This window comes from Microbacterium sp. X-17 (assembly GCF_039615055.1).
In genome coordinates, this window is sequence record NZ_JBDHNI010000009.1 from 55,747 (window position 1) to 112,277 (window position 56,531).

Consider the following 56,531-nt stretch of genomic DNA (forward strand, 5'->3'; position numbering starts at 1 on the left):
CGCGCGTCGGCGTCACCGACCCGGCCCTGCTCCACCACTTCGGCACGAAGTCGGGCCTGCTCGAGGCCGTGCTGCGGCGTCGCGACGAGCTCGCCCGCGCGCAGGTCCCGCTCGAGACCGGAGATCCGATGCAGGTCGTGACCGGGCTGATCGAGCTGGTCCGGTTCAATGCGTCGACCCCCGGCGTGGTCGACCTCTACTCCACGCTGGCGGCCGAGGCGACCACGCCGAGCCACCCCGTGCACGAGTACTTCGCGGAGCGCTACCGCACCGTGCGCGGCGGGCTGCGGGGCGCGTTCCGCGAGCTGGACGGCGAGGGGATGCTCCGCGACGGCGTCGATCCGGAATGGGCGGCCGACGCGACCGTCGCCCTCATGGACGGCCTCCAGGTGCAGTGGCTGCACGATCCGACGTCCGTCGACATGGCCGGCAGTCTCGCGCGCTTCATCGAGCTGGTGGTCCGGTCCCCAGACTGAGTTCAGTCACGGCTGCGTAGAATCGTTCCTCAAGCCCGCCACGCCCGCTTCGACGGACAGGACCCCCGTGCATCACGCCGCGCTCATCCCCTGGCTCGACCCGAACACCATCATCAACGCCGCTGGCCCCTGGTCGCTGCTCGTGGTGTGCCTCATCATCTTCGCCGAGACCGGGCTGCTCATCGGCTTCCTCTTCCCCGGCGACACGCTGCTGATCATCTCGGGCCTGCTGACGCACACCAGCAACGTGTTCGGCGTCGACATCTGGCTCGTCGCGACCCTCATCGCGGCGGCCGCGTTCATCGGCGGCGAAGTCGGGTACTTCATCGGGCGCAAGGGCGGACCCGCGATCTTCGAACGCAAGGAATCCGGCCTGTTCAGCAAGAAGAACGTCGACCGGACGAATGCGTTCTTCGAGCGGTACGGACCCCTGACGGTCATCCTCGCCCGCTTCGTGCCGGTGGTGCGCACGTTCGCGCCGATCGCGGCCGGCGTCGGGCACATGCCGTGGCGGAAGTACAGCCTCTTCAACCTCATCGGCGCGGTCCTGTGGGGCTTCGGGCTCACCCTGGTCGGGTACGTCATCGCCTACATCCCGTGGGTCAGCGACCTCGTCACGCGCTACATCGACGTCATCCTGCTCGCGGTCGTGCTGGGCACGGCCCTCTTCGTCCTCTGGCACTACCTGCGCGAGCGCGCGAAGGCCAAGAAGGAGCAGCGCGAGGCGCGCGAGCCCGTCCGCCAGCCCGAGGTCTGAGCCGGCCGATCAGCCGCTGGCCGCGGTGTCGTTCGTCGTCCCGCGTGCCGTGCGACTGCGCTCGACGCTCGCACGCAGGGCCTCCATGAGGTCGATCACCTCGCCGCCGGTCTCCGGCTCGACGCGCTCCCCGAAGGTCTCAGCGCTGTCGAACGCGTCGCCGGCCTCGAGCTTCGCGTCGATCAGGGCGCGCAGCTCGGCCTGGTACTCGTCCGTGTACTCGCTCGGGTCGAAGTCGCTCGAATAGCTGTCGACGAGGCTCGCGGACAGCTCGAGCTCCTTGTCGGTCACCTTGACCGGCTCGTCGAGGGCGGGGAACGCCGCATCGCGCAGCTCGTCCGCCCACAGGAGCGTCTGCAGCACGAGCACGTCGCCGCGGACGCGAAGGGCCGCGAGCTGCGTCTTCTGCCGGAGGGAGAAGCGCACGATCGCGATGCGGTCGGTCCGCTCCAGGGTCGCCCGCAGGAGCGCGTACGCCTTCGGGGACTTCGAGTCGGGCTCCAGGAAGTACGGACGGTCGAACAGCAGCGGATCCACCTGCTCCGCGGGAACGAACTCCACGACCTCGATCTCGCGGTTCCGCTCCGCGGGGAGCGCGTCGAAGTCGTCCTTCGTGAGGACCACGGTGCGCTCGCCGTCGTCGTAGGCGCGGTCGATGTCCTGGTACGCGACCACTTCCCCGTCGATGTCGCAGATGCGCTGATACCGGATACGGCCGCCGTCGGCGTTGTGCACCTGGTGCAGGGACACGTCGTGGTCCTCGGTCGCCGAGTACAGCTTGATCGGCACGTTCACGAGACCGAACGTGACCGCGCCCTTCCAGATCGCCCGCATCAGACCAGTACACCCGATCCGCGCGGTCACGCCAAGTGGCACCGGTGCGCGGCAGGATGGGGGCATGGCGGGCGAGCAGGTCGTGCAGATCGGCGGCCGAAGGCTGCGGATCACGAACCTCGACAAGGTCCTGTACCCCGAGACGGGCACGACCAAGGGCGAGGTCATCGACTACTACACGCGCATCGCCCCGCTGCTCATCCCGCACGTCGCCGATCGCCCCGTCACCCGCAAGCGCTGGCCGGACGGCGTGGGCACGGCGGAGGAACCCGGCATGTCGTTCTTCGCGAAGGACCTGGAGCGCGGGGCGCCGGACTGGGTGCGGCGCCTGCCGATCGCGCACTCGACCGGCGACAAGGACTATCCGCTCGTCGATGACCTCCCGACCCTCGTCTACCTCGCGCAGGTGGCGAGCCTCGAGCTGCACGTGCCGCAGTGGCGTTTCGCGCCGGACGGCGAGCGGCTGCCGCCGGACCGGCTCGTGCTCGACCTCGATCCGGGCCCCGGCACGGGACTCGCCGAGTGCGCCGAGGTCGCCCGGTGGGCGCGCGCCCTGCTCGAGGGCATGGGCCTCGCGGCCTACCCCGTCACGAGCGGCAGCAAGGGCCTGCACCTGTACGCCGGACTGCGCGGTGAGCAGACGAGCGACCAGGTCTCGGCCGTCGCGCGCGAGCTCGCGCGAGCGATCGAGGCGGATCATCCCGACCTCGTCGTGAGCGCGATGGCGAAGGCGCTGCGACCGGGCCGCGTGTTCATCGACTGGAGCCAGAACAACGGCGCGAAGACGACCGTCGCCCCATACTCCCTGCGGGCGCGCTCGCATCCCTGGGTCGCCGCGCCCCGCACGTGGGACGAGCTGGACGCACCGGGCTTCGGGCAGCTCCTGTTCACGGAGGTGCTGGAGCGCGCCGAGCGCGCGGGCGATCCGATGGCCGCGCTCGGCTTCCGCGCGGGCGGGCACGCCGGCGCGACCGGGCCGCTGTCGACGTATATCGCGAAGCGGACCGCGGGGAAGACGCCCGAGCCGGTGCCGGACAACCCGCTCGCCGCGCCCACTCCGGCCGGAGAGCGGCCGCGCTTCGTCATCCAGGAGCATCACGCCACCCGCCTGCATTGGGACCTGCGGCTCGAGCACGACGGCGTCTTCGTGAGCTGGGCCGTGCCGAAGGGCATCCCAGCGACGTCCGGCCGCAACAACCTCGCGGTCATGACCGAGGACCATCCGCTCGAGTACGGCTCCTTCGAGGGGAGCATTCCGCGCGGGGAATACGGTGCCGGCGACGTCACGATCTGGGACGACGGGCGCTACGACCTCGAGAAATGGCGCGACGACGAGGTCATCGCGACCCTCGACGGCCGCCCCGGCGGCCCGATGGGCCGCGTCCGCATCGCCCTCATCCGCACGAGCGGCGCGGGCGAGAAGTCCTCGTGGCTGCTGCACCGCATGAAGTCGGATGCCGCGGGCCACGCACAGCCCGCGGGCGACCCCGTCATGCCGGCATCCGCGGCCCCCGAGTCCGAGGCGCCGCGCTCCCCGGCCCCGACGCCCGACACGGCGCCGGTCGATCCGGGCACCGCGGCGTCGCGGCGGCCAATGCTCGCGACCGCCGCGACCGCGGACGAGGCCCGGCGCACCGCCGCCCGGTGGAGCGAGGTCTGGGCCGAGCTGAAGTGGGACGGCGTCCGCGCGATCGGCGCGTGGGACGGGCGGCGCCTGCGCCTCTATGCCCGCAGCGGGACCGATGTCACGGCCCGGTACCCGGAGCTGTCGGGGCTGGATGCCGGACTCGGGCCCGATCCCGCGGTCATCGACGGCGAGATCGTCGCGCTCGACGGTCGGGGCCGCCCCAGCTTCCCGCGCCTGCAGAACCGGATGCATCTCACGAAGCCGCGCGAGATCGAGGCCGAGCGCGGCCGCACGCCCGTGCGGTACTACCTCTACGACCTACTCTCCGTCGACGGCGAGGATGCTGCCGCCCGGCCCCTGCGCGAGCGCCGGGAGCTGCTCGAGCGCCTCGCCGCCGGCGCGATCGACGCGATCGACGTGCCGCCCGTGTTCCGCGACGTCGACGCCGCCCTCGCGGCGGCCGACCGGTTCGGGCTGGAGGGGGTCGTCGTGAAGAACCCGGCCTCGCGCTACCGCCGCGGCATCCGCTCCGACGACTGGCTGAAGGTGAAGCCGGTGCGGACGCAGGAGGTCGTGATCGGCGGGATCCGGCGCGGCGCGGGCGATCGCGCCGGCATCCGCTCACTGCTCATGGGCATCCCGGGTCCGGACGGGCTGCGGTACGCGGGCCGCGTCGGCTCGGGCTTCAGCGACGCGGAGCTCACCCGGATCGCGCGCGAGCTCGCGCCCCTGCACACGGACGCGAACCCGCTCGAGGGTGTGCCCGCACTGGATGCCCGCGACGCGATCTGGGTCCGCCCCGAGCGGGTCGGCGAGGTGGTGTACGCGGAGCGGACCGAGGCCGGCATCCTGCGTCACGCCCGCTGGCGGGGGCTCCGGCCCGACAAGTCGCCGGCCGAGGTCTCGCCGGAGGACTGAGCCGGCGCTATCCTGACTGCGCTCCGACGGAGGGGGACGGGATGAGACTCGTGCAGGTGGCGCTGGGCGTGACGGATCTGACGCGTGCGGCGGCGTTCTACGAGCGCCTCACCGGCCGTGCCCCCTCGGGGGTGTTCGACCCGCCCGGCCTCGTGTTCTTCGACATGGACGGCGTGCGTCTGCTCCTCGAGCACGGCGCGCCGCCCGCCCTGCTCTATCTCGGCGTCGACGACCTCGACGCGACGATCGCCCGCCTCCGCTCGGACGGCACGCCCATCGAGAGCGAGCCGCACCCGATCTTCACGCACGAGACCGACGCCCTGGGCCCCGCCGGCACGACCGAGCTGCAGGCCTTCATCCGCGACAGCGAGGGCAACCTCCTCGGCCTCGTGCAGCACCGCCCCGACGCCTGACTCCGCTGTCAGGCGTGGGTGGCGTCGTCATGCTCCGTGTGGCCGGCGGTCTCGAGCTGGAAGGTGGAGTGCGCGACGTCGAAGTGCTCGGCCAGACACGACTGGAGGGACGTGAGGATCTCCTCGGCGCGACCGTCCGTCATCGCGCCGTCCGCGACGATGACGTGCGCCGTGAACACCGGCATCCCCCGCGTGAGCTGCCACACGTGCACGTCGTGGACGGCGACGACACCGGGCGTCTCGAGGATGTGGCGGCGGATGTCGCCGACCTCGACGCCCGCGGGGGTCCCCTCGACGAGGACGGAGATGACCTCGCGCAGCAGCCCGATCGCGCGCGGGATGATCATGGCCGCGATGAGGAGCGACGCGATCGCGTCGGCCGGGAGCCAGCCCGTCGTGAGGATGACGATCGCCGCGACGATGACGGCGACCGAGCCGATGAGGTCGCCCATGACCTCGAGGTAGGCGCCGCGGACGTTGATGCTCGTCCGCTGCGCGGCGCTGAGGAGCCACATCGCGATCGCGTTGGCGACGAGGCCCACGATCGCAACGGTGAGCATGAGCCCCCCCTTGACTTCCGATTCGCCGTTGAGTAGCCGCAGGATCGCCTCGACCGCGACCCACGCCGACAGACCGATCAGCAGGATGCCGTTCGCGAGCGCGCCGAAGACCTCCGCCCGCCGGTAGCCGAACGTGCGCCGGTCGTTCGCGGGCCGGGCCGCGACGGCGCTCGCGATGAGCGCGATGATGAGCGCCGCAGCATCCGCGAGCATGTGCACCGCGTCGGCGAGCAGCGCGAGCGACCCGGACAGGATCGCCCCCACGACCTGAACGACGAAGACGACCGACGTGATCGCGAGCGACGTCGCGAGCAGCCGGCGGTTCCCCCCGCCGCGGATGCCGCCGGACGCCGGCGCGTGATCGTGCATGGGTCCAGGCTATGGGCCGACCGGGCGCCCGTGCGCCCCTTGCGCGTTCTCGGGAATGAGTCCGATTCTCACGCCGGGACGAGACGCTCCGCGCGGCGCTCCTCGACCCGCGCCAGCACGAGCAGCACGACGGCCCAGATCGGGATGAGGAGGTCCGAGTAGAGGATCGGCCCCGAGTTGGCGAAGGCCGTGTTGCCCGTCGAGACGGCCTGATAGATGTGGCCGATCCCCGCCCCGAACATGAACACGGTCGGCGGCACGGTCGCCGCGAACTTCGCCCACCATCCGGTCCGGCGCGCGAAGACGACGACACCGGCGATCCCCATGCCGAGGCTCGCGAGCGCGAGCTCGAGCTGGAACGGGCTCTGCGCCCACCCGATCTGTTCGGCCGAGAAGTCCCCGAGGAACGAGTGGAACACGAAGTTCACGAGGTTGGAGATCCCGACGCCCCACAGGACGTACCAGTCCAGAAGGGTGCGCCAGCCGTCGTGCGCGGCCCAGCGGTGCCGGACGCCCGCCACGATGAGCCCGATGACGAGCGCGATGAGGACGAGGGTCACGAAGTAGTCGCCGACGAGGAAGGTGATCACTGCTCCGATGAAGGAATCCACCCCCGAACAGTAGCGGTCCGCGACCCCGTTGCCGCGGCACGCGAGCCGGGTACTGTGTGCCAGGGAGGCACGGGATGACGGCGAGCGACAGGATCTGGCAGCGAGCCGGGAGGCGCGCCTACGCCGCCGACCGGGTGCGGCGCGCGGCGCGACCGCCGGTGATCGTGACCCCGCTCGGCGACGACGTCGAAGCCAGGATCGACGTCGAGGTGCCGGTGCGCGACGGCACGATCCTGCGCGCGAACGTCTTCCTGCCGCGCGGCGCCGGGCCGCTGCCTGCGATCGTCAGCGCGCATCCGTACGGGAAGGACGCTGTCCCGGCGAACACCCGCGACGGCCGGGGCCTGAACGTCCAGTACCATCTGCTGCGCCAGCCCACGCCGATCACGTTCTCCGACCACACGAGCTGGGAGGCCCCCGACCCCGCCGTCTGGACGGGCTTCGGCTACGCGGTCGTGAACCTCGACGTCCGCGGCGCCGGCCGGTCGGACGGATCCGGCGACCTGCTGTCCGACCAGGAGGCCGACGACATCCACGACGTCGTCGAATGGGTCGCCGCCCAGCCCTGGTGCGACGGCGGCGTCGGGATGCTCGGGGTCTCGTACCTCGCGATCTCCCAGTTCAAGACGGCGGCGACGCGGCCTCCGCACCTGCGCGCGATCGTGCCGTGGGAGGGCTTCACTGACGCCTATCGCGACCTATTCACGCCCGGCGGGGTGGAGGAGCGCGGATTCTCGCTGCTGTGGACGAACCTCGTGCGCCAGGGGATGCGGCAGACACACGACTTCGGCGCGGAGCGCGCGCAGCATCCGGTCGACGACGCGTGGTGGCGCTCGCTCGTCCCGGACCTGGAGCGCATCGAGGTGCCGATGCTGGTGTGCGGCAGCTTCTCGGACGACAACCTGCACACGCGGGGCTCGTTCCGCGCGTTCGCGCGCGCGGGCTCCGCCGAGCGGCACCTCTACACGCACCGCGGCGGGAAGTGGGCGACGTTCTACGGGGCGGATGCCGTGGCCGCGCAGCGCGCGTTCCTCGACCGGCACCTCAAGGGGGCCGCGACCGAGGTCCCGGTCGTGCGTCTGGAGGTGCGCGAGCGCGGCGACGTGGTCGCGGAGGTGCGCGAGGAGAACGAGTGGCCGTTGGCGCGGACGCAGTGGCGCACGCTCGCACTCTCCGCGGACCGGCGGCTGGTCCCGCCCGGGGACGCGGCATCCGGCTCCGTGCGATTCCGGGCGCGCCGGGCCGCGCCGGAGTTCCGGTACCGGTTCGCCGAGGACACCGAGGTCACGGGGCCGCTGTCCGTGCGTCTGCGCGCAAGCGTAGAGGGGATGGACGACGCGTCCCTGTTCGTGGGCGTTTCCAAGTGGGCGGGCGACCGGTTCATCGGGTTCGAGGGCTCGTACGGCTTCGGCCGCGACCTCGTCACGACGGGGTGGCAGCGCCTGGCGTTCCGCACGCCGCTCTCGGGCGATCCGCACGTGCCGGACCACGACCTGTCGGAGCCTCGGTTGCTCGCGCCCGGCGAGATCGCGGACGTCGAGGTCGCGCTCGGCCCCTCGGCCACCCTGTTCCGCGCGGGCGAGGAGCTCCGCCTGCACGTCTCTGGCCGGCCCCTCTCCCCCGTGAATCCGCTGTTCGGGTCCTTCCCCGCCCGCTACCGCCCGGGCCCCGACGGCTGGATCACCCTGCACCTCGGCGGCCCCACCCCCGCCGACCTGGCCCTGCCGGTTATCCCCCGCGCCTGATCCCCCGCACGCCGCAGCTCCCGCGCGCGCCTGTTTCCCGCACGCCCCCGCACGCGCGCCTCCTTCCCGCACGCGCGCCCGGCCCCCCACGCGCGCCTCTTTCCCGCACGCGCGACCGATATTCGAATAGCGCGTGCGAGGAAAAGTAGCGCGCAGAGAGCTGGCGCGCGGACCCGCCCGTGCCGGCGCGCGAACCCCGCGCAGGGCCGGGGTCCGGGGTCAGGTCCGGGCTCCGGGGCCGGGGTCCGGGCTCCGGGGCCGGGGTCCGGGCTCCGGGCTCCGGGCTCCGGGCTCCGGGGCCGGCGTCCGGGGTCCGGGGTCCGACCGACGCGAGCAGCCCCCGCCCGTGCCCCGCACAACTCCTGCACCCTGCCGGTCGGGCCCGCCTCCCGCGCCCGATCCACCTGCACAACTCCGGCACTCCGGCACTCCGCCACGCCTCCCCGCCGCACAACTCCTGCAATCTGCCCCTCGGGGGCGGCGCCACGCCGGTCCCGGCGCCGCACCCGCGCGGAGTGCAGGAGTTGTGCCGGACGGGTGCATGCGGGGACGCGCGGACTGCAGGAGTTGTGCGGGCCGGCGCGAACCGGGGACGCACGGACTGCAGGAGTTGTGCGCGGCGCTGCGCGCGCGGACGCGGCCCGGGGTCAGACCGAGGCGAGCAGCGGGGTCAGGGCACGGAAGGCGCGCGCGCGGTGGGACGCGGCGTTCTTCTCCTCGGGAGACCAGCGGCCCACGGTGCGCTCGGCGCCCGCGGGCTGGCCGTCCGGGATGAAGATCGGGTCGTAGCCGAAGCCGCCCGCACCGTCCGCGGCGAGCGCGAGCCGCCCGGGCCATACGCCCTCCACGACGTGCTCGACGCCCGACGGCAGCACCAGCGCGATCGTGGACACGAACTGCGCCGCGCGGTGCGGATCGGCGATGTCGGACAGCTGGTCGAGGAGGAGCGCGAGGTTGGCCGCGGCGTCCTTCCGGTGCCCCGCCCAGTAGGCGGAGAACACGCCGGGCGCGCCGCCGAGCACGTCCACGCGGATGCCGGAGTCGTCCGCGAGCGCGGGCAGCCCCGTGTGGGCCACCGCCGTGCGGGCCTTGATGAGCGCGTTCTCCGCGAACGTCACGCCGTCCTCGACGGGCTCCGGGCCGTCGTAGCCGACGACCTCCAGGTCGGGCCGGGTCGCCGCGACGATCGCGCCGAACTCCTCGACCTTGTGCGGATTGTGCGTCGCGAGAACGAGATTCATGCCGAAAGCGCCGCGGCCTGCAGGTCGCGCAGCTCGCCGCAGCCCGCGACCCCGAGGTCGAGGAGCGCGTCGAGCTCGCGCTTGTCGAAGGGCGCACCCTCGGCCGTCCCCTGCACCTCGACGAACAGGCCGCGCCCGGTCACGACGACGTTCATGTCGGTCTCCGCGCGCACGTCCTCGACGTACGCGAGGTCGAGCATCGGCTCCCCGTCGATGATGCCGACGGACACGGCCGAGACGGAGTCGATCAACGGGACGGAGCTCGGCGCGACGAACTTCCGCTCCCGGCCCCACGCGATCGCGTCGGCGAGCGCGACGTACGCGCCCGTGATCGCCGCGGTACGGGTGCCGCCGTCGGCCTGGAGCACGTCGCAGTCGATCACGATCGTGTTCTCGCCGAGCGCCTTCGTGTCCACGACGGCGCGCAGCGCGCGGCCGATGAGGCGCGAGATCTCGTGCGTGCGGCCGCCGATGCGGCCCTTGACGCTCTCCCGGTCGTTGCGCTCATTCGTCGCACGCGGCAGCATCGCGTACTCCGCCGTGACCCAGCCGCGGCCCTTGCCGGTGAGCCACCGCGGCACGCCGTTCGTGAACGACGCCGTGCACAGCACGCGCGTGCCGCCGAAGCTGATGAGCGCCGAGCCCTCGGCCTGTGCGCTCCACCCCCGCTCGATGGTGACGGGACGCAGCTGGTCGATCGTTCGCCCGTCGGCGCGCACGGTGTCGGTCATGTCTCTCCTCGGGATCAGGGGATGCGGGGCAGGTCGATCGCGCCGGTGTGGACGAGCCGCACGTCGCGGATCTCCCGGCCCATGAGGCGATGCGCCAGGGCGACGAAGTCTTCCGCGGAGTTGCCCGTGGCCTCGTAGCTGTGCCGGGCCTCGGCATCCGGCGCCGCCTCCAGATCGCGGCTGTGGAGCTGGCGGTAGACGTCCTTGGCGGTCTCCGTGTCGCTCGAGACGAGGCTCACGTCGGGGCCCATGACGTAGCTGATGGCGCCCTCGAGGAACGGATAGTGCGTGCAGCCGAGCACGAGCGTGTCGACACCGGCGTGCCGCAGCGGCGCGAGATAGCGCTCCGCGGTCTCGAGCACCTCGCGCGAGCCGGTGTCGCCGGCCTCGACGAACTCGACGAACCGCGGGCACGCCTGCGCGAACACCTCGAGGTTCGCGTTCACACCGAGCATGTCCTGGTACGCGCCGGAGGAGATCGTGCCCTCGGTGCCGATCACCCCCACCCGGCCGTTGCGCGTCGTCGACATCGCGGTCCGCACCGCGGGGCCGATCACCTCGACGACGGGCACGCTGTAGCGCTCGCGCGCGTCGCGGAGCATGGCGGCGGATGCCGTGTTGCAGGCGATCACGAGCATCTTGACGCCCTCGTCGACGAGCGAGTCGAGCACCTCCAGCGCGTAGCGCCGCACGTCCGCGATGGGCTTCGGCCCGTAGGGCGACCGCGCGGTGTCGCCGATGTAGAGGATCGACTCGCTCGGCATCAGCTGCGACACGGCCCGCGCCACCGTGAGCCCGCCGACCCCGGAGTCGAAGATCCCGATCGGCGCGTCATTCACGATCGCCCAGCCTACGCGTCCGGATGCCGCACCCTCGCACGGTAGGTCGCGCCGGGGTGATCGTCGCGCAGGAGGGCGCCGTCGCCGAAGAGCTTCTCCCGGAGGGTGCCCTTGGCGTACTCGGTCTGCATGAGACCGCGCTTCTGCAGCTCGGGGACGACCCCCTCGACGAAGTCGCGGAGCGCGGTCGGACGCGGGATGCCCATCACCATCACCCCTTCGACGCCGTTGTCGTAGAGCTCCTCGATGTGGTCGGCGATCCGTTCGGGCGTGCCCGCGATGATCTGGCTCGCCTCCCGCACGCGCAGCAGCTCGTCGAGCGAGGGCTTGTAGCCGGGCGGGAACGCCTGTCGCAGCGTGTCGAGGAGGGATCGGACGCCCTCGGTCGTGAGCGCGTCGATGTCCACCTCGGAACCGACCGCGGACAGGTCGAAGCCGATGTGGCTGTTCAGCTTGCCCGCGAGCCCCCGGAAACTGAGGTTCTCGGTGATCGCCGCGCTCTTCCGCCGGGCATCTTCGTCGGTCTCCCCGACCACGAGGGACAGAGCCGGCGCGAAGAGGATCGACTCCGGATCCCGGCCGTTGCTCGCCACGAGCTCCCGCATCCGCGCCACGTAGGCTCCCGCCCGCGCCGGGTCCGCGCCGTCGCCGATGAACTGGACCTCCGCGTGCCGCGCGGCGAAGTGGGAGCCGGCCTCCGACATGCCGGCCTGGAAGATGAGGGGCGACCCCTGCGGCGAGGGCTCCACCATGTGCGGGCCCTGGACGCGGTATCGCTCGCCGACGTGGTCGATCGTGTGCACCTTGGCGGCATCCACCCACCGGTTCTCCGCGATGGACCGCACGACGGCGTCCCGCTCCCACGAGCCCTCCCAGAGCGCGTACACGACCTCCATGTACTCCTCGGCCCACACGTAGCGCTCGTCGTGGTCGAGGTCGGGCAGGCCGAAGTTGCGCCACATCCCCGGGACGAAGGAGGTGACGACGTTCCACCCGACCCGGCCCGAGGTGATGTGGTCGAGGGTCGACATCCGCCGCGCGAAGTGGAAGGGATGGTCCTGGACGACCGAGGTGGTCGCGACCAGCCCGAGATCCGTCGTCTCGCGGGAGAGCGCGGCCATCAGGATCGACGGATCCATCGTGCCGAGCATCCCCTCCTCGAGCGGCACCTTCCAGTCGTCCGGGAAGTAGCCGCCTTCGCCCATCCCGTCGGCGAGCATGAGGAAGTCGAGCTTGGCCGCCTCGGCCAGCTTCGCGAGCTCCACCCAGGTCTCGATGTCGGCATAGCCACGGTTGCCCGTGGACCCCGGCATCCGCCAGGTGCCGAGGAAGTGATGACTCTGGCTGTACCTGTCGAACACGCCCGTGACGAGCCGTCGTTTCATGTGCGGAGACCTCGCTGTCCGTGCCACTTCCGCACATCCTAGGCTGAGCGGCATGACGCCGGTCTCCCCCGCGATGCTCACCGATCGTTACGAGCTGACCATGCTCGACGCCGCGCTGCGGGACGGCACGGCCGCACGGCGCTGCCTGTTCGAGGTGTTTGCCCGGCGCCTCCCCGACGGGCGCCGGTTCGGCGTCGTCGCCGGGACCGGACGGCTCCTCTCGCTCCTCCGCGACTTCCGCTTCGACGACGACGCGCTGCGCTACCTGCGCGACGAACGGGTCGTGGATGCCGCGACCGTCGACGTGCTCGCGGACTACCGCTTCCGCGGCACGATCCGCGGCTACCGCGAGGGCGAGCTCTATTTCCCCGGCTCGCCCGTCCTGACCGTGGAGGGCACGTTCGCCGACGCGGTCGTGCTGGAGACGCTCGTGCTGAGCGTGCTGAACTACGACTCCGCCGTCGCGTCGGCCGCGGCGCGCATGAGCATCGCCGCGCAGGGCCGCCCCCTCGCCGAGATGGGATCGCGACGCGCCAGCGAGCGGGCCGCGGTCGCCGCCGCCCGGGCCGCGTCCATCGCCGGCTTCGCCGCCACGAGCAACCTCGCCGCCGGGCGGGAATGGGGCATCCCGACGATGGGCACCGCGGCGCACGCGTGGGTGCTCCTGCACGATTCCGAAGAGGAGGCGTTCCGCGCCCAGGTCGCGGCGCTCGGGGTCGGCACGACCCTCCTCGTGGACACGTACGACACGGCGCGGGGCGTCGCGACCGCGATCCGCGCGGCGGGACCGGCGCTCGGCGGCGTTCGGATCGACTCCGGCGACCTTCCCCTCGTCGCGGCGCAGGTCCGCGCGCAGCTCGACGCGCTCGGCGCGACCGGGACCCGGATCACCGTGACGAGCGACCTGGACGAGTACGCGATCGGCGCGCTCGCGGCGGCGCCGGTCGACACCTACGGGGTCGGCACGGCCCTCGTGACCGGCTCCGGTGCGCCGACCGCCGGCATGGTCTACAAGATGGTGGCCCGGCAGGATGCCGCGGGATCCTGGGTTCCGGTCGCGAAGAGCTCCGCGGAGAAGGCCACGCTCGGCGGCGGGAAGGCGGCGTTCCGCGCACTGCGGGACGGCACCGCGACCCACGAGCTCATCGCCGTCTCCGCCGGGTTCGAGCCGACCGATGAGGCCGTCGAGCACCCCGGCGCCCGATCGCTCGTCGTCCCCCTCGTCGTCGAGGGTCAGACGGATACCGCGTTCGAGGGCCCCGCCGGCGTCGTCGCCGCCCGGGCCCATCACGTGATCGCCCGCGCCGAGCTCCCGCTGGCGGGCCTGGCGCTCAGTCGCGGGGAACCCGCGATCCCGACGACCTACCGCGACGCCCGGTGATCCCGCGCGTCAGGGGTTGAGCGACTCGTAGATCTCCTTGCAGGTGGGGCAGACCGGGAACTTCTCCGGATCCCGCCCCGGCGTCCACTTCTTGCCGCACAGCGCCCGCACCGGCTTGCCGGTGAGCGCCGACTCGAGGATCTTCTCTTTCTTCACGTAGTGCGAGAACCGCTCGTGATCGCCGGGCTCGACGCTCTCCTCGCGGATCAGCTCCTCGAGCTCGCGATCGAGGGTCGCGATGCCGCCCTGATCGGGGTTCTCGGAGCCCTCGCGAACGACGTGATCGATACGCGTGCTCATGGAGAGCCAGTGTAGCCGCGGGGACCGGGGCCGGGGCAGGTCCATCGGCGTCAGTTCGTCGTCGCGAACTCCATGATCTCGCTGGTGCGGCGGTCGAACTGGCGCGCGCCGATCGCGACGCCCGCGATCAGCACGGCGACGCCGATCACGAGGCCCGCGCCGAGCGCCACCGCGCCGAACCAGGCGGCGCCGGTGATCGTGAGCCACCCCAGCCAGAACGCCGGGATCGACACGACGAGGGCCCCGAGCATCACGAGCCCCTGCCCGCTCACGCCGCTCGCCCCGCTGCGCTGCGGCTGCTGGAAGGGGCTGTCGCCGGGCCGGGAGACGGCGTACGGCGCGACGGCCGACGCGATGCTGGAGAGCCCGAGCGCGCTGAGGAACAGAGAGGCGCACACCCCGGTAAGCGCGAGCGCGAGGGACCAGCGTCCGTTGATCGCCACCGCGATCGGCAGGCAGATCGCGAGGAGCGGGATGCCGATGACGAGGATCGGGACCAGCCGCCCGATCCGATCCGCGGAGCCGCGCACACCGCTCGCGACGTGGACCCACACGGCCGTCGAGTCGTACGCGAGGTCGTTGTGCGGCAGCCAACCGAGGAAGACCGCCATGATCGGCACCGGCACGAGCACCGCGTAGCCCAGCGGCACACCGGCGATGAGCAAGGGCACGATCGTGAGCGCCGCCGCGACCGGGATCACGATCACGTTCACGATGTACCGCCGATCGCGCAGCCAGTACACGAGGCTTCGGGCGGCGATCACTCCGGCCGCGTTCCCGGGCGTGACCGCGAACCAGCCGAGGCCGCCGCGCTCGCGACTGGTGATCGGGCGCTCCAGGGTCGACAGCATCCGCCCGACGACCGCGAACCACGCGATCACGAGCCCGACGACCGTGACTACGGCGACGGCCGCGCTCACCCACGCGAGGGGGCTTCCGGATGCCACGAGCCCGGGCAGCGCCCACGCCGCCCCGAACGGGGTGAGCGCGACGACCCCGACCGCCGCACGGAGGGGCTCGGGTACCTCGCCGTTCCATTCGAGCGAGGCGAGGAAGACCCCGGCCGGCAGCACGACCACGAGCAGGCCGATCACGAACACGCCGGTGAGCTCGGTCGGGCGGGCGCGGAGGACCATCGCCGTGAGCGCGAGGAAGATGCGCGCGAGCAGGACGCACGTGGCGATCGCGAGGATCACCGAGGCGAGCGCGACGATCCACGACGCGCCGGCCACGGTCCACGCGATCGCGGCGCAGACCGCGAGCGCGAGCACGCAGAGGATCGGCACGCTGACGACCCCCGCGAAGAGAGTGCTGGCCGCGAGCGCCCGCGGCGAGGGCCCGAACACGGCGAACCGGCGCGGATCGAGCGGATCGTTCGAGCCGCTGATGATCGGCGCGATCGCGAAGCCCGCCGTGATCGCGGCGCCGCCCGTGACGGTGACGACGAGCAGCGTGTCGAGGTCGGCGCGGGCGATCCAGAGGAGGGCGGCGCAGGCCCCGGCGATCGCGATGACCATGAGCACCAGGCCGATCACGACCCGCGTCGCGTGTGCGCGAGTGCCCCGCAGCGCGCCCCCGAGAAGTGCGAGCCTCAGCCGGAGAACGTGTGCAGCCACTCCAGGCCCTCCACCTCGCCGGAGCCGCCCGCGAGCTCGACGTAGCGCTCCTCGAGTGTCAGCTCGCCACGCACGTCGTCGACGGAGCCTTCCGCCAGCACCCGGCCCGAGACGAGGACCGCGACCGTGCGGCAGACCCGCTCGACGAGGTCGATGCCGTGGCTGGAGAGCACGACGGTGCCACCGTGCTCGACGTACGCGGTCAGGATGTCGAGGATCACCGAGCTGGAGACCGGGTCGACGGCCTCGAAGGGCTCATCGAGGACCAGCACGCGCGGCGAGTGGATCATCGCCCCGGCGAGCATGATCTTCTTGGTCATGCCGGCCGAGTAGTCGGATACCGGACGACCGAGCGCGTCGACCAGGTCGAATGCCCGGGCCAGATCGGCGGACCGGCTCTCCACGACCGACGCGTCGAGCCCGCGGAGCACGCCGCAGTAGTACAGCAGCTGGCGCCCGCTCAGACGGTCGAACGTGCGGAGCCGGTCGGGCAGGACGCCGATCAGTCGCTTCGCCTCGCGCGGCCGCGCCATCGCGTCGACGCCGCCGACGTGCAGCGATCCCGCATCGGGAGTGAGGAGGCCCGAGATCACGGACAGGGTCGTGGTCTTCCCCGCACCGTTCGGACCCACGAGCCCGTAGAACGAGCCCGCCGGCACCGTCAAGTCGATCCCGTCGACCGCACGCACTCCCCCGTACAGCTTCGTCAGACCCCGCACGACGATCGCCTCCGGCTGCGGCGCGGCGGCCTCCGCGACCTGCACCGCCACGAACGCCGGCTCGACGACGTCTGCGACCGCACCGTCCGCCTCCCACACGTCCGGCTCAGCGACTTCGACGACCTCCGCCACCAGCGCCACGACCTCCGCCTCCGACTCGACGACGTCGTTCTCGACGACGTCGACTTCGACCGGCGCTTCCACCGCGGGCTCCGCGATCGCCGCGGCCTCCGGCTCCACGACCGCCTCGACCTGGACCTCCGCGCCTGCGACCTCCACCTCGGTCGCCGCATCCACCTCGGTCGGCGCATCCACCTCCGCGGCTTCCTCGGGCTCAACCTCAGCCTCGGCCTCCGGCAGGGGGACGGGGAGCGGGGGCTTCGGCGGGATGACGAGGTGATCCGGCACCTGCGGCGGACGCGGCCCGCGCGACGTCGCGCGTCGCGGCGCGCGACGGGCCCGAGCGCGCGGGGCCGGCTTCCGCGCCGCCGACCCGGCCGGACGCGGCGTCACGCTCGCACGCCCGTCTCCGACCTCGTCCGGCTCGAGAGGATCCGGCTCGTCGGGAGGGGGCACTGCCACTGTCACTCCAACACGCTATCAAGCACCGACGACGTTGCCCCGGGCTCCGGTCCGGCGCGTGGTGACATCCGGGGATGAACGCCGAAGCGGCATCCCTCCGGGTGGGAAGGATGCCGCTTCGGGAGCGAGCGTTACTGCTGGAGCGTACCCAGCGTCACGTCGACCGTGTGGCTCTGACCGCCGCGGTTGTAGGTCAGCGAGGCCTTGCTGCCGGCCGCGTCGGCGCGCACCTGGGCGGTGAGGTCGACGGCGTTGGAGATCGGGACGCCGTTGAACGCCGTGACGATGTCGCCCTGCTGCAGACCGGCCGCCGCCGCGGGACCGCCCGCGGTCACCGACTGGATGTAGGCGCCCGTCGTCGTGGTGCCCTGGACGCTGGTCGCGTCCTGGACATTCGCGCCGAGAAGACCGTGCGTCGCGGTGCCGTTGGCGATGATCTCCTGCGACACGCGCTTGGCGATGTCCGACGGGATCGCGAAACCGACGCCGATGCTGCCGGACTGCCCGCTGCCGCTCGACTGGCCCGACGACGCGATCGCGACGTTGATGCCGATCAGCTTGCCCTGGTTGTTGACCAGCGCTCCACCCGAGTTGCCGGGGTTGATGGCTGCGTCGGTCTGGATGACCGCGATCTTGATCGTGCTGGTCGGCTGCTGCTGCTGCGTCTGGCCCTGACCGAAGTCGAACTGGAACGGCTGCTGGTCCTGACCACCGTTGCTGTTCGGGTCCTGGCTGCCGCTGTTCGGGGCCGCGGAGGACGCGATCTCGATCGAGCGGTTGAGGGCGCTGACGATTCCGGTGGTGACGGTGTTCGACAGGCCGAGCGGAGCGCCGATGGCGATCGTGACGTCGCCCACGTTGAGAGCGGACGAGTCGCCCCACTCCACCGGGGTCAGCCCGGACGCACCCTGCAGCTTGACCACCGCGAGGTCGTACGTCGGGTCGGTGCCGACCACCTCGGCCTTGTAGATCTTGCCGTCGGACGTCGTCACGCTGATGGTCGCGCTGCCGCTCTGCCCGTCGAGCGTCACGACGTGCGTGTTGGTCAGCACATAGCCGTCGGCGCTGAGGACGACGCCCGAACCCGTGCCGCCGGCGTTGCCGGCCGTCGCGGAGATCGTGACGACGCTCGGGAGCACCTTCGTCGCGACGGCGGTCGTGTCGTTGACCGCGTTCGGGTCGTTGACGGTCACCACGGTCGGACCCTGCGCCGCGGTCTGGGTCGTGTTGCCCCAGATGCTGAAGCCCGCGTACGCCCCGCCGACGCCGGCAGCACCGCCGACGAGCGCAGCGGCGACGAGCAGGCCGACGATGCGGCCGGCGCCGGACTTCTTCTTCGGCGGGGTGGCCGTTGCGGCGGCGGGGCCGAAGGCGGCGCCCGTCGGGTAGCCGGCGGGGCCGGTCGAGGGGCCGCCGTGCGGCGCCGCGGGGTAGCCCTGCGGTGCGGGACGGTACGGAAGGGTCGGGCCCGTCGCAGCCGGCGCGGCGTGCGACGGCTGCGGCGGGACAGGGGGAACCGGCGGGACCGGCGGGACAGCGCCCGCGGGGGCGGCCGGAGTCGGCGGGGTCACCGGCTGCTGTTCGGCACCGGCGGCCTGGGGGTCGGGCGTCGTGCCCTCGTTCTCGGTCATGGGATGCTCCTTCTGGGACAAGCAACCTCAGAGTGGCGGCCGGCCCTGTGCGTTTCCTATGCCACCAATGGGACAGCACTATGCAAGGAGCGTGCAAGTGGTGCATGACATCAGAGGCGCCTGGCGCCGCACCGCGGAGGGTGCCGGGCTCCTCTCCCCGGACGGCCTTCCGATCCCCACCATCTTCGCCGAGATGTCGGCCCTGGCGGCCCGGACGGGGGCGATCAACCTGGGCCAGGGCTACCCGGACGAGGACGGTCCCGTCGAGGTGCTGGAGGCCGCGCGCGCCGCGATCGCGCACGGCGTCAACCAGTACCCGCCGGGTCGCGGCATCCCCGACCTGCGGCTCGCGATCGCCGAGCACCGCCGTCGCTTCGCCGGAATCGACCTGGATCCCGACACCGAGGTGCTCGTGACGGTCGGCGCGACCGAGGCCCTCGCCGCGGCGCTCCTCGCCCTCGTCGACGGCCCCGAGGACGAGGTCGTCGTGTTCGAGCCGTACTACGACGCGTACGCGGCCTGTGTCGCGCTGGCCCGCGCGCGGCTCGTCACCGTCCCGCTCCCCTGGCCGGGCTTCCAGCCCGACCTCGACGCGCTGCGCGCGGCGGTGACCGACCGCACCCGCGTGATCCTCGTGAACAACCCGCACAATCCGACCGGCGCCGTCTTCGATGCGGAGGTGCTGCGTGAGATCGTGACGCTCGCCGAGCAGCACGACGCGATCATCCTGGCGGATGAGGTGTACGAGCACCTGGTGTTCGACGGGCGCCGGCACGAGTCGATCGCGACGATCGACGGCGCCGCGTCGCGGACGCTCACGGTCTCCTCCGCGGCCAAGACGTTCTCGGTGACCGGCTGGAAGATCGGCTGGATCACCGGCCCCGCGCCGCTCGTGGACGCGGTCCTGGCTGTGAAGCAGTTCCTCACGTACGTCGGGGGTGCACCCTTCCAGCCTGCGGTCGCGGTCGGACTCCGCCTCGGCGACGCGTACTTCGCCGGCATCGCCGCCGATCTCGAGGCCAAGCGCGACCTGCTCGCGACGGGACTGCGCGACCTCGGACTCGAGGTCGCGCACGCCGGCGGCTCGTACTTCACGGTCGCCGACGCCGCCCCGCTCGGAGCCCGGGATGCCGCGGACTTCTGCCGCGAGCTCGCCACCGGCGCGGGCGTCGTCGCGATCCCCCTCACGGCGTTCACGACGCCCGCGCACCGCCCGGACTACGCGACGCTCGTCCGCTTCGCCGCGTGCAAGCGCATCGACGTGCTGACCGACGCCGTTGCCCGCCTCCGCGCCTACGCCCGGTCGGCGTCCTGAGCCGCTCCGGTGTCACTCGCGCATAGTCAGCGAGCGCCGGGATCGTGCCGAGGTGACACCGGAAGGGCTCAGGGGGCCTCGCGCGGGGCGACCGCGAACCGGCGCACCTCGAGCGCGGGGTTCACCCGCCGCACGTGGTCGATCGCGTCCGGCGAGATCCACGCCACCGCGACGTCCGTCGTCGTCCCGACCGACGCGATCGGCACACCCTGCGGGTCCACGATCGTCGAGTGCCCGACCCCGAGCGGCGGCGGGTGGTCGGCCGCGGCCACGTAGATCGTGTTCTCGATCGCTCGCGCCAGGAGCAGCGTCGACCAGTGGTGCTCCTTGAGGGGCCCGCGCACCCACTCGGCTGCGACGAGGACGACGTCGGCCCCGGCGTCGACGAGCGTGCGGGGCACCTCGGGGAAGCGGAGGTCGTAGCAGGTCATGATCGCGAACGTCAGCCGTCCGATCCGGAACAGTTGCACGGCGCCCGGATCGCCCGCCTCCACCCAGTCCGACTCGCGCTGGCCGAAGGCGTCGTACAGGTGCACCTTGCGGTAGTGCGCCACCAGGCCGGTCGCGTCCACCGCGACGACCGTGTTCCGGACGCGCTTGCCATCGCCGCGCTCGAGGAGACCTGCCACGACGTGCACCCCGTGCCGCGTCGCGATCGCGGTCAGCTCCGTGACGAACGGACCGTTCAGCTCCTCCGCATGGGCTGCGAGCGTCTCGTCGAAGGGGTTGACGAAGTAGCTGGAGTACTCCGGGAACAGAACGAGTCGCGCACCCCGCGAAGCGGCGCGCGCGACCAGCCGGTCGATCTCCTCGAGGTTCCGGCGGCGGTCGGCGGTCGGCGCGAACTGCGCGACCGCGATCGGCATCTCATCGGTCATGAGAGTCCCCTCCGACGCCGATCCCACCTCGTCCGGATCCCGATGGGCACGGTGATCCAGAGCACCCCGATGAGGAGGGCGAGCACGACCCCGGCGATCCACCCCGCCGTCAGCCCGACGACGACGTCGAACACGAACGCGACCACGCCGACGATCAGGAGGGACACCGTGATGAGGGCGATCACGAGCATGATCTGGCCGTACCCGACTATCTCGGGCTTCACGTGGTGGCGGAAGGCGATGCGGTGGAGCGCGACCGGCGCGAGCGCGATGATGGCGCTCACGGCGGCCAGGACGACGAGGGTCAGGTAGAACGCGTGCTGCCCGACGGATAGGTCCGCGAACGCGGCTTGGAATGCAAGCGCGAGCAGGAAGCCGGTGAGGATCTGGGTGCCGGTTTGCAGGACCCGGAGCTCCTGCAGGAGCTCCGTCCAGTTCCGGTCCGCCCGCTGGTCGAGCGACTCGGCCCGATCCTCGGGGGCGGGCTGCGCGAGATCGGACATGCATCCCATCCTCCCGGTGCCGAGGCAGCACCGGCAACTGGTGATTGTGCTTAGGTAAGCCTTGCCTATAAGCTCACAGGTGAAGAGAAGGACAGCATGCTCGCCAATTATCTGATCGGTCTGCGCGAAGGCCTCGAGGCCGGACTCATCGTCGGCATCCTCCTCGCCTACGTGAACCGCGTCGGCCGTCGCGACGTACTCCTCAGGCTCTGGATCGGCATCGGCGTCGCGATCGCGATCGCGCTCGGCCTCGGCGCGCTCCTCACCTGGGGACCCTACGGCCTCAGCGTCCAGGCGCAGGAGGCGATCGGCGGTATCCTCTCGATCGTCGCGGTCGGGCTCGTGACCTGGATGATCTTCTGGATGGCGCTGCATGCGCGCGATCTGCGCGGCGAGCTGCACAGCCGCCTCGACGCGGCCCTGGCCGGCACCGGGATCGGCATCGTCGTGCTCGGCGTGGTCGCGGTCGGCCGCGAGAGCATCGAGACCGCGCTGTTCCTCTGGGCTGCGGCCAAGTCGGAGACCAACACCGCTCTCGGTACGATCGGCGCGGTCGGGGGCATCCTGACGGCCGTCGTGCTGGCGTACCTCGTCTACCGCGGCGCGATGCGGATCAACCTGCGAGTCTTCTTCTTCTGGACGGGGCTCTTCCTCGTCCTGGTCGCCGCCGGCGTGTTCGCGTACGGTCTCGGCGATCTGCAGGAGGCCGGCCTTCTGCCGGGCCTCGGCCAGGCCGCCTACAGCGTCTCCGGAATCATCTCGCCGACCAGCTGGTACGGCGTCATCCTGTCCGGGATCTTCAACTTCACCGCGGAGCCGACCTGGCTCCAGGTCATCGGGTGGGTCAGCTACCTCGTCGTCGTGCTCGTGCTCTTCCTCCGCGTCAGCGGGGTCGGGCGCCGGCAGCCCGAGCCCAGCCCCGCTCCCGACCGCGTCCCCTCCCCCGCCGCCCGCTGACGGCAGCCGTACCGCACATCTCCCAGGAGTCCCATGCCCTCCGTACGCCCTCTTGCTATCGTCGCCGCGGTGGCGCTCGCGACCGTCGGCCTCGCCGGCTGCGTCGCGAACACCAGCTCCAATGGCGCCATCAAGGTCTCGGTGACCGACACCGCATGCGATGTGGCGACCTCGACGGCGCCGTCCGGGGCCGTCGCCTTCACGCTCACGAACACCGGCAGCGACGTCAACGAGTTCGAGATCTTCGCTCTGGACAAACTGCGGATCGTCGGCGAGAAGGAGAACATCACGCCGGGCACGACGACGGACTACGTCGTCCAGCTCCAGCCGGGCACGTACTACACCGCCTGCAAGTTCCAGCAGGTCGGGAACCCGATCGGCGTCGCGGCTTTCACGGTGACAGGTGACGCCGTGGCCGCGCCGGCCGACCAGCAGGCGCAGATCGACCAGGCCGTGACGAACTACATCTCGTACGTGAAGTCGCAGACCGAACAGCTGGTCCCCGCGACGAAGCAGCTCGTCGCCGCGTACGAGGCGGGCGACGACGCCACCGCCCGGAAGCTGTTCCCGTCCGTCCGCGCGTACTACGAGCGGATCGAGCCGACCGCCGAGCAGTTCGGCGACCTCGACCCGAAGATCGACTTCCGCGAGGTCGACGCGGCAGCCGACGGCCTCGCCTGGACCGGCTTCCACCGCATCGAGAAGGACCTCTGGCCCCCGGCCGCCGGCACCCTGAACTCGGACGGGACCGACGCGCTCGCCGGCTGGACGCCGTCGACGCCGGCGCAGCGGACGCAGTTCGGCGACCAGCTCGTCACCGACGTGCAACAGCTCAACGACCTCGTGCACTCCGCCGACTTCGCCCTGACGATCGACCAGATCTCGAACGGCGCCATCAGCCTCCTCGACGAGGTCGCGAAGAACAAGATCACGGGCGAGGAGGACTGGTGGTCGCACACCGACCTCGCCGACTTCGCCGCCAACGTGCAGGGCGCGGAGGTCGCCTACGAGAACGTCCGCGACCTCGCTGCCGCGCAAGGCGACGCGGGCTCGCAGCTCGTGACCGAGATCAACGCGCAGTTCGCCGCGCTCGACGCGCTCCTGGCGAAGTACGGCAGCGCCGACGCGGGCTACACGCCCTACGACCAGGTGACCGACGCGCAGCGCAAGGAACTGTCCGACCAGGTCAACGCCCTCGCCGAGCCGCTGTCGCAGCTCACGCACACCGTCCTGGGAGTGTCCGCCGGATGAGCGAGACGCCGGAGGATATCCCGACCTCTCCGCCGAGCGGCTTCAGCCGCCGGGATCTGCTGGGCCTTCTCGGCGCGGGCGCCGCGGGGATCGCCGTCGGCACCGCGGCGGGGCTGGGCATCGCCGCCGCGAACGCCTCCTCGCCGGCGGGCACGGCGCCGAGCGGCTCGCGGAGGTACCCCTTCTCCGGGACGCACCAGAGCGGCATCCTGACCCCCGTGCAGGATCGCCTGCACTTCGCGGCGTTCGACATGTCGACCACCGCGACGCGCGACCAGCTCGTGTCCCTCCTGAAGGACTGGAGCGCCGCCGCGGCCCTCATGGTGCAGGGCCAGGAGATCGGCGCGACGGGGGCGACGGGCGGCCCTGCGACCCTGCCGCCGGCCGACACCGGCGAGGCCATCGGGCTGCCGGCATCCGGTCTCACGATCACGTTCGGTCTCGGCCCCGCACTGTTCGACGCGGGCCGCTTCGGACTGGAGGGTTCGCGGCCGCAGCTGTTGCAGGCGCTCCCCCGATTCCGCGGCGACGCGCTGCTCGCCCAGTACACGGGCGGCGACCTGTGCGTCCAGGCGTGCGCCGACGACCCCCAGGTTGCCGTGCACGCGATCCGGAACCTCTCGCGCATCGCGTTCGGCCGCGCGTCCCTGCGCTGGTCGCAGCTCGGCTTCGGGCGCACCTCCTCCACCTCGACCACCCAGGTGACGGCGCGGAACCTCATGGGGTTCAAGGACGGCACCGCGAACCTGAAATCCGAGGATGCGGCGACGGCGGATGCCGTGTGGGTCACGGCGGCCGACGACCCCGGGGCCGCGTGGCTCGAGGGCGGGAGCTACCTCGTCGCGCGGCGCATCCGCATGCTCATCGAGGCCTGGGACCGGGCGCAGCTCGGCGATCAGGAGAACACGATCGGCCGCGACAAGGCCCAGGGCGCGCCGCTGAGCGGCGGCACCGAGTTCACGGCGATCGACCTGTCCGCGACGGGTCCCTCCGGGGCGGCGCTCGTCCCGAAGGATGCCCACGTGCGCCTCGCCCATCCGACGATGAACGGCGGTGCGCAGCTCCTCCGCCGCGGCTACAACTTCGTCGACGGCAACGATGATCTGGGCCGCCTCGACGCGGGCCTGTTCTTCCTCTCCTACCAGCGCTCGCCGGAGCAGTTCATCCGCGTGCAGACGAGCCTCTCGACCGACGCGCTCAACGAGTACATCAAGCATGTCGGCTCCGGGATTTGGGCCGTTCCGCCCGGTGCCTCGGCCGGCGGCTGGGTCGGCGAGACGCTCTTCGCGTGAGCAGCGGAGTTCGTACCTTCTCAGATCCGTGCTAAAGTAGATCTTCGTGCCGCGGGGTGGAGCAGCTCGGTAGCTCGCTGGGCTCATAACCCAGAGGTCGCAGGTTCAAATCCTGTCCCCGCAACCAAGAAGTACAGGTCAGAGGCCGTTTCCGGAGTTATCCGGAAGCGGCTTCTGGCGTTTCACCCTGCGCTGACTACGACGCTGACTACATGTCGTGCGCGTTCACTCCCGGCTCGCTCGTCTGCTCTCGACAAGGATGGGTCGCGTACCAGACCGCGACGCTACGACATTGCGACTCGTCCACAAGCCGCGGATCTACAAGATGCGAGGAGCGAGGGGATCATTGATGACCCAAGCGGCACAAGCACGACCCACCTACTTGCTAGGCGCGGGCTTCTCGAAGGCTGTCAGTCACGCGATGCCGATCACGAATGAACTCGGAGCATCGCTCGGTGATCGGCTCGCAAACGAGATCGGCTTCGAGCTGCGCCCGGGACAAACATTTGAGGATTGGCTGACGCTGCAGGTCACACCACTGCCTTTCCTCCAAGGATTCGAGAACTCGAGAAGAGCGGCGGACGCCTCACGCGTGATTGCGGAGATCGCGACGGTCCTCGATTTGGCCCTTGAACGGGCGGCGGCCGACGCCGCCCCCCCGTGGTTGTTGCAGTTGATCGCGCTCTGGCACGCGGAGCGCGCCGCAGTTCTAACCTTCAACTACGACACACTGATCGAACGTGGCGTGAATACTCTCGCGCCAACATCGACATCGCGCGATGGCAGCGTGGGTTTCATCCAAGGCGACGAAGTGGTCTTCCCGGCCCCACCCGCCCCCAGCGCACAGTTCTTGGGCGATTCGGGAGTTGGATACTCCGGCGAGTCGTTTCAGCTTCTGAAGTTGCACGGATCCTTGGCCTGGTACTGGGGATCAGGTGACGCCACTGGCTCGACACTCGTCCGTCTGAGGGAGAAGCACGTCCTCGGGCGAGCGGAACCTCTTGCCGCCGAGGCTGACTTCGCAGGAGCGACAAAGCTGGACCGCTACATCATTCCTCCGGTCACGAGCAAGGACGGGTACTACAGCTCGTACCTGGCCAATGCCATATGGCGGGATGCGCGTTCTCAGATCTCCACCGCCACGAGCTTGACGTTGATCGGATACTCCTTACCTCATGAGGATCGAGTCGCTTCCGAGCTGGTTGCACAACTGCCCGACACCGCGCCAGTCACGGTCGTCGATCGAGACCCAGGAACCGTAAACCAACGCCCGTCGGTGCTGGCGAATCTGCGACGTCTGGGAATTGATCCTGCATCCGCGATCGGCGGAGAGGATTGCGTGGAACGCTTCGTTGCCGCCAAGCTGCACTCGGCGATATCAACATTGCCGGCGGCGGACGCGTTCGACGAACTCGAGAACCCCAACGCCGATGTAGTAGTTGCCGTCTCTCAAGGGTGGGGACATCAAAACAGGGGCGATCTCTACGTCCTCGTATGGAACGAGAGCAACGGTACCTTCGAGGCTCACGGCGTACCGTCTACAGCGCGCCAAGGCTCATCCATGCCGTATAGAGAATCGGTCCTGAACTCGATGCCGAGCGGCCACCGCCGGCTAGGCGACTTCGTGACCGCAGCACGACTGCGGGCCCACATACAGGACGGCGCGGCGTTCAGGTTCACGCTTCCGATGGCAGGCCGGACAGCCGTAGGAATCGGCGTCAGACGTTTGAAGGCGGAGCGATGGGAGATTCTCGGGATGCAGTGGGCGCCATCGCCTTAGTCGGCGGACAGACCATAGATCAATACGAACCCTCCGCCGAGGTGATCGTCGATCGTCTACGAGAGACGAGCTCAGACGGCGAGCGAAACGCGAGCCGATAGCAAACGAGGCTGACCAGCACGAGCCGAGCTCGGCAGTCTGGAAGGGTATCGGCGTTCTGAACCGCGCGATCAACCCGAGGTGACGACTCTGACAGGGCGCGATAGGCGGATCAGTAGATCCCGATGTGGAAACGGAAGTCCTCGAGCGCCTTCACCAGCGTCCACGTGTCGCTGCCGCGCGTGCAGACAATCCTGAGCCGCAGGTCTGGGTCAGTCCGCGAATCAGAGCCCGCCCCGACCGCCACAGTGAATCGTCTCTCGACGCCCATGGGGAGCGCGCCGAGCTGGATCTCATGTCTGAAGTTGCCCTCCCCGGTGATAGCGATCGGTCGCGAGAGGTCATCAGTCGCGAATGGCTTGAAGATCACGACGCTGTCCAGGTCGTCCGGCCCATCATTGATCAGGTGGTAGATCGCCTTGTCCTCCGCCACATCGATCATCTCGGGCAACCAAATCCGCAGCTGTGGTTCACGATCCCGACGATGCCGATCGGTGCTGACAGCAGCCGAGGACTCTGCAGCTCGTGCCGAACGCCTCGCATAGACCACCGAGATGATCGCGACTGTCGCTGAGAGCGCGGCAACCACTAGCGAGACGATCGCAACGCTGAGAGCAACAGGGTCTGTCACGGTCACAACTTTGATGCGGACAGCTTCGGGCGCGCGTCCACGACGAGGAGTTGAACCGAACATCCGAGCTGTTCGGAGATCGTCGCGCAAGTCTCCTCCACTTTGCGGATCCGCGCGCGCTCGAAGTCCGCGTCCTTGAATCCCACGGCTAGATACACCCCGTAGTCGATCTCCTCACTCCGCAGATACTGCGGAAGCTGCTTGCTGACGCCAGCTGAGAAATGGCTGCTCTCGATGTACTTCATCTCTATGAGCGCGCGACGCTCCCAACTCTGCGAGAACTTGAAGTCCACCGGGCCGCGCCCCACGTTGGTTTCTTTACTCAGATCAACGTTGGCGAGCTTGCATCGAGTTCTCCACATCACACCCGCAATCGCTTGGGCGATCTTCTCCGGTCGGTGCTGGCGGCAACCGTCATCCCATAGAAGCCGCCATGCATCGGTGTTCTCGATCACGAACTGGAAGTCCTGAGCCAGGTCGTAAACCCATTCAGCGAAGCCGGACGGATCCGTCGGTGCACGGTCGGATGTCGAGTCCGGGGACACCATCGCTAGGGCCTGTGCGCCACCCTCGTACCAGTCAACGAGGCCGCGAGGATCTTCTTCTACATCGTATGGATCGGCTATGAGTGGTCCGCGGCTTTCAGCGAAGCCCAGAGCGAGGTCCGGCCGCGCCCACGCGACCCGCCGCGCATGTTGAGTCTTCTCCGATCGGCTGAGGCTTTCGCTTAGGTCGAAGTTCAGGTCATCCCGCAGAACGGCCGCCTCCGTGAGCGATGCCCAGTCCCAGAACTCGTCCGGCTCAACCCGAGGAATATCCTTCAGGAACCGGCGAGGTACCAGCAATACCCCGCCCTCGGTGGCGGGGTTCGGAGTCAGTTCGACTGTGTCGTCAAGCCATTTCGCGGTCGCTGCATCCCAGCGCACGTGACGAACCTTGACTAGCGAACCCTGAACGTCGTGCCTGCTGAGAATCGACTGCGTGTAAGCCACGAATCGGTCCTTTAGGATGTTTCCGACGATGTCGCTAATGCGGTCGACTCCGATCCCGTTGCAGAAGAGCGCGAAGCCACCAATGCTGGCGAGCCGAGGAACCCTGCTCTCGCCCACCAGGGCCAGGACTTTAGCCATGCGGGCCGCGAATTCCGGACCAGTACCAGCTCCGCGTGGCGACCCCAGGGTTACACCCAGCGCAAACTCGGGCGGCTCGGGGAAGTGAAGGAGCCTGATCGCTTTGCGCCAAGCCGGAGTGTCTTGCACCGCACCGGATGCGAGCACGAGACTCGCGGCCGTCTCGAAGAATTCGACCACGCGATCGTACGCGCCCGACCAATGCGGATCCTTGTCGCGGAAGACCAGGTAGGGGTCAATGTACAGCGGGCTGTCCTGCTCGAGCACGGGGTCGAACCAGTCGTCGTCTGGACCGATCGCGATTCCTGATGCCTCCGAAAACCGCACGCACAACCCCCCGCTGCCCCCGCAAGCGAACCCACTCTTTCGCTTGATCTCAAATGCAGGGTAGCGGACGGGACTCAACGATCTTGCTCCTACCGACCGAGCGGCCATCCATGTGGCGAGCCGCAGGGCCATTGGGTCAACCACGCCCCAGGCGCAGCGCTTATGCACGAGTCGGTACCCGAAACGCTGTCCCCGCCCATCCGTGCGGCACGTACTCAGTCACCAAGAGAGTGATGGAGACGGACATGTTGAGACGCAGCCAGGTGCGGTTCGCTACTGATTGGAAGCATGACATTCGATCGCGGGTGTTCGAAGAACTGGAAGCAAAGCGACTCAGCGCGGGAGAGGCGATCGTGCTGATATGCCTTGCCGACTATGCGGACTTCGCGACGGGAGCCAACGCCCGGCCCACGATCTCGACGCTGGCTCGCCGCTGCGGGGTATCAAACAGAACCGTGGAGCGAGCACTTTCTGACGGACGAGGGCTTGGCTTGATTGAGCGCGTGAAGCGTGGAGGCGGCTCTGGGCAGAGTGCTCGCGGCAGCACATACCGGTTCCTGAAGCGGGATGCGACATCGATCACTCCCGACACCACAGCGGCACAACCATTAGGAACCAGCGTTTCTGAACCAGCGGAGGAACGGAACGTGCATACACGCCATACCCAAACGGCCAGCCGCTTCGGTCAGCTTCGCGGTCAACAACCCGCGGACTTCGAGCGGTCCTGGGCGAGAGCTCGACACGAAGCATCTCGTCGTAGAGTCCGGTTCTCAGAAGACGACGCCGGGTCCATGGCTTCCGAAAATCCATCGGCATAGCCGCGTGAACACGCGGAGCGGGCCGACTTTAGAAAGGTGTGTCTTGACGCGATTGAACGCTCTCCCAGGGATCCGGCGAGCGGAGCACCTCCTGGCGGTCGGCGTGTGCTCGCTCTCGATCTGGCGCGGCAGCGGCCGCGGCGTCGGCCTTCTTCTTGTCGCGAGCCGCGAGGATCTCTCGTGGTTCACGATTCGAGAGCCGCACCATAAGCGCACCAACCACGTGCATCATCAGCCATGCGTCAGCCTTGGAAACATCCCCCTCGCGGTGACGATGCGCATTCCCTCGTTCTGAGCGGTCAGTGTTCACCCAATCGATGATCGGCTTCATCAAGCCACGGTCCCCTCCTGTGATGATCTTCGCGCGCTGCGCTTTGTCAAGCTGATCGGACACCGAGTTTCCCTCGATTCCGAGGGCACGAAAGTGCTCCTGAAGCGCTGTCGCTGCTTGTGTCAGTGCCACGTCTGTCTCCCCCGCTGAGAGCCTGGTTAGGGCGCTCTGGAAGGCGTCTGATGCAATCCTGAACGTGGGATCGTCAGCCAAGAGGATGGTCGCTGGTCGCAAAACCTCGGAGTGGAGCACGAAGTTGCCACGTTCCTGGAAGCGGCCGTCCTCGAAGACCCAGTCGACGCGCGCGTGCAGCAGTCTGTCGTTCACGAGCTCGACAAAGGCGTCAAGTTTGTACTCCGGCTCGTGGTCGGCGAAGTTCCCGTACCCAGAGTCGTCCCACTCCTTGTCGTTCTCGGCGAGCCAGACGAACGCATTGACCACCGCAGCAAGCGCATCGAGCCGCTCCTCATCAGTGCCTCCGCCCTGAAGTCGATCGACGCTTACCCAGGTTGTGGAGTTGTAGAGTCCGAGCCTCTTGTCCGCCAGCCCCACCACGCGCTTTGGCATGTTCGTCAGATACTCCAAGGCCGCGAGGATCTCCGCGCCGACGGCCGTTGGGCAACCATCCAGCCACACGATGCCGGTCCTCAGCTCTTCGGCCGCTTGGTCACGGCGACGGCGTAGTTCGGAAGGCAGCGGGTCCAAGCGGGTATCTCGCATGCGGTCAGCGTAACGGCTGCTCAGAGCGACGCCTCGTGACCGAAGAAGCTCGTACGAACGGCACCTGCTCTTGCGACGAACGACTCCGCGCCAACCCTCTGAGGATTGAACGCGGGATTCTTCGGCTCAGGTCCATCTACCTACAGATTCGCGGCCGGGTTTCTCTGTGCGGAAGGCCGACGTACTCTTCGTTCATGTCGACCGTCACAGACGAGACGGAACCGCTCGCTGACGTCGTCCGCAGACTGCACGAACGGTTCCCGCAGCTCCCCACCGAGCGCGTCTCTGACGCCGTCATGCACGCTTACTACCAATTCGACGGAGCACCGATCAGGGACTACATCCCCGTGCTTGTTGAGCGTGCCGCACGCGCCACTCTGAGGGCTGGCGTCGACTAACCACGTCCAACTCTGGGCATACCGAGTCGCCACTCAGACCATCTGCGCGTCGCTGGCGGGTGACGATTGGGTAACTAACCCGACGGTCCGCAGGGACGATACCGGCGTCTAGGCGCGGGTAAATTCCTGATCAGACCCACTAAATGCTACCGACCTTCCGGCCCCCTAAGCATCCTAGCTGTCAGTCGACTACGGATCCGACTACCTCGGGGCATCAAAGTCGGCGAAGTTGTGTCCCCGTTCCGCGCGTCCGCCCGTACTTCCTAGTGTTCACGTTCCGACCTAGGGGGCAGCAATGGCAGGCCGATTGACGAAGCGGGCCGACAAACGCTTCGTGGTGACCGCCACCTTTGAAGGCAAGCGGTACTTCTTCTACGGCAAGACACAGGCTGAGGCACGATCCAAAGCCGACCAGGCTCGTGCACGTGCCAGGGCGGGCGCACCCGTCCGTGATGACACGCGCTCCCTCGGAGACTGGCTCGCGGAGTGGATCGACACCTACCTGGCACTCAGCGACCGTGCTGAGTCGACGAAGATCATGCACGCGGGCTACGTCCGCACGTGGATCGTTCCCATCATCGGCACAGTCCCCTTGGGGAAGCTGACGGTGAACGACGTCAACCGGATGCTGCTGGCAATGAAGGCAGCGGGGAAGGCTGAATCCACCCGACGTAACGCCTATACGACGCTCCGCAAGAGCTTGGACGACGCCGTGGTGAATGGGCTGATCGCCACCAATCCAGCGCATCGCATCCGGCAGCCTGGCGTCACCCGCCGTGAAGCGCGGTATCTGACTCCTCTCGAAGTAACCGCACTGCTCAGCGCCGCGGCGACCCACCGCTACGGGATCGTTCTCCGCTTCATCCTCGGCACAGGCGTCCGGCGTGGGGAAGCGCTTGCTCTGAGATGGAACGACATCCATCTCGCCAACGGACACGCGGCGCTACGGGGGTCGCTCACCCGCCGTGAAAGCGGACTCGTCGTGTCAGGCGTGAAGACGAAAGCGAGCAGACGGACGGTGGCACTGTCCCCCACGATGATCGATCTTCTGCGTCGCCACAAAGCAGCCCAGGCCGCAGAGCGGCTGCACGCCGGCCACCTTTGGGAAGCCAGCAACCTGGTCTTCACCACGGCATCGGGTGCACCCGTAGAGCCGCAGAACGTGCTGCGCACCGTGCGCGAGGCGGCGAAGAAGGCAGGCCTCCAACGAGTGACGGTGCATTCGCTGCGCCACACCTACGCGACTGCCGCGCTACTGAATGGCGTGGCTCTGAAGGTCGTGAGCGCCAATCTCGGCCACGCCTCGATCCAGATCACCGCCGACACCTATGGCCATGTCACCGACGATGCGGCCCGTGCCGCGGCAGTCAAAGTGGCGGACGCCTTGGGTCTATGACCGAAATCCCCGACTGGAGAACTCGCACATGCACCGAACCGGGTACCGACCCTTGCCCTTCTACACCTTCGCAGTTGCACGACCGGACCGCTCCTCGTACGGACGACCTCTGCTCATTTCTCAAGATGAAGCAGCTCACCGGCTCGGCGTGAGCCGCACCACCATCTGGCGACTCATCGCCGCGGGCGACCTCCAGCCCGTTCGAATCGGCTCACGGACCCTCGTATCGAACCTTTCAATCGATGAGTACATCGCACGACAGATTGACGATGGCGGTCGGCGATGACGACGAAGAGCGCGAAGCCGATGACATGGGAGCTGAGCGCCGCAATTCGGGACACCGTGGGGCTCACAAGCGATCAGAAGGCGTTCCTCTGGAACATCACCAGCCACCAGAGTCATTGCGAGTTCGGTAGCCGGAAACTCGTGATGCAAAGGACAGGCCTCACGGACTGGAGACTCCGGAAAGTCGTGCAGTTCCTCAAAGAGCAAGGCCTGATCCGAGTTGTAGAGACGCCCGGTGGCACGACGGACTACAGGATTCGATACCGGGCACTGAAGGCGCTCTCTAACCCGAACAACCCCGTGGCGTTGGCCAACACGGCGACGCGTCGTCGTCCGCCCGGACCGGGCATGTCGGGAGCCACCCCTCCCCCACGTCGATCTACAAGAGCGAACACGAAGCGAACACCGAAGATTTTCAGAAGAACAGAAGATCTAGCGACGGCGACCCCTCCGGGCGGCAAAAGCGAAGAGTCGTAGTGCCTCCTCGCAAGCGGAAGCCAGCCAACTCGACTGAGGAATTCGAGCGTGCACGCCGCGAGCTCGACGACCTCGACTGACGTCAACCTTGAAGGTCAGCCTCGACGAGACACCCGACGAGCTGCAGCGCGAACGTTGGTAGCGGCGGGAGGCTGTTGGAGCAGTCCACGCAGCCGCACGATAGCCCGTTGTATCGCCTTCTTCGTGGCTTCCTCTGTCCTTCCAGCAAGCGCAGCGACGTCGGACAGGGTCTTGTCTTCGATCAAACGCCAACGGATCAGATCCAGATCAGCAGGATACGCATCGCCCAGGGCAAGCAATGCCCGCTGAATGTCAAGCCGGTCAGCTACGACTACCGACAGGCGCTGGCGACCTTGGATAGCCGAACGCATCCGGTCTTCCACAGCAGCGTCGTCCTGGTTCCCGAAGTCGACAGGAATGGCAGGACGAACCTGTTGCTTCCGGAAGGCGTCCACCCCAGCGTTCTGGATCACGGTGGTCAGCCAGGCAATCGGCACGGTTGCGTTCCCATCCCGGTCTTCGGGCAGATGTTCCCGCCCAAATTCGGCGACGTATTTTTCCATGACAAGCGATTCCAGGTCTTCGCGATCCGCTTGTGACCAGCCCGACCACTTGCGGCGGACCAACCGGGAAACGGCTTGCTGCACCTGTTGAAGCCCGTAAATGTCGGTCCCATGCCGGCCACGGGGACGGTAGTCGTCTGTTGGCGTCACGGGCGGCACAGTAGCGCCACCAGGTAACGGCCCGACAGCGGACCTATGACGCCACCGCAAATTCGGCCACCAACGGCGCTGTAGCGCCCACCAGCGACCGTTCGCACCTTGGGTGTCCCATTGTGCGTCGGCCCTACGTAGTCCCTTACAGGGCCGTACAGCGGTTCCGCGGATGAAAGGAAGCACTGTGAACACAAGAATGGAACTGGCGGATGCCTGTCAGCTGACAGATTCCCTGTGGGTCGGCGGCCAATTGGACCGAACCGATCCCGTTCTTGCCCACCGGCAACTTGACGAGCTGTCTGCCGCGGGAATCGATTCCATCATCGATTGCCGGTACGAAGCTGACGACGTCGATTGGATCACGGCAGCGAAGCCCCAGATCGACTACCTGCACATCGGTGTCCAAGACGCCGGGCTTCGGATGCCCGAAGACTGGTTCGACGTCGGTACCGACTACGCCTTGGAACAGATTAAAAACGGCCACGTCGTGCACGTGCACTGCCAGGCAGGAATCAACCGTGGACCATCGATGGCTTTCGCGATCTTGATCGCGCAAGGCTGGGATGCTGTTGAAGCGCTGGATCACATCAGATCGGTCCGTCAGATTGCCCGAATCGGGTATGCCGAAGACGCCGTCGTGTGGCTGGCTGCGAAGGTCGGTGGATCGGTCAGCGATAGAAGCTCCCAGATGAATCGCGTCAGGGCCTGGCGCGCCGCGAATCAGCTACCACGCCGTAGTGACAAGCGTGCGTACGGGAACCCCACCTGAGCGAATGGATGGGCTCACTGAGACTCAGCGGTCAAGCACACCGACAAAGTCGCCGAAGCTAACGTCCAGGGCGCGCGCAACGAGATACCAGGACCGCATCTCTCCCGCACGCTCGCCGCGTTCCAGCGCAATGACACCACGGCGGCTCAAGCCGGACGCCTCAGCCAGTTGCTCGTATGTCAGACCCCGCTGTCGCCGCAACTCGGCCATCCGAACTGCCAGCCGGCCCAGTGCGGGCTCGGGCGGAGGAGCGGACGTGGGCATTCAAGCAATGCCACTAGAGTCGTCGGCGAAACACAGTGCGCATCTGTGCACTGCACGCGTTGCTACGGGCCGCGAAGGGCGGCAGGAACTGGGGGAAAGCGATCGATGAGCACTCTGCCAACACGGCCCACCACCAAGCCTCAGCGAACGAGCAAACGTCGCGTTATCCCGATCGCCGTCGGAGCAATCGCCCTCGCCTTCTCGCTGACGGCATGCGGCGAGATGCCAACACTTCCTCCTTGCGCCGAACGGGACGCGAGCGCCGACCAGACGGGCTGCCATGGCTATGGTGCAGCCAGTGCGGTGCCTACGGATGCGGCCACAACTGACACCGGAACGACGCAAGCAACCCAAGCGGGCGATGCGCCGTCCACGGACGTCGGTTCAGTCCCCGCCGAACCGTCATCTACCCCCAACCAGGCCCCGCCCGCAGCGCGCCCACCACAGTCGGCCAGTCAGCCCCCCGCGGCTGCTCCTCCAGCGGGAACCGACCAACAGGAGCTCGTCTTGAGCATCGACTGGGCAGCCCCGGTGACGCCGTTACTCTTCGCAAGCGAGCAGACCACTTGGCGGGCACAGGTGAAGGTCAAGTCGAGCACCGGAGCGGCCTACGTATCGGTCTATCTGGGCGGACCCAGCGGGGGCGGACCAATCCCGGCTGCGCTGATCTCAGGGACAACTCATGAAGGCACATGGCTGGCATCTGCCACCGCGAACTGCCACTCGTACCCGCCGGGCGGACAGGCGTTCACATCAGCCTCCGTCGGCGACAGCGCAGGCAACACCGCCCAAACCGTGCAATCACCTGTAGGGATCACGTACACGGGCTCGTCTCGACCATATGTCTGCCAATGAAGAGGTTGCTTGGAGCCCAAGAGCGGACAGCGATGGTGTGCTGAAAGTAGGGACGTAGTCCTGCTACTTAGCTTTGACTCGCCTGTGGCATGCATTGAAAGGCCTAGGCCCTGTGTCATACCGCCACTTAAGGCACTACTAAGGGGCATAAGAGCGCATATAGAGGAGTGGTTGGCTGGAGGAGTGGCGGCGTAAGACACATCGGAGAGCTCGCGAGGTAAGACACATCGGGAGCTCGCGAACGTCCACCTATCTCGCTCCGCCTCGTAGATGCGGCAAACATGGGTGCGATGCCGCCACTGCATGGCGGTCCGTCAGCCCCAGGCGGCGCGACTCGCGCGCTGCCTCCTCCACGCACGGTGAGCGGAGGGCGCTTGACTACGGAACTGACTACGTCTACTCCCACGCGCGAGGAACCGAGTGGAAACACTCCGAGCCCCTACCCACCGGCGTTCCCCGAAAATCCAACGAAACCGAACATCCGGAAACACCGAGCATCACCGTTCCTCGGGCTCATAACCCAGAGGTCGCAGGTTCAAATCCTGTCCCCGCAACCAAAAGGCCCGGTCAGAAGCAATTCTGACCGGGCCTTTCCCTTTCCCTGGACACGCATCTCCCGGGGCGCGCACCCGCCGGTACGCTGAACGCATGAGTGCTGTAGCCGCGCTGGACCGCGTCGCGATCGGCCGCGCGTGTGAACGCTGCGGCGTGGCGCGGCTCCGGGTCTTCGGCTCGGCGGCGACCGATCAGTTCGACCCCAGAACGAGCGACTTCGATTTCCTCGTCGACTTCGGCCCGGACGCACCCCAGGGCATCGCTCCGTTCTTCGGCCTCAAAGAAGCCTTGGCGCAGATCGTCGGACGTGATGTCGACCTCGTCGAGGCCAACGCGGTACGGAACCCGTATTTCGCCAAGCGCGCCTTCGGTGAGGCCGTGGATCTGTCTGCAGCCTGAGTCCGCCGCATTCATCTGGGATGCGTTCGACGCGGCACGCGCGATCGTCGGCGAGGCGCTGAACAGTCTTCGTCGCGTGGACGGAGACACCGCAGCCCGTGACCCGCGCTGCTCGCCGAGGTCAGCGAACCCTGATCCCGGAACGTAAGCGCCACCCGGCTGACCCGGCCCCTCCGTATCCCGCGAGACAACACGCACGCTCCGAGACTGCAGGCGATGCCTGCAGTCTCGGAGCGTGGATGCGGTCTCGCGCCCGGGCCGCGGAGAGAAGCCCCTCTCCGCGGCCCAGGAGATCACTCAGTCGCCGAAGCCGTTGGCCTCGAGCCACTCGCTCATCAGGTCAGCGACCTGGAGGTTGTTCAGGTCGGAGAAGGCGAAGTGCGTGTTGCCGGTCACCCCGCGATCGGGAAGATCGAGCACCTCCGCGGTCCCGCCCCGTGCACGCAGCGCCTCGACGAGCTGCAGCCCCCGGAGGCGCTGCGGACCGTACTCGTGATCGTTCTTCACGTAGTCGCCGTACACGAGCTGGATGGCGACGTCCTTCAGGCGATCGAAATCGCCGTCCGGAACGAGGTCGGCATCCAGCCATGCCTGCGACGGACCCTCGTACTCGAGGTGGGCCGGCGGCTCGTCCACCGAGAAGGTGTACGGCGACGACTCGTACGCGATGATGCCGCGGACGTTCGGCGACTTGATCGCCGCCCGCCAGCCGAACGCCCCGCACGTCGAGTGCATGAGCAGCACACTCGGTCCGATCTCGTCGACGAGCTGGGCGACCGCCCCGCTCATCAGTTCGCGGATCTCCTCCGAGAACCCGTCCTCGAATCCGTCCGGCCCGTTGCTCGGCGTCACCTGGCTGAGGTACTGCCGGTACGCCTCCGTCCCGGGCGGGAAGGCCGACCCTGCGTGGGGGCGCGGGCCGTCGCTCGTCCAGCTCCCCAGCCGGAAGGCCGGGTAGATCTCCTGCTCGGTGAAGAAGAACTCGTCGTCCATCGCCCCGGGGATCCAGGCGCCGGGGCCCGAGACGCTGGCCCGTCCGCGGCGCGGCTGGTCGATGATGAACACGGGGTACCCCCGGCGCAGGAAGATGCTCTGATAGCCCTCCCGGCCGTCGGGCGTGGTCTCCCACGTCCGCCCGGTCTCGCCGTAGCCGTGCCACATCACGAGGGCGTGCTTCTTCGCGTTGACCGGGATCTGGTACTGCACGTACCCGGCGTCGACGAGGACGTTGCCGCCGTCGGGACGCTGAACCGTCGTCCCGCCGAACGCGAAGCTGCCCTGTTCCTGGATGACGATCGGCTCGCCCGCTTCCGGGGCCCGAAGGCCCCGGAAGCGTGTCGACGACGCCGTCATGGCGTTGCCTTCCACTGTCTGTTCCTCGATCCCGTGGGCGTTACTGGCTCACGCCCAGCGCAGCCCAGTTCCATTCGGTCGTGGAGTGGAACGCATCGATACCGGTGACGTTCGCCGCGGCGACCACGGGCGATGCCGTGACCACGGTCGGGATCGTCGCGTAGAGCTGGTCGGCGATGGCGGCATCCGCCTGCTGGAACAGCTGTCCGCGCTGCGCCTGGTCCGGCGAGACCGCCGCCTGGGCGAAGAGGGAATCGACGTTCTGGTCGCAGACTCCCGACGCGTTGCCGTAGGCGATGTCGGTCGGGTTGCACTGGTAGACGGTCGCCAGGAGGATCGACGGGTCCGCCTCGGTGGACGTCTGGACGAGGAAGATGTCGAAGTCGTGGTCACCGCCCCACACGCGAGCAATCTGCGACTGGAAGTCGGTCGACACGAGGTTGACCTTGACGCCGATCTTGCTCAGATCGCTGGAGAGCAACTGGCCGGACTGGGCCACCTGCTGCTGGAGGGAGTCGTACGCGATCGTGAACGTGAAGCGCGTACCGTCGGGTCCCGCCGGGTAGCCGGCCTGGTCGAGCAGGCTCGCCGCCGCGTTGAGGTCGAACGGATACTGCTTCGCATAGTCGACGTTCTGGTTGGTGGCCCAGCCGATCGCGCGGGGGATGTTGCTCGGCGCCGGGTTGGCGGCACCGAAGTAGGCGCGCTGGATGATCGGGTCACGGTTGATCGCGTGCATCAGCGCCTGACGTACACGGATGTCGCTCAGCGGCCGGCCCGGACGCTGGTTGATCATCATGATCTGCTCCTCCGGGGCACCCGCGATCGGGACGACCTGGTACTTGGGGTCGGCCTCGAAGGTGGGCAGCTGCGTCGGGTCGACGCCGTCGCGGAACAGCAGGTTCGCCTGACCGCTCGTCAGCGCGAGCGTGCGGGCGTTGCTGTCGGGGATGATCGGGTTGACGATGCGGTCCGCGTTGACCGGCCCGTCCCAGTAGTTGTCGTTCTTGACGCCGGTGACCTGCGTGCCCTGGTCGAAGGACTCGAACTTGAACGGCCCCGTGCCGACGGGAGTGTTCCAGGCGGGGTTGTTGACGAGGTCGGTGCCCTGGAAGATGTGCGCCGGGCTGATGTACAGGTTGCTGAGGCCCGCGAGGAAGTAGCCGGCGGGAGCCGACAGGTGCACGACGGCGGTGTTGTCATCGGGCGTGTCCACGCCCGTGATGAGCGCGGCCGTCGTCGCCAGCGGCGAGTACTGCTTGATCGCCTCGGTGAGGTTGAACTTGACGTCCGCGGAGGTGAACGGCTTGCCGTCGTGCCACATCACGCCCTGGTGGAGGTGGAACGTGTAGGTGAGGCCGTCCGTGCTGACGTCCCACGACTCCACGAGGCCGGGAACGACCGAGAGGTCGTCCGTCTTGACGCGCACGAGGGTGTCATAGAACTCTCCCCGCAGCATGTACGCGGTGGACTCGTTCGCGAGCGGGCTCAGCGACGGCGGGTTCGCCACGATCGGCGACACGATCACCTTCGGAGCTCCGCTCGAGCTGCCCCCACCGCCCGCGCAACCCGTGATCGACAGGGCGATCACGGCCGCTGCCGCCACCCCCCAGGCGATCCGTCGACGCTTGAATACCATGTGATGCTCCCAGCTGTGTCAAGTGAGCGCCGTTGCTGCGGCAGCTCGGTGAGAACACCCGGCACGCACGCTGCACGATGATGCGTCGCGCGGACGCCCTCCTATGGGCGAGGCGAAGAATCGATCTGTCGGGTGTGCTCCGCATACGCGGAGTTGAGTTGAAGGTAGGGACCCCGGGGAGAAGGCCTCGACAGCCGGGTCCACTCAGTGGTCCGGGCCGGGACCGGGATGTGCCATGCGAGACTGATGCCGTGCCCGCGCGCCGCCTTCCCGACCCCGATCGCCCGCAGAAGATCATCGCGGCGACGCTCGCGGTCATCGCGCGCGACGGCATCGGAGCACTCTCCCACCGCGCCGTCGCGGCGATGGCCGACGTGCCCCTCGGGGCGACCACCTACTACTTCAAAACGCGCGACCAACTGATCGCCGCGGCGACCGAGCACGCGGCCGCCGACCTCGCGGCAGAGGTGGACTCGTGGTTCGCCGACCCGCCCACCCGCGCGACGATCGCCCGTCGCATCGGCGAGCTGACGGCCTACCAGACCGCCCCCGGGCCCCGCCGGGACCAGCTCGCCGTCGAATACGAGCTCTACCTCGCCGGGGGACGGATCGCGTCGCTCCGCGAGATCAACAGCAAGTGGGACGGCGTTCTGAGCGAGCTGATGACGCCCATGATGCCGCCGGACGCGGTGCGCGCGGTCGCCGCCCTGCTCACCGGGTTGCACGTCGAGGCGGTGGTCTACGACGTGAGCTACGAGGCCGACGACGTCGCGATGCTGCTGGAGACGACGATCAGCGCGTTCGAGTCCCGCGCGTCTCACTGAGCGGACCCCTCGCCCGCCGAGGCCCTTGCGCGACGACGGTGCCGCGGTAGAGTTCATCGCATTGGACGATCGTCCATTAGCTGTGAAACCCTCCGCGGAAGGCTCAGATGGACACGCAAGAGGCGCTTCGGCGCCCCGACACCCTGTCGTCGCAGGAGCAAGAGATCGACGACGCGGCGACGATCGCGCGCGACATCGAAACCCTCTTCCGGCCGCGATGGCACGTCGCCGGCCACATCGACCAGCTGGCGGCCCCTGGCGCCTATCTGACGTTCGCGCTCGGGGACCGGGAGGCGGTGATTCGTAGGACCGCCGACGGGCACGTGCACGCGTTCTACAACGTCTGCCCGCACCGCGGCTCGCTCCTCTGCGAGGGCCGCACGGGTGTCGCCTCCCCGCGGGCGATCATGTGCCCGTATCACGGGTGGACCTTCGAGCCTGCGGACGGCGCGCTCATGAAGGCCCCGTACATGCACGATGACTTCGATCTCGCCGGGTGGCGGCTCTACCCCGTGCACGCCGACGTGTGGCGGGGTCTCGTCCTGGTCTCGTTCGCGGACGAACGTCCCGCATCGCTCGCCGACGCAGTGGATGCCGACGCGCTCGACGGCTTCGACGGCAGCGGCTGGAAGCTCGCGACCTTCACGAGCGATGACGTCCCAGCGGCCTGGCGCACCGTCTTCGAGAGCGAGGGCGCGACCGGCGAGTCCGCCCACTCGTGGCAGCCCGGCTCGACGATCGTCGTCGGCCCCGATCGCGTCCGGGTGCAGGTCTCGCGCCCCACGGGGGCCGGGACCACCGTGACGGACCAGTACTGGCTCATCCGCGACGAGCCCACAGGAAGGGAAGCAGGAGCATGACGATCACCGAGTTCCGGCCGTCGGAGACGGAGTACACCGGCTCGCCCCGCGAGTGGTTCTTCGGCGAGGACTGGCTGCAGCGCGACATCGAGACGATCTTCGAGCCGCGCTGGCTCGTCGCGGGTCACGTCGATCAGCTCGCGCTCCCCGGCGCCTCGGTTTCGATCGCGCTGGGCGACCGGGTGTGCGAGGTCCACCGCGGTCCCTCCGGCGAGTTCGTCGCGACCGAGACACGCAGCGGTCGTCGGCTGCACACCGACGAGTGGGTCGGGTTCATCTTCGTCGCGTTCTCCGACGCTCGCCCCGCTCCCCTCTTCGAGGAGCTGGATCGCACCGGCCTGGACGGCTACGACACGCGCCGGCTGAAGCTGGCCTCGTTCAAGAGCCACGAGGTCAAGGCCAACTGGAAGGTCGTGTTCGAGAACAACAACGAGTGCTACCACTGCGAGCTGAACCATCCCGAGCTGGTCACCCAGATCGACTGGAAGGTGACCGAGGCCGCGGACTTCGACCAGTACATGGCGGACCGCGCGAACGGCCGCGAGGTCGAGACCTCCAACAAGGTGGGAAGCTACAGCACGCTCAACAACAAGCGGGTCTCGCAGCAGCTCCTGCACCGCCACCCCGAGGCCAGCCCCGCGGTCGGCTCGTGGACGGTCTTCTGGGAGCCCGGCTCGGGCCTCGCGTTCGCCCCGGACCACGCGTGGCTGCAGGCACCTCGGCCGACCGGCGCCGGAACGACCCAGGTGGATCAGTACTGGCTGGTCGCCGACGACGCCGTCGAGGGCGTCGACTACGAGATCGACGACCTCCGGTTCTTCTGGGACGCGACGCTCATGCAGGACAAAGACCTGTGCGAGAACGTGCAGCGCGGCATGTCGATCCCGGTGTACCAGCCGGGCCCGCTCAACCGCCGGTTCCAGGGCGGCAACGCCGGCTTCTACAGCTGGTATGAGGCCGAGATGCACAAGCGCCACCCCGAGATCTTCTCCGGCGCGTGAACACGAAGAAGCGGGGTGTACCGCGCCGGTCCGGCGCGGTACACCCCGCTGTCTTTCGTGGCGGATCAGCTAACGCCGAGCGCCGACCACTTGTATCCGGTGTTGCTGTAGAAGTCCGCGACACCGGTCACGTTGGACGCGGCGATGACCGAGGCTGCCGTGACCGTGAACGGGATGACCGCGTACAGCTGGTTCGCGACCTCGGCGTCGATCTGACGGAACATGTCACCGCGCGCCGCCTGGTCGGTCGTGACCGCGGCATCCGCGAACAGCTTGTCGACCTTCTGGTTGCACACGCCGGACGCGTTGCCGTAGCCGATGTCCTGCGGGTTGCACGAGTACAGGGTCGACAGGATGATCGACGGGTCCACCCCGGTCTGGAACTGCACGATGAACGCGTCGAAGTCGTGCGCTCCGTTGTCCCACATCCGCGAGATCTGCGCCTGCGAGTCGACCGTGACGGCGTTCACCTTGACGCCGATCTTGTCGAGGTCGCTGGTGAGCAGCTCGGAAGACGTCTCCACGGGCTGCTGCTCCGCGGACACCGTCAGGGTGAGCGTGAAGCGCGTGCCGTCGGGACCGACCGGGTAGCCGGCTTCGTCGAGCAGCTTGCCGGCGGCCACGGGGTCGTACGGGTACATCTTCATGTAGTCGACGTCCGGGTTGGTCGCCCACGACAGCGCTCTCGGGATGTTGCTCGGCGCCGCCGCAGCCGCGCCGAAGTACGCGCGATCCACCATCGGCTGGCGGTTGATCGCTTGCATGAGCGCCTGACGCACCCGCATGTCGGCCAGCGGTCGGCCGTCGCGCTGGTTGATCATGATCGCGAGCTGCTCTGGGTAACCGGCCATCGGCGCGACCTGGAACTTCGGATCCGCCTCGAGGGCCGGGAGTTGACTCGGGTCGACGGCGTCACGGAACGCGAAGTTCGCCTGACCGCTCGTGAGCGCCACGTTGCGGGCGTTCCGGTCGGGGATGATCGGGTTCACGATGCGTGCAGCGTTGACCGGCCCGTCCCAATAGTCGTCGTTGCGGACACCGGTGACCTGGACGCCCTGGTCCCACGACTCGAACTTGAACGGTCCGGTTCCGACGGGCGTGTTCCAGGCGGGGTTCGACATGATGTCCGTGCCGGAGAAGATGTGCGCCGGGCTGATGAACAGGCTGCTGAGGCCCGCGAGGAAGTAGCCGCTCGGGGTCTTCAGGTGGACGACCGCGGTGTTGTCGTCGGGGGTATCGACCGACGCGATCTGCTCGTACGTCGTCACCAACGGCGAGAAGTACTGCATGGCCTCGGTCAGGTTGTACTTCACGTCGGTGGACGTGAAGGGCTGGCCGTCGTGCCACTTCACACCCTGGTGCAGATGGAACGTGTACGTCAGGCCGTCGTCACTGACATCCCACGACTCCGCCAGGCCCGGGATCACCTGGAGGTCGGCCGTCCGCACGCGCACGAGGGAGTCGTAGAACTCGCTCCGCAGCATGTATGCCGTGGTCTCGTTGCCGAGCGGGTTGAGCGAAGGCGGATTGGCGACGATCGGTGAGACGATCACCGAGTCGGCCTTCCCGGATCCTCCACCACTGCCGCTGCAGCCCGTAAGGGCGAGGGCGGCAGCGGCGACCGCCGCCAGCCCCCACATGTACCTTCGTCGCGTTTTCATCATCGTGACACTCCTTTGCTGTGCGATGAGTTGAGCGACAACGTAGGGAGCGTCTAGAACACCGTTCCAGCGCTCGGTCCACTGAACGATCCGTGACCGCTTTTTGTGACCGAGTAGTGCTATTTTGCGGCGCGCGCGAGGCGGCGCAGGTCGACCGTCGGATCGGCGAGCGCCTCCGCGCTCACGGGCACGTCGGCGGCGATGAGCGCCATCGCGCCCCGGACGTCGCGCCCCACGTCGATCGCGAACGCCCCGACGACGCGGGAGTCCCGCACGTGCAGAGCACTGAACGCGTCGTCCGCCGGGTCGCCGCGGAGGATCACGTCGGCGTCGCCCTGGACATCGCCGGCGACCTGGATGTTCATGTCGAACTGATCGGTCCAGAACCACGGCACCTCGCGGACGAGGGGCGGATGCCCGAGGATCGCGGCCGCCGCGGCGGCGCCCTGCTGCTCGGCGTTCTGGAACGACTCGTACCGGACGAGGCCCTCGCCTCGCCACGCGGGCTGGACGGCGACGTCGCCCGCCGCGAAGATCGCGGGATTTGCCGTCCTCGTCTCGGCGTCGACGACGATGCCGCCCGCCACGACCAGCCCGAGCCGTTCGGCGAGCTCGGTTCGCGGCGTCATCCCGACGCCCACGATCACGAGATCAGCGGGGATCACGGTCCCGTCGTCGAGCACGACGGCGGTGACACGCGTCGTGCCGCGCAGTTCCGCGATCCCGACGCCCGTGCGCATCGCGACGCCCCGATTCACGTGCCGCTCGCCGATCAGGGTTCCCCACCGGCCGCCGAGCGCACGCTGCATCGGCACCGGCGAGAGCGACACGACCGTCGCGTTCGCGCCGGACGCGCGCGCGGACGCGGCGATCTCGAGGCCGATGAACCCGTTGCCGATGATCACGACGTTCTCGGCGGCCGCCAGCTCCTCACGGAGCGCGTGCGCGTCGTCGAGCTCCCGCACCGAGTGCACGCCGTCGAGCAGCTCCCCCGGCACCTCGAGGCTGCGCGCCGCGCCGCCCGTGGCGAGGAGGATCCGATCGGCGCGCAGCTCTCGTCCGCTGGCGAGACTCAGGGTGCGCAGGTGCGGGTCGATGTCGACCACGTGCTCCTGCATGATCAGGTCGACCGCGAGCGACTCCCACTCCTGCCGTAGGGCGAGCTCGGAGTGCTCGGTGTGGCCGAGGAGCACACGCTTCGACAGCGGCGGACGCTCATACGGCTCATGCGCCTCACCGCCGATCAGCTGGATCGCGCCCTCGTACCCCTGCGCGCGGAGCGCTTCCGCGGCGCGCGTGCCGGCCAGGCTCGCGCCGACGATCGCGATCGACGAGATGTCCATCAGCGGAGAGCGGCGATGGCGCACCCGCGGTGGTCGCTCAGGTCGACGTAGACGACGTCATCCACGACCTGCACGGGATAGGACGACACCGGCCGGTTCGCCGGCGGCGCCATCACGGCGCCGGTCTTGATGTTGAACTTCGCGTAGTGCAGCTCGCACTCCACCCAGTCGTCCTCGACGTAGCCGTCGGCGAGGGAGGACTCCGCGTGACTGCACGTGTCGTCGAGCGCGAAGAAGCCGTCCTCGATGTGGAAGACCGAGACCGGCGGCTTCACGTCGAGGACGTACGCGGTGTCGAGATCGATCTCGCTCGTCGTACAAGCGCGGACCCAGCCGGATCCCAGACCGGTCGCTTCGGTGTCGATACTCGTCATTCGTCCTACTTCCCCGACAGGGCCACGAACTCTCGGATGTCCGAGGCCCACGCGCCCTCGAGGACGTCGTCGGTGCGCGGGGTGCGCACCGACAGCGTGCGCTCGTCGGATTCCATCGCGGCGGGATTCGCCAGGTAGTGCACGGCCACGCGCGTCACCGCACCCTCGTCGGTCGCGATGAGCCGCGTGCGCAGCCAGCCGACGTACCCGAGGAGGGTGGGCGTGTGCTCCTCCTCGAACCACGCGTCGAACGCAGCCAGCCGCTCCTCCGGCACCGGGTACAGCACCACGTAGATCGCGCCCTCGGCGTTCTCGGCCCAGGTGTCGAAGATCACGCGTCCGCTGACACGGATGTCGGCGTCGGTGGACTGCGGGGCGGCGGGCGCTTCCTCGAGCTCGAGGAAGCCCTGGTCGTCACCGAGCAGCAGGTACTCGGTGGGCCGCTGGTCGAGGTTCTTTCCCAGTCGCACGTCCACGTACATGCGAACCGCCTGCTCGTCCGCGACGAGCCGATCTGCTGTTGACACGGTGTTCAGACCTTTCGGATGGGGGAGGCGGGCGAGCGGTCAGGGGAAACGGATGGCGTCGATCTCGGCGATCTGCGCCGGCGACAGCTCGATATCGGTCGCCTCGCAGGCCGTGAGGAGGTGCGGGACCGAGGTCGAGCCGACGATGACGCCCAGGACGGGCTGCGTGTGCAGGAGCCAGGCGATCGCGAGATCCGCCGGCTTGATGCCGTACCCGCTGGCCAGGTCCTCGAAGGCCCCGGCCGCCTCGACCTGCTCGTCGGTGAAACCGCCGCCGCCCCAGCGCCGGTGACCCGCCCAGTCGCGCGTCGCGGCCTTGCGGCCGGCGAGCAGGCCCATGCCGAGGGGGCTATAGGCGAACAACGGGATCCCGGCGCGCTCGAGAACGGGGATGACGTCCTCGGCCCGATCGCGCCGGGCCACGCTGTACGACGACTGGTGCACGATCGGCGCCCGCAGCCCGGTGCGGGCCACGGACTCCAGCACGGCCTCGGTGTCGGCGCCGGTGAAGTTCGAGATCGCCCACGCGCGGATGTCACCGCGATCGATCAGCTCGTTGAAGACACCGACGATCTCGTCGACGGGCGTCTCCCGGTCGGGCTGGTGCGCGTAGTAGATGTCGATGTGGTCGCGACCGAGCCGCTGGAGGCTGATCCCGACCTGCTCGAGCACGTGGTCGCGCCCCAGGTGCCCGACGAACGGACCGTCGATGCGCGCCTGGCCGAGGGGCTCCCCCACCTTGGACGCGATGAGGATCTCGTCCGACGCGCCCGCGAGCGCTCGCCCGAGCAGCTCCTCCGACGACTTCCGCTCCTGCCAGGGCGTGACGCCCGGCCACGAGTAGTCGGGCTGGTTCCCGTAGGAGTTCGACGTGTCGAAGAGGGTGATCCCCGCGTCGACCGCCTGCCCGACCAGCTCGTCGACGGCATCCTCGGTCGGCGAGATGCCGAACGTGGCCGTCCCCAGGATGACCTGGGAGACGTTCATGCCGGAGTCGCCGAGTTGGTTGTACTTCACTGATGGTCCCGTCTTGTGGAGATGAGCACCCGCGCGCGCCGGACGGCGATCAGAACGGGACGGAGAGGTTCTTCGAGGTGATCACGGCCTGATCGAGCAGGATCGTACGGCGGGCGATCTTGTAGCCGGTCTCGGCGTTCGGACGCAGGACGTCCTGACGCTGGCCGGCCCAGATGTCGACGTCGATCTCGGAGCGGTTGCGGTAGACGATGAAGTACGACCGCACCGTCAGCTCACCGTCCTCGATGTTCTCGACCCACAGGTTGGACACCACGTGACGCGTGCGGCTCGGCGGCTGCTCCGACCAGTGCGTGCTGCTCTCGAGCTGCTTGACGCGCATGGCCAGCTCGTGGTGGTTCTCGTCCATGTGCGAGACGCCGGCCTTCGTCGGGATCTCGAAGTCGAACGATCGCGTGCGCAGGCGGTTGCGGCGCAGGGGCATCCAGTAGCGGACGTCCTCGGCGAAGAGGGCCAGCCACTGCGACCAGCGCCACTCGTCGAGAAGACGCGCCTCGTGGTAATAGAACTGCGTGATCTGGTGCTGCTGCTCCGCGGAGACGTGGATGTAGGGGAATCCCTCGTCTACGCGCACGGCGGCCTCGTCAAATGACAGCGTCATCGCTCACTCTTCCTCGGTTGTCTCGTGGAGCTCACGCGCCGGCGGCGTCGGAGCTGTCGGGGACCCAGGTCGCCCGGTCGCGAATGACCGTCGGCGACGCCTTCGCCCGCTCGTGCGCCCGCTCGATGAACTCGGCCACGCGCGGGTCGCTCTGGACAGCGGGCCACTCTTCGCTCGTCATGAACTCGAGCCAGCGGCGGTAGATCGCACGCGCCGGCAGCTCGCCGAAGCCCTGGTTCTGGATCTGGCCGGGGTACTCCTCGTGTTCGAGGACCTCGGTGCCCATGCCCATCTCGATGTTCCAGGTGATCTTGCGCGCCTGGTGACCGTTCTCGAGGATGTCGCGGACATAGGCCCAGTTCTCGCCGTCGTCCATCTCGACGACGCCGGCGGCGCCCTCGGCGAACGACACGCGAGCGGCGAGCTCGTCCTTCAACTCCTGCGGCATCGTCTTGTCCACGGCGACGAACTCCCACGCCTCGAACTCGTTCGGGCCCTTGGGGTGCCACACGCGCAGAACCGTGCGGGCCGAGGTCGTCGGCTCGTTGGAGAGGTTCGGCAGACCGCCGAAGTTCGGGAAGATCGTGAAGTTGCCGCCGATCGGCCGGTCACGGCCGTGCTTCTCCTCGACGCGGCGCACGCGGTCGTCCAGCCAGTCGACGATCTCCGGACCCATGCCCGAGGCCTGGCCGCCGGCCATCTCCGAGAAGAACGACATGCCGTGGCCCTGGCGAGAGCCCACCAGGTGGCCGTACTCGTTCTCGAGCGAGGGGTCGTACGCGAACAGGAGGCCGAGCGACGAGGCGTGGGTCACCGCGGCGTGGTAGGCGTCGCCACCGGACTGCTCGGCGATGATCTTCCAGTTGCCCGGGACGCGCCACTTGATGATGCCCGGGAGGATCTCCAGGCCGCCATCGGAGGCGTCGAGCCACGTGTCCATGTAGTACGTGAAGTCACCCAGGTAGTCGATGAGCGGCGGGGCGTTGTCGTCGAAGTTGCCGAAGTAGAGGCCCTTGTACTCCTCGACACGGATCGAGCGCAGGCCCCACTTCGACTTGTCGAGCTTGCCGTGGTAGACCTCCTCCTCGAAAGGCGCGGAGGTCAGCTCACCGGCGAGGTTGTAGACCCAGCCGTGGTACGGGCACGTGAACTGCTTCATGTTGCCCTCTTCGGCGCGGCACACCATCATGCCGCGGTGGCGGCAGGAGTTGAGCATCGCCCGCACCGAGCCGTCGCGCTGACGCGCGATGATGACCGGGTCGGCACCCATGTAGGTGGTGAAGAAGTCGCCCGGCTTGGGGATCTGCGACTCGTGCGCGAGGAAGAGCCACGTGCGACCGAACACACGGTCCAGCTCCAGGCGGTAGATCTCTTCGTCGGTGAAGATCTCGGGCGAGAGAGCGCCGTTCTGCCAATCGACCATCTGCTCGAGGTCGCTGCGGGAAATCGTCATGATTACCTCTCGGGTCCTACTAGGTCCGGATGACGGAGGGATGCGCGGCTTTACGCATCCTGTTTTCTCGACGGTATGCAGCGCCCCCCGCACCCACCAACTGGACGGTCCGGTGGCCGAAATCCGGCCGGCGACTAGGCCGAGGCGGCGACCGTCTGGAAGCGCGCCAGGGCCTGGTCGAGGTCGGGGCTGGCCTCCAGCAGCATGCGCGTGTACTCGTGCTGCGCATTGGCGAAGATCTCCGCCGTAGGGCCTTCCTCCACGATGACGCCGGACTTCATGACGTACACGTAGGTCGCGACCTTCCGCACGACCGGCAGGTCGTGCGTGATGAAGAGGTAGCCGACGCCGAGGCGCTCGCGCATCTCGTCCATGACATCGAGCACGCCGGCCTTCACGACCGCGTCCAGGGCGGACACCGCCTCGTCGGCGATGATCAGCCGCGGGTTCACCACGATCGCGCGGGCGATGAGCACGCGCTGGCGCTGCCCGCCGCTGAGCTGGCTGGGAAGCCGTTCGGTGAAGTCGGGATCGGTGGGGAGCCGCACGAGCGACAGCGCCTCTTCGACCTTCGCGTCGACCGCGGACCGGCCCTTGGCGACGCCGTGGAGCGAGATGACGTCCGCGAGCGCCTGCCGCACGGTCTTGCGCGGGTTCAGCGACCCCGAGGGATCCTGCAACACGCACTGCACGGCGCGGGAGAAGGCCAGCCGGTCGCGCCGGCGCATTGACCGGATGTCCTCGTCGTCCAGCGTCACGGCCCCGCTATCGGGTCGGATGAGTCCGAGGAGGATCCGCGACAGCGTGGTCTTGCCGCTGCCGCTCTCCCCCACGACCGCGACGAACTGCCCCGGTGCGACCTCGACGGTGGCGTGGTCGACCGCGATGACCTCTCCGCGTCCGTGTCGCGAGGCGAACGACTTGGTGACGTCAACTGCTCGGAGCATCTTCTTCCAATCCTGAAGCGGGGTACAGCATGGCCTCGATGGATCCACGCAGAGGGGTGTCGTCGGAAAGGCGACGCACGTGCGCGACGAGCTCACGGGTGTAGGGCTCACGCGGCTCGGTCAGCACCTGCGCCGTGGTCCCCGTCTCCACGAGAACGCCCTGACGCATGACGTAGATCCGCTCGCACATCCGCGCGACGACGGCCAGGTCGTGCGTGATCATGACCAGGGATGCGCCCAGCTGGGAGACGGAGTGATCGAGCGAGTTGAGCACGCGCTCCTGCACCGTGACGTCGAGCGCCGTGGTGGGCTCGTCGGCGATGATCAGCTTGGGCTCCTTCGCGAGCGCCATCGCGATCAGGACGCGCTGGCGCATGCCGCCGCTGAGCTCGTGGGGGTACGCCTGGTACAGCCCCTCGGCATCGGGCAGGCCCGCCATATCCATGTAGTGCGCGACACGCTCCCGCAGCGTGCTCGCTGACGCACCGCCCCGCTTGATGGGGAGCGCCTCGCGAACCTGCCGACCGACCGACATGGTCGGGTTGAGGAAGCTCAGCGGGTCCTGGAAGATCATCGAGATGTCGTGCCGACGGGCGTGATCCCACGCGTCGGTGCTGGCGTGGATGAACTCCTTGCCGTTGAGCTTGACCGAGCCGGTGGCCCGCACGCGGCGGTTGTCCGGCAGCAGCCCCGACATGGCCCGGGCCGTGATCGACTTCCCGGATCCCGACTCCCCCACGATCCCGACCCGCTCGCCGGGGTGCACGACGAGCTCCATGTGCTTCACGGCGTGCACCTCGGAGCGCGGCCCCGTGGGCAGGTGGACGCTGAGATCGCGCACCTCCACGAGAGGCGTCGGCGCATCGTCCAGGCCCGGCGTGACGGCGACGTTCACGGCGCCGTCTGCGAGGCGCGTCACGACTTCACCCGGCTGAGGGTCGGGTTGAGGATGTCGTTCATGGTCTCTCCCAGGGCGTTGACGGCGAGGACGACGAGGAAGATGAGCATGCCGGGAATGACCGTCAGCCACCACGCTGTCTGCATGTAGGGTTGCGCGGCGCTCAGGAGGGAGCCCCAGCTGGGCGTCTGCGGGTCGGTGAGGCCGATGAACGACAGACCCGACTCGACGAGGATCGCGAGGGCGGCCGTCATGGTCGCCGCCACGATGACCGGTGGCAGCAGGTTCGGCACGACCTCGGACAAGAGCACCCGGCGGGACGAGAAACCGGCGGCGCGCGCCGACTCCACGTACCCGAGCGTGCTGATTCGGCGCGCCTCGGCGCGCGCGATACGCGCGACCTGCGGCCACATCGTGATCGCCAGCACCCCGACCACGAGCGGCACGCTCGCACCGAGGAGGTAGGCGGCCACCAGGGCGATGATGAGGGCGGGGATGACCTGGAAGAACTCGATGATCTTGGTCAGCACCATGTCGACCGGGCCTCCGTAGAACCCGGCCACCGCGCCGATCACGAGGCCGATCGTGAGGCAGAGCAGCGCGACCGCGACGCCCACGAAGACCGTGACCTCGCCACCGGCGAGGATGCGCGCGAGGAAGTCGCGCCCGAGCCCGTCGGTCCCGAGCGGGAAGGCCGCGCTCGGCGGGAGCAGCACCGGGTAGTCCGCCGCGATCGGGTTGCGGGGGTAGACGATCGGCCCCAGGACCGACCCCAGCACGATGAGGACGAGGAAGGCGAGACTGATGATCGCCGAGGGCGTCCGGAACAACCGGCGGACCCAGGAGCCGCGGCCCCGTCGGCGCGGCGGCTCGGCGCCGTGCGGGATGGTCGTGGCCCTGCTCTCCGACACCTCGGGGGCGCCGTCGAGAACTACGCTTTCGATGGTCATGCTGCTCGGGCCTCCGCTCGTGCCCGGGTCTCCACGCGTCTCGGAGCGCGCAACCGCGGGTCGGCCCATCCGTAGGCCACGTCCGTGATGATGTTGATGATGATGACGAGCGCCGCGCTGAAGATGACGATGCCCATCACGAGCATCGTGTCGCGCGCGTTGATGGCGTCGTAGATGAGCAGGCCCATGCCCGGCCAGCCGAAGACCTTCTCCACGAAGAGCACCCCGGTGACCGCCCACGCCGCGTTGTAGCCGATGATGCTGATCATCGGGAGCATCGAGTTGAGAATCGCGTGGTGGCGGACGACCTGCGTCCGGTTGAGACCCTTCGAGCGGGCGGTGTCGATGTAGTCCTGCCCGAGCACCTCGATCGTGGTGGTTCGCATCACGCGCACGGTGAACGCGAGCTGCGACAGCGCGAGGGCGATGACCGGGAGGATGAGGTGCGACAGGGAGACCGGGGCCGAGGTCCCGTAATCCTTCATGCCCTGGGCGGGGAGCCAGCCCAGATAGATCGAGAACACCAGCACCAGCATCATGCCGAGCCAGAAGGTCGGGATCGAGAAGGCCGCCAGGGAGATGTACGAGATGGCCTTGTCGAGCAGCTTCGAGCGGGTGCGCGCGGCGATGGCGCCGAGCGCGATGCCGAGCACCGACGAGAGGATGAGCGCCGGGACCACCAGGTAGAGCGTGTTCACGAAGCGCTGGAGGATGAGCGTGAAGACCGGCTGGTTCGAGGTCGCGGACGTGCCGAAGTCGCCGATGGCGACGTGGCCGATGTAGATGAGCATCCGCTGCCACAGCGGATCGTTCAATCCGTAGCGCGCCTCCAGGGCGGCGCGGAACTCGGGGCTGACCGCGGTCTGACCGATCATCGTGTCGACGACGTTGCCGGGCGCGAGCTGCAGGAGCAGGAAGACCAGGATGACGGTGACCAGCAGAAGGATGAGCGAGGAGCCCAGGAGCTTCCCGTAGTGGGTGATGCGACTCATGCTGACTGACACGGTCTTTCGTGAGGGGTCTTCGGGTGGGTGTGGAACATGCTTCCTCGCAGTCCAGGGGCTTATGGGGGCGCGGACCGTTTGAACGTACGGTCCGAACAAAACGCGGCTCGACCGAGCGTTTCACTCAGTGGTCCGGCGTCCGCCTCGCCCCGGGAGGAGCCGCGTTCCTGGGCTCCTCCCGGGGCGTCGCGGGTCAGGCGTTGAGGCCCTTGTCGTCGAGCCAGCCGCTCAGGACGTCGGCGACCTCGACGTTGTTGAGATCGGAGAACGGGAAGTGCGTGTTGCCCGTGATTCCGATCTTCGGAAGCTCGAGGAGCTCCGCGTCGCCGCCGAGAGCCCGGAGCTGCTCGATCAGCTGTCCGATCCGCTCGAGGTACAGCCGCTGCTCGAGGAGCGTCTCGGCGTTGTCACCCCACACGACCTGGATCGGGATGCGGGCGAGGCGCGCGAACTGCTCGTCCGGGACGATGTTCGGCTCGACCCAGGGCTCGAGCCACGGCTCCTCTGTGTAGTCGACGGGAGCCGGCGGGTTGCCCTCGGGGAAGATCTGCCCGCCGCCGGTCTCGTAGGCGACGATCGCCCGCACGTTCGAGGACTTGATCGCGCCCAGCCAGCCGTACTGGCCGCCGTTCGAGTGGATCACGAGGACCGCGGGGCCGATCCGGTCGAACAGCTCCGCCATCGCGTCGCTGATGACGTCGCGGACCTCATCGCTGAAGTCCTCCGGGCCGGTGTTCGGGGTGCCCCAGCGCAGGAACTGGCTCACCGACGTCGGGTCCTGCGGGAACGCGAGGCCCTCGAAGAACTCCGGCTCGCCGCCGGGCGTCCAGCGGCCGAGCCGGAAGGCCTCGAACACCGCCTGGTCGTTGAAGAAGTTGCCTTCGTCGGTGGCGTCCGGCACCATCTTCCCGGTGATCGTCTGGCCGGCCCGACCGCGGCGGGGCTGGTCGACGATGTAGACCGGGTGGCCGCGGCGTAGAAGGATGTTCTGGAAGCCCTCGCGGCCGTCGGGCGTCGTCTCCCACGTCTTGCCCGACTGCCCGAAGCCGTGCCAGAGCACGAGCGGGACCTTCGTGGCGCCGGCGGGAATCTGGTACTGCACGTATCCGTGATCACCGTGCATGGTGGTGCCGCCGTCCAAGTCGGCGACGGCGCCGCCGAACATGAAGCTGCCCTGCTCCTGGATAACGATGGGCTCCATCGAGTTCCTCTCCTGAGATCGTCTGCGGCCGCCTCGGGACCGGCGCTCGCGGAACCGATCCTCGACGGGCGGTATCACGCCCATCGAAACGCGATTCCACCAGCCGGACCGGAGCCGCCGGTCTCAGGCGCCGCTGGGCAGCATCCGGATCGCGTCGGCCACGGGGATGCGACGGTAGGTCTCCCGCGGCAAGCCGTTCTCGGAGATCTCGTCGCGCTGGGCAGCGAGCCGCGCGATCTCGGCGTCGTCGATGCCCGCGGACCGATCCGGGCCTTCGATCATGTCGCCGTCGTCCTCCGGCACACCGCCGGGGTTGAGCTCCAGGAGCCGCGCCTTGTTCTCCGCCGCGGTCTTGAGCACCTCGTCGTAGCTGCTGCCCGGCGTGAGGATGCTGGTGGTGTTCTTCACGCCGCGCCGGTGCAGCGCGCGGATCGACAGGTCGGCATCCGCCACGCGTCCGGTCGGCGAGTACGCCCACGCGCTCTCGATGCGGTCCAGAGCCGTCGCCGGCTCCTTCAGGTGGTGGCGGAGGTCGGCGCGCGGCGTGCCGTCGACGACCGCCAGACGGGTGATCGCGCGGTCGTTGATGGCCTCGAGGATCTCGGCCGGGGAGTCCGGCACGAGCACCTCCTTGCGCGGCGGGAACACGTCGTACCAGGCGTGGCTGCCGTGGTAGCGGCCGACGTGAAAGACGTACACCTCCGGGTAGATGGGGGCTCCCGTGCGCCGCGTCTCACGGATGTCGTAGTAGGCCGTGATGGCCAGCTGGATCAGCAGCGATGCCCCGACCGCGCCATAGGGTCGGTCCACGATGATGCCGAACCGGTCGTGCGTGTTCCAGCCGGGGAGAACCTCCTCCCGCTCAACCTCGACGCCGTCGATGGCCGAGGCGAAGTGCTCCCGGGCCAGCTGGTACGAAACGTGCATCCCGTCGCCTCCGTCTATGCGCCCTTGATGAACTCGATGAGCACCTGGTCGTGCTCCTCGGGCTTCTCCCACTGCGGCCAATGCGCCGCATCCCGCATGATGTAGAACTTCGCGTTCGGGAGCTTGCCGGCGACGTACTCGGCGTAGTCGGGACCGTAGCCGGGGTTGAGGTCCGTCCAGAAGACGAGCGTCTCGTGCTCGAAGCGGGCGAGCGTGCTCTCGTCGTGGCGCGGCTGGAACTGGGGACCGTACTCGCCGCCGTCGAGGCGGTAGACCCGCTTCATCGCCGTGTGGATCGCGGGATCGCTGTACAGCCGCAGCCGGACGTCGACCATCTCGTCTGTCATCGACGACGGGTCCGCGACGAGCCACTGCATCCGCGGCTGCATCGTCTCGAACGAGGGCTCGGTGACCGACAGCTGCGAAATGCGCTTGAAGTCCTCGCCCTCGCCCTCGCGGATCGCGAAGTCGGTCTTGTTCAGCCGCACGCGCCCGATCGCGGTGTTCAGGATGATCTTGCCGCACAGCTCGGGGTAGCGCAGGCCGAACTCGAAGAGGATGGAGGCGCCGAGCGACTCCCCCTCGATGTGCGCCTTCTCGTAACCGAGCGCGCGGACGAGGTCGGCGAGGGCTTCGGCCTGCAGGTCGAGCTCGGTGTCGGGGTTCCACGGCTCCTTGTCGGTGTAGCCGTGGAACAGCGCGTCGATCGCGATCACGTGGAAGCCGTGCGCCGCGAGATTGTGCATGTTGCGGGCGAACGTCTCGGCGTGGCCGCCCATGCCGTGGATGAGGATGAGCGGCTCGGCGTCGGGCTGGTCGAAGCCGGCCTCGATGATGCGGTGACGCCACCGTTCGCCGCGTACGAAGCGCGTCTGGGTGCCCAGCAGCTCGACGGCGATCGACTTCCACTCCGTCAGCGGCTTCGCCGTCGGCTCGTCTTTCAGGATGAGTTCGGTTGCCACGTCGGACCTCTCTTGTTCAGACCATGTCGAGCGTAGGTTCGCGCTCGTTCGTCGAGACGCCCCCGGGCC

At 68.6% G+C, this 56,531-nt stretch carries 53 protein-coding genes and 1 tRNA gene (1 of these 54 running past the window's edge); 20 read left to right on the forward strand and 34 right to left on the reverse strand.

Translation table 11 applies throughout. The features are described 5' to 3' along the window. Both ABCS02_RS32240 and ABCS02_RS32245 read left to right on the forward strand, forming a co-directional pair. Positions 1-476 carry the 3' portion of a TetR/AcrR family transcriptional regulator gene (locus ABCS02_RS32240; RefSeq protein ID WP_345839809.1) on the forward strand. The gene continues 166 nt to the left of window position 1, outside the view, so the window shows 476 of its 642 coding nt (coding positions 167-642); its start codon lies off the left edge, out of view; it ends in the stop codon at positions 474-476. Between the two features lie 67 nt (positions 477-543). Then, the gene (locus tag ABCS02_RS32245) at positions 544-1,233 is read left to right on the forward strand and encodes a DedA family protein (protein WP_345839810.1); all 690 of its coding nucleotides are present in this window, start codon (positions 544-546) and stop codon (positions 1,231-1,233) included. A 9-nt stretch (positions 1,234-1,242) separates the two neighbouring features. Here ABCS02_RS32245 and ABCS02_RS32250 read toward each other — a convergent pair whose 3' ends face one another. After that, the gene (locus ABCS02_RS32250; protein ID WP_345839811.1) at positions 1,243-2,067 is read right to left on the reverse strand and encodes a Ku protein; all 825 of its coding nucleotides are present in this window, start codon (positions 2,065-2,067) and stop codon (positions 1,243-1,245) included. 64 nt (positions 2,068-2,131) lie between these two features. On the opposite strand from ABCS02_RS32250, the gene ABCS02_RS32255 reads away from it, so the two are divergent. Together ABCS02_RS32255 and ABCS02_RS32260 are read left to right on the forward strand one after the other, a co-directional pair. After that, a complete protein-coding gene (locus ABCS02_RS32255) occupies positions 2,132-4,612 on the forward strand; it encodes an ATP-dependent DNA ligase (RefSeq protein ID WP_345839812.1) in 2,481 nt (826 codons plus the stop codon). A gap of 41 nt (positions 4,613-4,653) precedes the next feature. Then, entirely contained in the window at positions 4,654-5,025 is a 372-nt protein-coding gene (locus ABCS02_RS32260) for a VOC family protein (RefSeq protein ID WP_345839813.1), read from the forward strand. 8 nt (positions 5,026-5,033) lie between these two features. Here ABCS02_RS32260 and ABCS02_RS32265 read toward each other — a convergent pair whose 3' ends face one another. Together ABCS02_RS32265 and ABCS02_RS32270 are read right to left on the reverse strand one after the other, a co-directional pair. Then, on the reverse strand, positions 5,034-5,954 hold the full coding sequence (locus tag ABCS02_RS32265; protein ID WP_345839814.1) for a cation diffusion facilitator family transporter: 921 nt from the start codon (positions 5,952-5,954) through the stop codon (positions 5,034-5,036). 68 nt (positions 5,955-6,022) lie between these two features. Continuing rightward, positions 6,023-6,565, reverse strand: a complete 543-nt coding sequence (locus ABCS02_RS32270; protein WP_345839815.1) for a DUF6790 family protein — start codon at positions 6,563-6,565, stop codon at positions 6,023-6,025. Positions 6,566-6,639: 74 nt separating this feature from the next. On the opposite strand from ABCS02_RS32270, the gene ABCS02_RS32275 reads away from it, so the two are divergent. Beyond that, a complete protein-coding gene (locus tag ABCS02_RS32275) occupies positions 6,640-8,310 on the forward strand; it encodes a CocE/NonD family hydrolase (protein ID WP_345839816.1) in 1,671 nt (556 codons plus the stop codon). Between the two features lie 647 nt (positions 8,311-8,957). Here ABCS02_RS32275 and rdgB read toward each other — a convergent pair. Genes rdgB through ABCS02_RS32295 form a run of 4 tightly spaced genes read right to left on the reverse strand, consistent with a single transcriptional unit; the run spans position 8,958 to position 12,506 of the window. Further along, entirely contained in the window at positions 8,958-9,551 is a 594-nt protein-coding gene (rdgB, locus tag ABCS02_RS32280) for an RdgB/HAM1 family non-canonical purine NTP pyrophosphatase (RefSeq protein ID WP_345839817.1), read from the reverse strand. Beyond that, the gene (rph, locus tag ABCS02_RS32285; protein ID WP_345839818.1) at positions 9,548-10,282 is read right to left on the reverse strand and encodes a ribonuclease PH; all 735 of its coding nucleotides are present in this window, start codon (positions 10,280-10,282) and stop codon (positions 9,548-9,550) included. Before rph ends, rdgB begins: the two co-directional genes overlap by 4 nt. Positions 10,283-10,296: 14 nt before the next feature. Beyond that, the gene (gene murI / locus ABCS02_RS32290; RefSeq protein WP_345839819.1) at positions 10,297-11,121 is read right to left on the reverse strand and encodes a glutamate racemase; all 825 of its coding nucleotides are present in this window, start codon (positions 11,119-11,121) and stop codon (positions 10,297-10,299) included. An 11-nt stretch (positions 11,122-11,132) separates the two neighbouring features. Then, entirely contained in the window at positions 11,133-12,506 is a 1,374-nt protein-coding gene (locus tag ABCS02_RS32295) for an NtaA/DmoA family FMN-dependent monooxygenase (RefSeq protein WP_345839820.1), read from the reverse strand. A 52-nt stretch (positions 12,507-12,558) separates the two neighbouring features. Here ABCS02_RS32295 and ABCS02_RS32300 point away from each other — a divergent pair, with 52 nt between their 5' ends. Then, the gene (locus ABCS02_RS32300) at positions 12,559-13,887 is read left to right on the forward strand and encodes a nicotinate phosphoribosyltransferase (RefSeq protein ID WP_345839821.1); all 1,329 of its coding nucleotides are present in this window, start codon (positions 12,559-12,561) and stop codon (positions 13,885-13,887) included. Positions 13,888-13,896: 9 nt separating this feature from the next. On the opposite strand, the gene ABCS02_RS32305 is transcribed toward ABCS02_RS32300, so the two are convergent. The 4 genes from ABCS02_RS32305 to ABCS02_RS32320 all read right to left on the reverse strand — a co-directional run bounded on the left by ABCS02_RS32305 (position 13,897) and on the right by ABCS02_RS32320 (position 18,735). Then, positions 13,897-14,187 (reverse strand): DUF3039 domain-containing protein, encoded by a 291-nt coding sequence (locus ABCS02_RS32305; RefSeq protein WP_345839822.1) that lies wholly within the window; start codon positions 14,185-14,187, stop codon positions 13,897-13,899. Between the two features lie 50 nt (positions 14,188-14,237). After that, on the reverse strand, positions 14,238-15,803 hold the full coding sequence (locus ABCS02_RS32310; protein ID WP_345839823.1) for a hypothetical protein: 1,566 nt from the start codon (positions 15,801-15,803) through the stop codon (positions 14,238-14,240). Continuing rightward, entirely contained in the window at positions 15,779-17,110 is a 1,332-nt protein-coding gene (locus tag ABCS02_RS32315; protein WP_345839824.1) for an ABC transporter ATP-binding protein, read from the reverse strand. Before ABCS02_RS32315 ends, ABCS02_RS32310 begins: the two co-directional genes overlap by 25 nt. A gap of 125 nt (positions 17,111-17,235) precedes the next feature. Continuing rightward, the gene (locus ABCS02_RS32320) at positions 17,236-18,735 is read right to left on the reverse strand and encodes a trypsin-like peptidase domain-containing protein (RefSeq protein WP_345839825.1); all 1,500 of its coding nucleotides are present in this window, start codon (positions 18,733-18,735) and stop codon (positions 17,236-17,238) included. Between the two features lie 100 nt (positions 18,736-18,835). On the opposite strand from ABCS02_RS32320, the gene ABCS02_RS32325 reads away from it, so the two are divergent. After that, complete coding sequence (locus ABCS02_RS32325; protein ID WP_345839826.1) at positions 18,836-20,050, forward strand: aminotransferase class I/II-fold pyridoxal phosphate-dependent enzyme; 1,215 nt, start codon at positions 18,836-18,838, stop codon at positions 20,048-20,050. Between the two features lie 68 nt (positions 20,051-20,118). Here ABCS02_RS32325 and ABCS02_RS32330 read toward each other — a convergent pair whose 3' ends face one another. Then, on the reverse strand, positions 20,119-20,928 hold the full coding sequence (locus ABCS02_RS32330) for a carbon-nitrogen hydrolase family protein (RefSeq protein ID WP_345839827.1): 810 nt from the start codon (positions 20,926-20,928) through the stop codon (positions 20,119-20,121). Beyond that, positions 20,925-21,431 carry a DUF6328 family protein gene (locus ABCS02_RS32335; protein WP_345839828.1) on the reverse strand — a complete coding sequence of 169 codons (507 nt, stop codon included), beginning with the start codon at positions 21,429-21,431 and terminating at the stop codon, positions 20,925-20,927. The genes ABCS02_RS32330 and ABCS02_RS32335 overlap by 4 nt, the downstream gene beginning before the upstream one ends. Before the next feature lie 96 nt (positions 21,432-21,527). Between ABCS02_RS32335 and efeU the strand changes: the two genes are divergently transcribed. The 5 genes from efeU to ABCS02_RS32360 all read left to right on the forward strand — a co-directional run bounded on the left by efeU (position 21,528) and on the right by ABCS02_RS32360 (position 26,711). Next, positions 21,528-22,388, forward strand: coding sequence for an iron uptake transporter permease EfeU (gene efeU, locus ABCS02_RS32340; protein ID WP_345839829.1), 861 nt, complete (start codon positions 21,528-21,530; stop codon positions 22,386-22,388). 33 nt (positions 22,389-22,421) lie between these two features. After that, positions 22,422-23,639, forward strand: coding sequence for an iron uptake system protein EfeO (efeO, locus tag ABCS02_RS32345; protein WP_345839830.1), 1,218 nt, complete (start codon positions 22,422-22,424; stop codon positions 23,637-23,639). Then, positions 23,636-24,931 carry an iron uptake transporter deferrochelatase/peroxidase subunit gene (gene efeB, locus ABCS02_RS32350; RefSeq protein ID WP_345839831.1) on the forward strand — a complete coding sequence of 432 codons (1,296 nt, stop codon included), beginning with the start codon at positions 23,636-23,638 and terminating at the stop codon, positions 24,929-24,931. The genes efeO and efeB overlap by 4 nt, the downstream gene beginning before the upstream one ends. A gap of 50 nt (positions 24,932-24,981) precedes the next feature. Further along, a tRNA-Met gene (locus ABCS02_RS32355) sits at positions 24,982-25,058 on the forward strand. Positions 25,059-25,280: 222 nt separating this feature from the next. Then, a complete protein-coding gene (locus tag ABCS02_RS32360; RefSeq protein WP_345839832.1) occupies positions 25,281-26,711 on the forward strand; it encodes a hypothetical protein in 1,431 nt (476 codons plus the stop codon). A 211-nt stretch (positions 26,712-26,922) separates the two neighbouring features. On the opposite strand, the gene ABCS02_RS32365 is transcribed toward ABCS02_RS32360, so the two are convergent. The 3 genes from ABCS02_RS32365 to ABCS02_RS32375 all read right to left on the reverse strand — a co-directional run bounded on the left by ABCS02_RS32365 (position 26,923) and on the right by ABCS02_RS32375 (position 30,767). Continuing rightward, positions 26,923-27,447 carry a hypothetical protein gene (locus tag ABCS02_RS32365; protein ID WP_345839833.1) on the reverse strand — a complete coding sequence of 175 codons (525 nt, stop codon included), beginning with the start codon at positions 27,445-27,447 and terminating at the stop codon, positions 26,923-26,925. Next, positions 27,444-28,898, reverse strand: a complete 1,455-nt coding sequence (locus tag ABCS02_RS32370) for a hypothetical protein (protein WP_345839834.1) — start codon at positions 28,896-28,898, stop codon at positions 27,444-27,446. The genes ABCS02_RS32365 and ABCS02_RS32370 overlap by 4 nt, the downstream gene beginning before the upstream one ends. A gap of 846 nt (positions 28,899-29,744) precedes the next feature. Continuing rightward, positions 29,745-30,767 carry a hypothetical protein gene (locus ABCS02_RS32375; protein WP_345839835.1) on the reverse strand — a complete coding sequence of 341 codons (1,023 nt, stop codon included), beginning with the start codon at positions 30,765-30,767 and terminating at the stop codon, positions 29,745-29,747. A gap of 194 nt (positions 30,768-30,961) precedes the next feature. Between ABCS02_RS32375 and ABCS02_RS32380 the strand changes: the two genes are divergently transcribed. The 3 genes from ABCS02_RS32380 to ABCS02_RS32390 all read left to right on the forward strand — a co-directional run bounded on the left by ABCS02_RS32380 (position 30,962) and on the right by ABCS02_RS32390 (position 32,847). Further along, the gene (locus ABCS02_RS32380; RefSeq protein ID WP_345839836.1) at positions 30,962-31,165 is read left to right on the forward strand and encodes a hypothetical protein; all 204 of its coding nucleotides are present in this window, start codon (positions 30,962-30,964) and stop codon (positions 31,163-31,165) included. A 295-nt stretch (positions 31,166-31,460) separates the two neighbouring features. Further along, complete coding sequence (locus tag ABCS02_RS32385) at positions 31,461-32,561, forward strand: site-specific integrase (RefSeq protein ID WP_345839837.1); 1,101 nt, start codon at positions 31,461-31,463, stop codon at positions 32,559-32,561. A 28-nt stretch (positions 32,562-32,589) separates the two neighbouring features. Further along, entirely contained in the window at positions 32,590-32,847 is a 258-nt protein-coding gene (locus ABCS02_RS32390; protein ID WP_345839838.1) for a helix-turn-helix domain-containing protein, read from the forward strand. A gap of 571 nt (positions 32,848-33,418) precedes the next feature. On the opposite strand, the gene ABCS02_RS32395 is transcribed toward ABCS02_RS32390, so the two are convergent. After that, the gene (locus ABCS02_RS32395) at positions 33,419-34,057 is read right to left on the reverse strand and encodes a hypothetical protein (RefSeq protein WP_345839839.1); all 639 of its coding nucleotides are present in this window, start codon (positions 34,055-34,057) and stop codon (positions 33,419-33,421) included. Positions 34,058-34,244: 187 nt separating this feature from the next. Between ABCS02_RS32395 and ABCS02_RS32400 the strand changes: the two genes are divergently transcribed. Next, complete coding sequence (locus tag ABCS02_RS32400) at positions 34,245-34,829, forward strand: dual specificity protein phosphatase (RefSeq protein ID WP_345839840.1); 585 nt, start codon at positions 34,245-34,247, stop codon at positions 34,827-34,829. A 24-nt stretch (positions 34,830-34,853) separates the two neighbouring features. Here the strand turns inward: ABCS02_RS32400 and ABCS02_RS32405 are convergent, their stop codons facing one another. After that, positions 34,854-35,093 carry a helix-turn-helix transcriptional regulator gene (locus tag ABCS02_RS32405; protein ID WP_345839841.1) on the reverse strand — a complete coding sequence of 80 codons (240 nt, stop codon included), beginning with the start codon at positions 35,091-35,093 and terminating at the stop codon, positions 34,854-34,856. A 1,503-nt stretch (positions 35,094-36,596) separates the two neighbouring features. Here ABCS02_RS32405 and ABCS02_RS32410 point away from each other — a divergent pair. Continuing rightward, the gene (locus tag ABCS02_RS32410) at positions 36,597-36,902 is read left to right on the forward strand and encodes a nucleotidyltransferase domain-containing protein (protein WP_345839842.1); all 306 of its coding nucleotides are present in this window, start codon (positions 36,597-36,599) and stop codon (positions 36,900-36,902) included. 297 nt (positions 36,903-37,199) lie between these two features. Here ABCS02_RS32410 and ABCS02_RS32415 read toward each other — a convergent pair whose 3' ends face one another. Both ABCS02_RS32415 and ABCS02_RS32420 read right to left on the reverse strand, forming a co-directional pair. Beyond that, the gene (locus ABCS02_RS32415) at positions 37,200-38,270 is read right to left on the reverse strand and encodes an alpha/beta fold hydrolase (protein ID WP_345839843.1); all 1,071 of its coding nucleotides are present in this window, start codon (positions 38,268-38,270) and stop codon (positions 37,200-37,202) included. A gap of 25 nt (positions 38,271-38,295) precedes the next feature. Continuing rightward, positions 38,296-39,894, reverse strand: coding sequence for an ABC transporter substrate-binding protein (locus tag ABCS02_RS32420; protein WP_345839844.1), 1,599 nt, complete (start codon positions 39,892-39,894; stop codon positions 38,296-38,298). Between the two features lie 251 nt (positions 39,895-40,145). Between ABCS02_RS32420 and ABCS02_RS32425 the strand changes: the two genes are divergently transcribed. The 3 genes from ABCS02_RS32425 (at position 40,146) to ABCS02_RS32435 (ending at position 42,579) form a co-directional block, all read left to right on the forward strand. After that, the gene (locus ABCS02_RS32425) at positions 40,146-40,718 is read left to right on the forward strand and encodes a TetR family transcriptional regulator (protein ID WP_345839845.1); all 573 of its coding nucleotides are present in this window, start codon (positions 40,146-40,148) and stop codon (positions 40,716-40,718) included. 107 nt (positions 40,719-40,825) lie between these two features. Continuing rightward, a complete protein-coding gene (locus ABCS02_RS32430) occupies positions 40,826-41,578 on the forward strand; it encodes a Rieske (2Fe-2S) protein (protein ID WP_345839846.1) in 753 nt (250 codons plus the stop codon). Continuing rightward, positions 41,575-42,579, forward strand: coding sequence for an SRPBCC family protein (locus ABCS02_RS32435; RefSeq protein WP_345839847.1), 1,005 nt, complete (start codon positions 41,575-41,577; stop codon positions 42,577-42,579). Before ABCS02_RS32430 ends, ABCS02_RS32435 begins: the two co-directional genes overlap by 4 nt. 65 nt (positions 42,580-42,644) lie before the next feature. Here ABCS02_RS32435 and ABCS02_RS32440 read toward each other — a convergent pair whose 3' ends face one another. From ABCS02_RS32440 to ABCS02_RS32505, 14 genes are all read right to left on the reverse strand, one after another. After that, positions 42,645-44,243, reverse strand: coding sequence for an ABC transporter substrate-binding protein (locus ABCS02_RS32440; protein ID WP_345839848.1), 1,599 nt, complete (start codon positions 44,241-44,243; stop codon positions 42,645-42,647). A gap of 116 nt (positions 44,244-44,359) precedes the next feature. Further along, positions 44,360-45,583 (reverse strand): FAD-dependent oxidoreductase, encoded by a 1,224-nt coding sequence (locus ABCS02_RS32445; protein WP_345839849.1) that lies wholly within the window; start codon positions 45,581-45,583, stop codon positions 44,360-44,362. Then, a complete protein-coding gene (locus ABCS02_RS32450; RefSeq protein ID WP_345839850.1) occupies positions 45,583-45,957 on the reverse strand; it encodes a non-heme iron oxygenase ferredoxin subunit in 375 nt (124 codons plus the stop codon). Before ABCS02_RS32450 ends, ABCS02_RS32445 begins: the two co-directional genes overlap by 1 nt. Before the next feature lie 5 nt (positions 45,958-45,962). After that, complete coding sequence (locus tag ABCS02_RS32455; protein ID WP_345839851.1) at positions 45,963-46,484, reverse strand: hypothetical protein; 522 nt, start codon at positions 46,482-46,484, stop codon at positions 45,963-45,965. 39 nt (positions 46,485-46,523) lie between these two features. Further along, on the reverse strand, positions 46,524-47,501 hold the full coding sequence (locus ABCS02_RS32460; RefSeq protein ID WP_345839852.1) for an aldo/keto reductase: 978 nt from the start codon (positions 47,499-47,501) through the stop codon (positions 46,524-46,526). 49 nt (positions 47,502-47,550) lie between these two features. Beyond that, positions 47,551-48,120: an aromatic-ring-hydroxylating dioxygenase subunit beta gene (locus tag ABCS02_RS32465; RefSeq protein WP_345839853.1), complete on the reverse strand. Its 570-nt coding sequence runs from the start codon at positions 48,118-48,120 to the stop codon at positions 47,551-47,553. A gap of 31 nt (positions 48,121-48,151) precedes the next feature. Then, complete coding sequence (locus ABCS02_RS32470; RefSeq protein WP_345839854.1) at positions 48,152-49,573, reverse strand: aromatic ring-hydroxylating dioxygenase subunit alpha; 1,422 nt, start codon at positions 49,571-49,573, stop codon at positions 48,152-48,154. A 134-nt stretch (positions 49,574-49,707) separates the two neighbouring features. Continuing rightward, positions 49,708-50,520 (reverse strand): ATP-binding cassette domain-containing protein, encoded by an 813-nt coding sequence (locus ABCS02_RS32475; RefSeq protein ID WP_345839855.1) that lies wholly within the window; start codon positions 50,518-50,520, stop codon positions 49,708-49,710. Further along, positions 50,504-51,439 (reverse strand): ABC transporter ATP-binding protein, encoded by a 936-nt coding sequence (locus ABCS02_RS32480; RefSeq protein WP_345839856.1) that lies wholly within the window; start codon positions 51,437-51,439, stop codon positions 50,504-50,506. The genes ABCS02_RS32475 and ABCS02_RS32480 overlap by 17 nt, the downstream gene beginning before the upstream one ends. After that, positions 51,436-52,368 (reverse strand): ABC transporter permease, encoded by a 933-nt coding sequence (locus tag ABCS02_RS32485; RefSeq protein WP_345839857.1) that lies wholly within the window; start codon positions 52,366-52,368, stop codon positions 51,436-51,438. The genes ABCS02_RS32480 and ABCS02_RS32485 overlap by 4 nt, the downstream gene beginning before the upstream one ends. Next, positions 52,365-53,360, reverse strand: a complete 996-nt coding sequence (locus tag ABCS02_RS32490) for an ABC transporter permease (protein WP_345839858.1) — start codon at positions 53,358-53,360, stop codon at positions 52,365-52,367. The genes ABCS02_RS32485 and ABCS02_RS32490 overlap by 4 nt, the downstream gene beginning before the upstream one ends. A 205-nt stretch (positions 53,361-53,565) precedes the next feature. Next, positions 53,566-54,573: an alpha/beta fold hydrolase gene (locus tag ABCS02_RS32495; RefSeq protein ID WP_345839859.1), complete on the reverse strand. Its 1,008-nt coding sequence runs from the start codon at positions 54,571-54,573 to the stop codon at positions 53,566-53,568. A 123-nt stretch (positions 54,574-54,696) separates the two neighbouring features. Further along, positions 54,697-55,500, reverse strand: a complete 804-nt coding sequence (locus ABCS02_RS32500; RefSeq protein ID WP_345839860.1) for a hypothetical protein — start codon at positions 55,498-55,500, stop codon at positions 54,697-54,699. 14 nt (positions 55,501-55,514) lie between these two features. Then, positions 55,515-56,462: an alpha/beta hydrolase gene (locus tag ABCS02_RS32505; RefSeq protein WP_345839861.1), complete on the reverse strand. Its 948-nt coding sequence runs from the start codon at positions 56,460-56,462 to the stop codon at positions 55,515-55,517. Positions 56,463-56,531 lie beyond the last annotated feature (69 nt).

Excerpts from the sequence above, each read along its gene's own strand:
- ABCS02_RS32260 (WP_345839813.1), top strand. The coding sequence starts at position 4,654 with ATGAGACTCGTGCAGGTGGCGCTGGGCGTGACGGATCTGACGCGTGCG.
- ABCS02_RS32405 (WP_345839841.1), bottom strand. The coding sequence starts at position 35,093 with ATGCCCACGTCCGCTCCTCCGCCCGAGCCCGCACTGGGCCGGCTGGCA.
- ABCS02_RS32255 (WP_345839812.1), top strand. The coding sequence starts at position 2,132 with ATGGCGGGCGAGCAGGTCGTGCAGATCGGCGGCCGAAGGCTGCGGATC.
- ABCS02_RS32250 (WP_345839811.1), bottom strand. The coding sequence starts at position 2,067 with ATGCGGGCGATCTGGAAGGGCGCGGTCACGTTCGGTCTCGTGAACGTG.
- ABCS02_RS32470 (WP_345839854.1), bottom strand. The coding sequence starts at position 49,573 with ATGACGATTTCCCGCAGCGACCTCGAGCAGATGGTCGATTGGCAGAAC.
- ABCS02_RS32380 (WP_345839836.1), top strand. The coding sequence starts at position 30,962 with ATGTCGACCGTCACAGACGAGACGGAACCGCTCGCTGACGTCGTCCGC.
- ABCS02_RS32495 (WP_345839859.1), bottom strand. The coding sequence starts at position 54,573 with ATGGAGCCCATCGTTATCCAGGAGCAGGGCAGCTTCATGTTCGGCGGC.
- ABCS02_RS32435 (WP_345839847.1), top strand. The coding sequence starts at position 41,575 with ATGACGATCACCGAGTTCCGGCCGTCGGAGACGGAGTACACCGGCTCG.
- ABCS02_RS32450 (WP_345839850.1), bottom strand. The coding sequence starts at position 45,957 with ATGACGAGTATCGACACCGAAGCGACCGGTCTGGGATCCGGCTGGGTC.
- ABCS02_RS32360 (WP_345839832.1), top strand. The coding sequence starts at position 25,281 with ATGACCCAAGCGGCACAAGCACGACCCACCTACTTGCTAGGCGCGGGC.
- ABCS02_RS32265 (WP_345839814.1), bottom strand. The coding sequence starts at position 5,954 with ATGCACGATCACGCGCCGGCGTCCGGCGGCATCCGCGGCGGGGGGAAC.
- ABCS02_RS32330 (WP_345839827.1), bottom strand. The coding sequence starts at position 20,928 with ATGACCGATGAGATGCCGATCGCGGTCGCGCAGTTCGCGCCGACCGCC.
- ABCS02_RS32445 (WP_345839849.1), bottom strand. The coding sequence starts at position 45,583 with ATGGACATCTCGTCGATCGCGATCGTCGGCGCGAGCCTGGCCGGCACG.
- ABCS02_RS32390 (WP_345839838.1), top strand. The coding sequence starts at position 32,590 with ATGCACCGAACCGGGTACCGACCCTTGCCCTTCTACACCTTCGCAGTT.
- efeB (WP_345839831.1), top strand. The coding sequence starts at position 23,636 with ATGAGCGAGACGCCGGAGGATATCCCGACCTCTCCGCCGAGCGGCTTC.
- ABCS02_RS32305 (WP_345839822.1), bottom strand. The coding sequence starts at position 14,187 with ATGAGCACGCGTATCGATCACGTCGTTCGCGAGGGCTCCGAGAACCCC.
- efeO (WP_345839830.1), top strand. The coding sequence starts at position 22,422 with ATGCCCTCCGTACGCCCTCTTGCTATCGTCGCCGCGGTGGCGCTCGCG.
- ABCS02_RS32320 (WP_345839825.1), bottom strand. The coding sequence starts at position 18,735 with ATGACCGAGAACGAGGGCACGACGCCCGACCCCCAGGCCGCCGGTGCC.
- ABCS02_RS32410 (WP_345839842.1), top strand. The coding sequence starts at position 36,597 with ATGAGTGCTGTAGCCGCGCTGGACCGCGTCGCGATCGGCCGCGCGTGT.
- ABCS02_RS32375 (WP_345839835.1), bottom strand. The coding sequence starts at position 30,767 with ATGCGAGATACCCGCTTGGACCCGCTGCCTTCCGAACTACGCCGTCGC.
- ABCS02_RS32335 (WP_345839828.1), bottom strand. The coding sequence starts at position 21,431 with ATGTCCGATCTCGCGCAGCCCGCCCCCGAGGATCGGGCCGAGTCGCTC.
- rdgB (WP_345839817.1), bottom strand. The coding sequence starts at position 9,551 with ATGAATCTCGTTCTCGCGACGCACAATCCGCACAAGGTCGAGGAGTTC.
- ABCS02_RS32490 (WP_345839858.1), bottom strand. The coding sequence starts at position 53,360 with ATGAGTCGCATCACCCACTACGGGAAGCTCCTGGGCTCCTCGCTCATC.
- ABCS02_RS32465 (WP_345839853.1), bottom strand. The coding sequence starts at position 48,120 with ATGACGCTGTCATTTGACGAGGCCGCCGTGCGCGTAGACGAGGGATTC.
- ABCS02_RS32295 (WP_345839820.1), bottom strand. The coding sequence starts at position 12,506 with ATGAAACGACGGCTCGTCACGGGCGTGTTCGACAGGTACAGCCAGAGT.
- ABCS02_RS32420 (WP_345839844.1), bottom strand. The coding sequence starts at position 39,894 with ATGGTATTCAAGCGTCGACGGATCGCCTGGGGGGTGGCGGCAGCGGCC.
- ABCS02_RS32430 (WP_345839846.1), top strand. The coding sequence starts at position 40,826 with ATGGACACGCAAGAGGCGCTTCGGCGCCCCGACACCCTGTCGTCGCAG.
- ABCS02_RS32385 (WP_345839837.1), top strand. The coding sequence starts at position 31,461 with ATGGCAGGCCGATTGACGAAGCGGGCCGACAAACGCTTCGTGGTGACC.
- ABCS02_RS32275 (WP_345839816.1), top strand. The coding sequence starts at position 6,640 with ATGACGGCGAGCGACAGGATCTGGCAGCGAGCCGGGAGGCGCGCCTAC.
- efeU (WP_345839829.1), top strand. The coding sequence starts at position 21,528 with ATGCTCGCCAATTATCTGATCGGTCTGCGCGAAGGCCTCGAGGCCGGA.
- ABCS02_RS32485 (WP_345839857.1), bottom strand. The coding sequence starts at position 52,368 with ATGACCATCGAAAGCGTAGTTCTCGACGGCGCCCCCGAGGTGTCGGAG.
- ABCS02_RS32500 (WP_345839860.1), bottom strand. The coding sequence starts at position 55,500 with ATGCACGTTTCGTACCAGCTGGCCCGGGAGCACTTCGCCTCGGCCATC.
- ABCS02_RS32300 (WP_345839821.1), top strand. The coding sequence starts at position 12,559 with ATGACGCCGGTCTCCCCCGCGATGCTCACCGATCGTTACGAGCTGACC.
- ABCS02_RS32475 (WP_345839855.1), bottom strand. The coding sequence starts at position 50,520 with ATGCTCCGAGCAGTTGACGTCACCAAGTCGTTCGCCTCGCGACACGGA.
- ABCS02_RS32440 (WP_345839848.1), bottom strand. The coding sequence starts at position 44,243 with ATGATGAAAACGCGACGAAGGTACATGTGGGGGCTGGCGGCGGTCGCC.
- rph (WP_345839818.1), bottom strand. The coding sequence starts at position 10,282 with ATGACCGACACCGTGCGCGCCGACGGGCGAACGATCGACCAGCTGCGT.